Consider the following 57,671-nt stretch of genomic DNA (forward strand, 5'->3'; position numbering starts at 1 on the left):
ACTACTATTTGGAATAAGCTGATTTTGGATAAAGCTTTTTAAAACCATTATATACACCTTGGTGTATTGCTGTGGAGTGCAATTCATCAGGCATGTAATCAAAGCTTACTGTTATGTTTTTATTAGACTTTAGTATTTTATAAAGCGCCTCGGCTTCATTATACATTCTTACATCTTCCTCTTTGTTTGGAGCACCGATATAAACATTTTTAGTTGTTTTTAATCTGGATTTCAAAAGGCTGTCAGCTTCTTTTAATAATTTTTCTCCACCCCACCACATACTTGGGCTAATGATGATGTACTGATTAAACATTTCCGGCTCTTTCAGTAATATTTCGGTTGACATCAATCCGGCAAGAGACTCCCCAATAATTGTTCTGTTATTATTGGCTTTGTATTTTTTCTCAATATAAGGCTGAAGCTCGTTTTTCAAAAAGCTGATATATTTTTCAGAACCACCATACTGCGGAAAACTTTCCTTTTTAAAACCTTCTTTCTCCAGGAAGTTAAGATCGGGAACAGCGTAAGTAAAGTCTCTTCTTCTGTTGGTGTTTTCTATGCCAACAACGATAGATCTTGGGAAACGTTCAACCCATGGTTGTGTGTTATAGCGTACAATCCCTGCAATATGGAAAAAATCCTCTTCTACACCGCCATCCAGAATATAGATGACCGGATATTTTGTAGCATCAGTCGGGTTAAACTCTTCGGGAAGATAAATATTGATATTTCGGTCTTCTTTCAGTATATTAGAATGAAAGACTTCACTATTGCCAAATACTAAAGGCTTGGTATTGTTTTGTGAAAACAGGGGAGAAGCGATAGTCAGAGCTACCAGCATAAAAAAAGTTCTGCAGCGTGTGAGTGCCATGTAATGTTAATTAGGTTTGTTCGAAATTTAGTTATTTCCCTTGTATAGGGGAAAAGCTTAACGAAGTTAGTCTTTTTATGGCGATTAACCGCAATGATTTTTAATAGGATATTCCGTTCATTCTGGTCAGTACAACAGGCTTTTTATCAGTTATAAGAATTGTGTGTTCATGTTGGGCCATATAACCACTTTTGTTTCCGGTCATTGTCCAGCCGTCATTTTCTTCTTCGGCATAGGTAGAAGTAGTAGAAATAAAGGTTTCAATAGCAATTACAGTATTTTTTCTAAACCTTCTCTGGTCGTTTTTGTTTCGGTAATTAAGAATTTCATTGGGCTCTTCATGCAAGCTTTTCCCCACACCATGACCAGCGAGGTTTTTAATTACCCGATAACCTCTTTTTTTGGCTTCGGTTTCCATTAGGTAACCAATATCGGCGATCTTTACACCACCTTTTATATTGGCAATAGCTTTATTCAGGATATCTTTAGAGGCGTCGACCAGTTTCTGATGCTGATGAATGTCAACACCGATAACGAAGGAAGCTCCATTGTCTGCCCAATAACCATTCAGCTCTGCGGATACATCAATATTAATGAGATCTCCTTCCTGCAAAATTCTGTTTTCTGAAGGAATGCCGTGGCAAAACTCCTGACCCACACTAATACAGGTATATCCCGGGAAATTATAGGTAAGGAGGGGTGCAGATTTAGCACCGAAATCTGCCAGTATCTTCGCGCCATAATCATCCAGTTCTTTAGTCGACATACCTGCGCGGGCATAGGCTTTCATCTCTTTCAGGGTATAGGCTACGGCTTCACTTACCTGTTGCATGCCGGTAAGTTCTGTTTCATTGGTAATAGACATTGGTGATTATTTTAAAAATTTGACAGGATAGTTGCTTTCAGTTTGTCCGTTTTTGATTTTACGGAGTTTTGTTTCCATTAGTTTTTTTGTAAAAGGCTTTAGATGATCCAGATAAAGAATACCCTGAGTATGATCGTATTCATGTTGTATGGTTCTTGCTGTAGCTCCGCTAAAGCTTCGTTTTTGAGGCTGGAGACTGGCATTAAGATATTCAATAGTTATGCTCCAGGGTCTTTTTACTTTTTGAGAAAGTCCCGGAATGCTTAGGCAACCTTCATAATCGTCCCATTGTTCCTCCGAGTAATCTGTAATTCTGGCATTTATGAATGTTTCGGTTATGCCGTGATCCGCAGCATCAAAATATTTTATGCGATCTTCATTGTCCATTAGTCTATAGACAGAATTACTGTCTACAATAAATAATTGCTTGGCCTGTCCGATTTGTGGAGCTGCCAATCCGCAGCCATTGGCGTTTTGCATGGTTTCCCACATATCCTTTACGAGTGTGTTCAGGTCAGGGTTTTCGGTTATAGGAGAGCATTTTTGTTTCAGAATACTATGGCCATATACTATAATAGGTAAGATCATTGTAAAAATTTTTACAAAGTTCTTGCGACCCGATTACACAGGCAATGAACAAATGATAAGTAATTAAACGATCTGGCGGCGAATTCTGCTTAAACCTTGTGGTGTTGTACCAATATAGGAGGCAATATATTTTAGCGGGATATACTTCAGAACATCGGGTTCTTCTTTAAAAAGGTTCAGGTATCTTTCTTTTATGTTGTATTTCAGTAAAGAGAGTTCGCGTTTGCTTTTTGTCAGAAATAACTTCTCAGAGGCCAGACGGCCAATATAATTGCCCACTTTTGTTTCCATGTACACACGTTGAAGATTGTGGTGAGAGATCTGCCAGATTACGGTTTTAGTTAGTGCCTGTACTTCGTATTGAGAAGGAGTACGGGTTAGAAAAGAATCATAGGCACAGGTAAGCTCTTTGTCGAAGCTGAAATTAAAAGTCAGTTCATTCTCTTCTTCCTCTTCCGGAATATAGAAACGTACAATACCAGATTCTATAAAAGACAAATAGTTTTCTGTTTCACCCTGCTGGGTGATAATTTCGTTTTTAGTCACCACTTTACGCTCGAAATGTGATGCAATAAAATCCCATTCCGATTCCTGAAGTTCAACTATTTGTTCGTAATATTCTTTTAAGAAACCCATAATGCATTTGTGTTTTTTAGCGCTGCGGAAACTTTATGCAAAGATAGTCAATAAAGAGAGAAGGAAGATAAAGATTGGTAAATAGAGGTGATAGATGATAAGTAATGAGCAATAGGTAATGGTTAATGGCGAATATGGATAATAAGCACTAAATTATAAGCTGTAAGCAGATAACTTAGCGCTCATTTATTTTAGTTAAAAAGGAACATGATCCGGATTTAAACCAGAGAATCCGATTTCTTCCATTCCGGAAATTGTTTTCATATCTTCATCTGAAATATTGAAATGATCTACATTCAGATTGCTTTTAATATTGGCTGGTGTTACAGACTTTGGAAGTGGTAAAACATCATTCTGTAAACAGAACTTCAAACACAATTGTGCCACGCTGGCCTGATATTTTTCTGCAATACCTTTAAGAAGTTCGTTATCCAGAAGTCTTCCTGAACCAATAGGACTCCAGGCTTCTACAAGGATTTCATTGTTTTTGCAGTAGTTAACGACATCATTCTGCAGGTATCCCGGATGATATTCAATTTGGTTAACCATCGGGTTTATTTTTGCTGTTTCCTTTAAAGCTTCAAGATGATGCGTCAGGAAGTTGCATACACCAATAGCTTTTGCTCTTCCGGAAGTATATAGATCTTCCAGTGCTCGCCATGTTTCGGAATTTAGCATTTTCCAGTTGTCGAACTGAGAAGCAACTGCCGGCCAGTGAATAAGATACAAATCGACGTAATCTGTTTGTAATAATTCCAGTGATTTTTCGAATGCAGCCATGGTTTCGTTATAGCCACGGTCACTATTCCATACTTTTGTGGTCAGGAATATTTCTTCACGGGCTATACCGCTTGCTTTTATGCCATCGCCAACACTTTTCTCATTTTCATAAATCTTAGCTGTATCTACGTGTCTGTAGCCATTTTCAAGAGCAGACAATACCGCATTTCTAGCGTCATCACCTTCAGGTATCTGCCAGGTTCCGAATCCTATTGAAGGTATTGGCAAGCCATTGTTAAGCATGAAATCTTTCATTTTATAAAATTTTGTTTAATTTTTTATTTAGTTATTTTTCAAATATTCTCTTAGTACATACTGTAGAATACCCTGATGTCTGTAGTATTCAATTTCAATAGCAGAGTCCAGTCGGGCTTTTGCTTTAAAGTTTGTTTCCTTACCGGAAGGATGCACCGCTTTTACATCCAGTATTTTGTGAGGTGTAAGGTTTTCTGCAAGACCGGATATACTATAGGTTTCTGTACCGTCCAGACCAAGAGATTCAGCATTTTGTCCTTCTGTGAATACAAGTGGAGCAACGCCCATACCGACCAGGTTACTTCTGTGGATACGCTCAAAGCTTTCAGCAATTACCGCACGTACACCCAACAGGAAGGTTCCTTTTGCTGCCCAGTCTCGGGAAGAGCCTGATCCGTATTCTTTTCCAGCAAGAATAATCAGTGGGGTATGGTCCTTTTCATAAGCCATTGCAGTATCGAATACTGTTTTTACTTCATTAGTAGGGAAGTAACGGCTAAAGCCACCTTCTTTATCGGCAATTTTATTTTTAATTCTTACGTTGGCAAAGGTTCCACGCATCATAACCTCATGATTTCCTCTTCTGGATCCATAAGAGTTGAAGTCTTCTTTGTTTACATTACTGTTTTTCAGATATGCGCCTGCTGCCGAATCTTCTTTGAAAGAGCCTGCAGGAGAGATGTGGTCGGTAGTTACGGAATCGCCTAAGTATAATAATACTCTGGCATCTTTGATATCAGTTACCGGATCAGGATCTGCACTAATGTTCTCAAAGAAAGGAGCTTCTTTGATGTAGGTAGAATTTTGATCCCATTCGAAGTTCTGATCCAGGTTTACTTCCAGATTCTGCCAGTCTTCAGAGCCATCGAAGATGACATCATATACCTCTTTGAAGTCGCCTTGTTTCAGGCACTCATTTATTGTTTCCTGAATTTCTTCACGGGTAGGCCAGATGTCTTTCAGGTAGACAGGCTCACCATTTGGATCATACTGCAGAGGTTCCGTAGTAAGGTCTATATCAACATGCCCGGCTAATGCATAAGCAACAACGAGCATAGGGGACATCAGGAAGTTCATTTTTACCTGCGGATGAACTCTGGCTTCAAAGTTCCTGTTTCCGGAAAGTACTGAGGCAACAACCAGTTCACCTTTGTCCACAGCAGTGGCAATGGCCGGAGGTAATGGTCCAGAGTTACCGATACAGGATGTACATCCATAACCTACAGTATGAAAGCGAAGTGCTTCCAAATCAGTATTCAGCCCTGAACGTTCGAGATATTTGGTTACAACTTTAGAACCCGGTGCCAGAGATGTTTTTACCCAGGGCTTTGTTCTTAGTCCTTTTTCAATAGCATTTCTGGCAAGTAGTCCGGCACCTACCATTACAGCAGGGTTGGATGTATTGGTACAACTGGTAATAGCTGCAATAACAATACTACCATCACTTAATACAAATTCAGAGTTGTTTTGTTTTATTCTTACCGTATGCAGGGTATCCTGAATAACCTCAGAATGGCTCTGTCCTTCTATGGGAACTTTACCAAAAGTAAACTCCGTTCCCGAACCACCGTCAGATAACCAGGCATATTCTGTTCTTTTGGAAATAGGTTCGTAGTCACGATGGTGCTCATCTTTCAGTACTTCAGAGAATTTATGGCTGAGGTCTTTTACCAGAATTTTATCCTGTGGACGCTTAGGACCGGAAACTGTAGGTTCCAAAGTATCCAGATTCAGTTCTACTACAGAGGAATACAGGATATTTTCGTTTCCGGTTCTCCATAACAGGTTTTCTTTACAGTATTCTTCCACTATTTTAATTTGCTCCGGTGAACGGTTAGTGGCGTGCATATATTCTAATGTACGATCATCAATAGGGAAGTAGGTTACAGTACATCCAAACTCCGGAGACATATTAGAGATTGTAGCACGGTCTGTTACCGTTAGGTTGTCCAGACCGTCTCCAAAGACTTCTACAAATTTTCCGACTACTCCTTTGTCTCTCAGAATACGTGTAATAGACAATACCATATCGGTAGCTGTACAGTGTGGCGGGATCTTACCGGTAAGCTTCAAACCAACAACCTCAGGGCAGGTGAAAAATATTGGCTGTCCCAGCATAGCGGCTTCGGCTTCTATACCGCCTACACCCCAGGCAATTACGCCAATTCCGTTTACCATAGGTGTGTGTGAATCGGTTCCTACTAAAGTGTCCGGGAATAACCAGCCTTCTCTGTCAATGACACCTTTGGCCAGATATTCGAGGTTTACCTGGTGGCAGATTCCCATACCTGGTGGAACAACGGTAAAGTTGTTCAGTCCTTTTTGTGCCCATTTCAGGAGCTCATAACGCTCTTTATTTCTGTCAAATTCTAAAGTAACATTTTTATCATAAGAGTAATCTGTACCAAAATAATCAACCTGTACTGAATGGTCTATAACCAGGTCTACAGGAATAGCAGGATTTATTTTTTGTCCATCTTTTCCCTGACGTACAAATTCAGCACGGAGGGAAGCCATATCTACTACAGCAGGAACACCCGTGAAATCCTGCATTAGGATTCTGGCAGGCTTAAACGGTATATCTTTATCTACCGGGGCAGGCGTCCATTGCAGCAGGGTATCAACATGTTCGTCTGTTATGCTGAAACCATCGTAATTCCTCAGGACATTTTCCAGAAGAATACGAATACTGAAAGGAAGATGATTGACTCCTTTTTCCGAGAGATTTTTTAAAGAACTGTAATGGTAGTTTTTACCGTTTACAGATAACTCCTGTACCGATTTAGCTTTTTGGGTATTCATAAAGATGCGATTTTATGTGAACACCTAATTTACCGCTAAAAAAGAAAAAGCAAGCTAATATTATGATAGATTAACATGAATATTAACATTAAGGATGACTATTTGGAGAGGAGATATAATTAATAGGTGAATAGGTAAATTTGTTGAGAATGGTAAATGTGTGCAATCGTTAAATCGTAAATTTGTTAATTGGGTTAGGCGATTAAACAGTTACACGATTCCACAATTTTACAAAGTAATCAATATATCAATGCGCGAATGTGATAATCTGGTATTAAGGTTTTACGGTTCCACGATTAAACAATTGCACAATTTCACAACTAAATTATTTCTTATTACTGTAATAATCATAAGCCGCTCTGCCAATATCAGAAATAATCTTTTCAGAGTCATCAAAGCTTTCATAGGTATTATGGACAAAAACAGCAATATAAATCTTCTTCTTGCCCGGTAATTCTATTATTCCGTAATCATTAATTGCTCCAGTCATTCCTTCTTTATTGGTAAATGAAGTTCCGGTTCTGTGGGCAACTTTTACTCCAGTCGGAAGATTGCCTTTCAGGCGTTTTTTTCCACTTACATTATTTAGCATGGCGTTATACAGCCACTGTGTATTGGTTTTATTAAGAATCTTACTATTACTGAACTCTTGTAGTAAAAGCACTGCGAAATTAGGTGTAATCTTATTAATGAACTGAGAATCCCAGTCTTTATGCATTCCTTCCTCATTATTCTTTATGATAAAACTGCTGCTGTCCATAAATTCCTGTACCGTTTCAGGACCACCGATTAATCTGATAAGAATATCTGTAAGGTTATTATCACTATAGGAAACTGTCCATTTTAGGGCTTCTTCTAAAGTTATTGTGATATTTCCTGCCGGATATTTTTCTTTAAAGGGACTCCATGTATCATCCAAAAGTTCTTCTTTTTTGATGAAAAGTTTCTGATTCATGGAAAGCTTTCCTTTTTCTACTTCATGTAGGGCAGCAAGAGCCAATGGAAACTTAACTGTACTAAGCATTGGCAGCATTTGGTTTGCATTTATTCCGGTCATTTCCTTTTCATCGGGGCTCATAACAGAAATTCCGACAATTGATTTTTTACCAGAAATAATAGATTCTAAAGTTTTCTTTAATTGAGGATTTTCTCGGGTTTGAGAAAAAACAGATATTGATAGAAACAATGCAACAATGCACAGAATAGCTCTTTTAGCCATAAATAATGATGAGGTGTTAATTAATTTTTCGGAGACTAAAATAACTATAAAAACCCAAATTTTGTGAATAGATGAATATGTAAATTCGTGTAATCGTTAAATCGTTAATTTGTATATACAGTTTTACAGTTACACAGTTTCACGATTGGACAAATATTCAATGGGTGAATAGGTGAATGAGTGAATTCGTTTGTACGATTAGCTAACTTTACGATTTCACGATTAAACAATTCCACAAATTAACAATCTATAAAATACTCAATAGGTCATCTTTGGATAGATTACTGAAGAAAGAAGTTTCGGTGGTAATAAGATCCTGAGCCAGTTTTTTCTTTTTATTTTGCAGGTTCATCATTTTTTCTTCAATAGTATCAGAACATATCATTCTTACAGCCACTACATTTTTGGTCTGTCCGATGCGGTAGCTGCGGTCTATTGCCTGGTTTTCTACAGCAGGATTCCACCATGGATCTACAAGGTATACATAATCGGCCTCAGTAAGGTTAAGGCCTGTACCACCGGCTTTCAGGCTGATAAGGAAAACCCGTACCTGATCGTTATTCTGAAAGTGCTGAACTTTTGCACCGCGATCACGGGTTTGTCCGGTAAGATATTCATAGCGGATGTTCTTCTTATCCAGCTTAGCTTTAATCAGATCCAGCATTTCTACAAACTGAGAAAATACCAGTATTTTATGCTCTTTAGATTTGTTTTCTATCTGCTCAGTCAGAATCTCAATTTTCACAGCATTATCTCCCGAATGGCCATCTTTTAGCAAAGCCGGTGAGTTGCATATCTGCCGGAGTCTTGTTAGTCCCGTTAGTACATGCATGCTTTTGTTGTGGATTTCATTTTCCTCCGTAGCCGATATAAAGTCGCGGACTTCCTTTTCATAGATATCGTAAATTCGGCGCTGCTCCTCATTCATCTCACAATAGATCAGCATTTCGGTTTTTTCTGGTAGTTCTGTAGCTACCTGCTTTTTGGTTCTTCTGAGGATAAATGGTTTTATTTTATTTTGAAGCTCGATAGCCCGTTTACTATATTCGAATTTATCAATGGGAATAGCGTATATGTCTTTAAAATATTGTTTGCTTCCTAATAACCCGGGACAGGCAAAGGAAAGCTGCCCGTACAAATCAAAAGTATTATTTTCTACAGGGGTACCCGTCAGTGCAATTTTGTTACGGGACTGCAGCAGGCGTGCAGCTTTATATCTTTCCGAGTTTGGATTTTTAATGGTTTGTGATTCATCCAGAAAGATGTAGTTGAATTTGAATTTTTTCAGAAATGTAATATCTGAAAGTAACATGCCATACGTAGTTAGTACAACTTCGTATGGCTGGAAATCTGCGGCGCTTTTCTGTCTGTCTGCACCATAATGGGTTAGTACTTTTACAGAAGGTGCAAACTTAGCGAGTTCTTCCTGCCAATTGAAAAGCAGGGAAGTAGGCAGTACTACGAGATTGGTTGTATGTCCATGTTTTTCTCTTTGTGAGAGGATAAAAGCAATAATCTGAATGGTTTTACCCAGCCCCATATCGTCAGCAAGACAGCCTCCGAAATTATGATCATCCAAAAAGTTCAGCCAATTTAGTCCCTCCAGTTGATAAGCTCTTAGCTCAGCATCTAAAGCTTCGGGTACTGCAACTTCTGGGATACTGGCAGTTGCAGAGAAATGTTGTGTATAGGTTGCAATTTCTGCCTGTACTTCTTCACTCAGGACTTCCTTTTCAAATAGATCTTGTATTTCGGTATAGCTTATTTTTGGGATTTTCAGCAGCTCTTCATCAATATCACCAGCCTGAAAATAACGTGTAATTTTATGAATCCATTCTTCTGGAAGTATTCCAAGGCTACCATCATCCAGTTGTACAAACTTACTCTTATTCCGGATTGCACGGTGCACCTGTTTCAGGCTTGCCTTTTTATTTCCAAAACCTACTTTTAGCTGTGCATTGAACCAGTCGATTCCACTCGTTACTTCTATATTTATTTTAGCCCGGTACGGATTGAGCTTATTACTTTTTATATCATTGAATCCCAGAATTTGTATGCCTTCGCTTCGCCATGATTCAAATGCATTTAGAAACCATTCGTCATCCAGAAATTTATCTTTATGGAGGTAAAAGTATTCATGCTCTTCCATTTGTTCCCGGAAGTCGGAATGTTGCTCCATCACAATTCTGGTGAGCCTGATTTCAGCATTTTGATCACGCTCAATTTTAAACTCGTTTCCGTTCTGGTCGCTATCCAGTAATTGCTTTCGCGAGTATACCGGAATTTCCACATTGCCATACTTCATTACCGGAGTGATGGAAATATAATTGCCTTCCTGATGAAGATAGACCAGCTTTTCTGTCTTGTAATCTTTATCGGCTAACTGGCTTGGTGTAGCCTGCCGGATATAACTGTAATTAACCTGTACTTGCTGTTCCAGTGGTGCCAGTATACTCTGCATAAAAGTTTCGTATTTGGAACTGTGGATTATGAGTATTTCGTTATTGGACTTAAAGAACTGTATCACCCGCTGCATATCAGGATCTGTAATTACGTAATAAGTATTCCGGTAGTATACGAAATATTCGTTTCTGATAATTACCTGACTGAATGGGAGCGCAGTGTCACTAAATAATAATTCTCCGGTTACTTCGTAAAAAGGTTCTTTTTGGAAAACATGGAGCTTAATTTCAGCTTTCAGTGTATCTAGATTTACAGGAATCAATGATTTTGCCGATATAGTTTCTGCTACATCTCTGTCATGGTAATAGACTTCCAGATTTAGCGGATTTTGTACAACATGCTTCAGCGCTTCAGCTTCATCGGGATTAGTCTCTCCATACTGATTGTTAAAGCTTGCTATCGCTGAGTAGAACTTAATTTCTGACGCCTGTTCTGTTTTCCAGAGCAGCTTCATTACATCAATACTGTTTACCGGATTTTTCAATTTTCCGACCTGGGTAATATCAGCTTCCATCAACTGAAAATTCAGCATATTATAATACCGGTGTTTACCGATAACCAGAATCTGTCTTTTGTCGGTATTTTGTGTTGCCAGTTCTTTTATGAGGGACGGACGACGGGGAAGTAAATCTCTTTTCAGAATATGTTCATCTACCTGTAGTAATTCTTTTATTTTAGGACTTACCTGGAGTCTTCCGTCAATATAATCCAGCTGAAAATATACATCCAGATTGTTCTCTTTCTCTAGTCCATAGCCTTTTGCATAGGGGAGAAGGGTTTTATAACGCAGATAAGCATCAAAGAAAATACGATAATCTTTCTCTTCGATGATACAGTGGATAATTTCGGCTTGATGTACACATAGTTTATCGTCGCCAAAATCACAGGAGCACAATGTTATCAGATTGGCACCAACCTGACTAACAGCTACTCTGGGGAAATCTTCAAGAGAAGAACTCTTTGTAAATACACCGGCATTTAGTTCCAGTGCAATAGGAGAGATATCCTGAAACTCCTTTATAGCTATAAAGTCTGCATTTGTTGTATGCTTTAGCAGATCATAGATGTGCAGAGTTCTTATATTAAAGTCCGGTAAGATATATTCCTTAGGCAATCCCATTCTCTGAATTAGTAAAGAACAAAAATAAGGATTTTAGCAAAGCTTACTTCTGTATAAGTACATCTGAATCTGAAAAAATAAGCGCTATTGTTACAGCAGTATTTTTTCTTGTCCCTGAACGGAACATTGACAGAGAGAACATAGCAATAGTATTACAGATTTTACAGGAGAAAACATAATGATATAGTAGTAATCAGAACAAATATAAGGGATAATAAGGACTTGGTTGTTGGTTATTAGTTAATTGTAAAATCGTTTAACCGTGTAACTATTTAATCGTATAACCATATAAGCAAATTAACGATTGCACGGTTTAACAAATTCACCTCTTATAATTGTAAAATCGTTTAACCGTGTAATCGTATAAGCAAATTAACGATTACACGGTTTAACAAATTCAACTATTCATCCATTGACATATTGATTAATCTTTGTCAAATCGTGTAACTGTAAAACTGTATAAACAAATTAACGATTACACAAATTCACCTCTCGCCATTGCTATATGGCTGTATTAGTCTAATTTTATATTGAAATTGAATGGATGGTTATGACGGAAAAGAGTACAGAAGAATACCTGATTGATATATTTAAACTAAAAGAAGCTCCTAAGGATAAAGAATGGCAGGATTTGCTGGAACATGCACATTTAAGAACTTTTAAAAAGAATGAGGTTATCCTAAAGCAGCATCTGAGATTCACCGATGTACTGTTTGTAGCGGAAGGTATACTGGCTTCGGAATTTACCATGAAGGATAAAACGGTAATCGGAAGATTTTTTACTCCGCAAAATCTTTGCACCAATTTCGACAGTCTCCTTAATCAAACCGTTTCTCAATATAAGGTGGTCAGTATGACAAGCTGCAAAGTAATTGCCATTTCAGCTTCACAGTTTATGGAATATTATTACAATGGTAGTAGTGTAGGGAAGATACTCCGTAAAATTGTGTTGGAGATTATTACTGAAGATATCTGGATGACCAATGTAAAACTAATGTATCAGAAACCAGAAATGATCGCTTTTATGCAACAGCATTATCCTGAAATTGTCCGTGAAGTCCCGTATAAATATGTTGCCTTATTTCTGGGCATTACCCCCGAAGCTTATAGCCGTATTCTAAAGAAAGGCTATGAGCGTACTTTACTAAAGTCTTAACCATGGTTAAGTTTTTCAATTCTCTTTCGCGCCTACATTTGAAGTATAAATAATCCCAAAAAATAAAATTATGATAGCGGAAGAGAAAGAGACTGAAACCATGTTTTCAACAGTTAATCAATTACTGTCACCAAAACCTATGCTATTGGAAACCGGCGTTAAAAGGTTGGATAATGGTATGCTTCAGATTTCTGTACGTACGGATCTGCATGGCTGTAAAAGCCGAATGCTGGATTGGTGGTTTAAATATTTCGAGACAACAGAGCATTTAAAATGGTGGCACCCACATGACCATGTATCGCACGGTGGCTGGGACAGCCTTTGGGTAAAAAATAAATGCTATATAGGAGCAACAATACGGGCTACAGAATCTTTGGGAGATATTCCACCGCTACCGGCAATAATCAAATTCCATGATCCGGCAGAAATATTTAATCCTGTATTATTAGATCAGGCTTATGAGAATGAAGATGTAGGCGCTGTAGTATATGCACGAATTGGTTTTGGCGAGCATGCACCTGTAGACCAGAATGGAGATCCTGTGGATGGTTATATGTTTCATGTTTCCCGCGATACACCATTTGGCTGTGTACTCAGAAGCCAGTTTTATTTAGGTGCTACAGTTGCGAATACCCCCAATCCTTTGACTGAAGAAATTGGATTGGGACTTATGCAGCATTGTTATTCAGAATTTACTTATCTGTCCCGTTTTCTGGCTTCTATCTATTATGCCGAGAATCAGGATGGCGATAAAGCTCCATTACCATGGTGAAAGTAAGTACGAAGTTAGAAGTACGGAGATAGAAGTTAGAATTAAGAAATTGGCGGTATGCCTTAAGTGATTTTATATGATCAATCAAAAACTCCCGGTTATGCCGAGAGTTTTTGATGAGATTATTCAATACATTTAAAATTGTCCATTAGAAACTGCGCTTCATTTTCTGAAATATTTTCAGAAATAACAAGTGTTACTTTATTCTTTTTATTGCATTTTATGGTTTTTATAAAATCACTATCAGGATATTTTTTTTGGCCTACGGAAATATCAAAGAAGTGTTCAAATACAGTAGCGTTATTATGATAAGTTGTAAAGGCATATAATAATTTGTTCCAACTTTTAAAAGGGATTTTATTGGTTATAGACTTATCATCCATCATCTTCTTGTATTGCTGCATATTTTGTGCATAAACAAAATCTCCATACATGAGCATTGTAATTCTATAATATTCATTAGTATACCGATAGTAATTACCATTTGAATAAGATTCAGACTTGTTCGGAATCGAGTTATAGGAAGCGTATTTACTATATGATGTACAATTGGTTAAAAATAAAATTAGGACAAATAAAAGATACCTTGATTTTTGTACACCTTTAACTGGATAAAATTTTAATAACATGCTGTCAAATTATTTAAGTGTTATATCACTTCATTTTCAAATATTCAAATTAGTAAATTTTCAAATGGCTGCCTCTTCAATTTGAAATAATTTTATCTTATTTTTGCCCGAACATTCACTAGTACGAGCATTCATGGAATTAAATTATAAGTTAGAGGAACAGGATTATTTACAATTGTATATGTATGCTGCATCTAAAAACCAGGTTATAAAGCAACAGCGACAAAGAGTGTTATGGCTTTTGATTATAATCTACATCATTTGTTCATTGCTTATGTTTAGTATGAGTATGGTTTCTTTGTTTGTTTTTATAGCAGCAGCGATTACTGTTACACTTATTTATATATATTACTATGAACGTAAGCGTTATGAAAAGTTTTACTTAAAGAATATAAGAACTAATCTTAAAAATAGGATAGGGGTTAATTATAAGACTGTATTTGGCCCTCACGATGTTATTGTGACAGAGCCTAATGCTGAAGCAAAGTTTAAATATCCGAATATAGAACTTGTAGAAGAAATTAATGCCCATTATTTCTTTAAAATGAAAACAGGTGAAAGATTCATTGTACCTAAAAGTGCTGTTCAGAATCCTCAGGAGTTTAATCAGGTAATCAACAGGCTGTCTCAAGATTATAATATTCAGTTGGAACAGGAGCTTAATTGGAAGTGGAGATAGGAGGTTAGTTATTGGTTGTCAGATAATAGTGCAACTGTAAAACCGTTTAATCGTTTAATCGTATTACCCCATTCACATATTATAGTTGTAAAATCGTTTAATCGTTTTTACAATGTAAGCAAATTCAACCATTCACCTATTGACCCCATTGACATATCAATATATCTTCGCTTTACTGTACAAGCAAATTAACAAATTTACGATTGCACGAATTTACATATCCACCTACTCACCAATTATAGTTTTGAAATCGTTTAATCGTGTAACTGTATATACAAATTAACGATTACACGAATTCGCATATTTACAAATCTAGTATATTATAAAAAGAAAACCTTTCAGTACTCCTGAAAGGTTTTTATATATCTGGACTTTTGGGTTTTAATCATGCATTTCGCTTTCGACATAGCCCTCATCTTCAATTTGGAAGGTAGTATGGCTAATTTTGAAATTGCTTGTTGCCTGATCTGTGAGTATCCGTAGCATCTGGTTATGCGGAATAGTCTGATCAGAGATAACATGGGCACTCATAGCATTGATACCAGAGGTTAGTGACCATACATGGAGATCATGAAGGCTTTTAACACCCGGGACTTTTTCCATAGTACTGCGCAGCTCGTTAATATCTACATCTTTAGGAGTTCCTTCCAATAATACATGAATAGCTTCCATCAGAAGTCGCCATGTTCTCGGGAAGATCAGTAGACCAATACCTGCTGAGATCAGAGGATCGGCATAATACCAGCCTGTTGTAAGCATAACCACACCGGCGATCATTACCCCGACAGAGGTTAGCATATCAGATAATACTTCAAAGTAGGCACCCTTCATATTCAGGCTGTCACCAGAGCTTTTCCTAAGGATCATCATCCCGGCAATATTCACTAAAAGTCCGATTCCTGCTACGATAAGCATCGCCTTGCTTTGTACTTCCGGTGGATTCAGGAAGCGCTGATAAGCTTCGTAGAGCACATAAATAGAAATCGCTAAAAGGACAACAGCATTGATAACTGCGGCTAGTATCTCGGTACGGTAATAGCCAAAAGTTTTGGAGGATGTAGCTTTTCGTTCACCAATTCGGATGGCAATATAAGCCAGCAATAGGCCTACAACATCGGTAAGCATATGTGCTGCATCGGCTAACAGAGCCAAACTATTGGTGATAAGTCCACCAATGACTTCAGCGATAAGGTAAAGACCACTGAAGGAAAGTACAATCAGTAAGTTTTTTTTATGCTTACTGGAGGCTGAGGCTGTTTGTATATTCGTTTCACTCATGGTGTTTGGGATTACATTTCGTAGTATAAAGGATTTCTCTTTTTCTGTGGCACATTTTGCTCACCCATCATTTCCCTCAAGTTGATTTCTATGGTCTGAGCCAGAGAAGTCATCGGTGTATCTACAGGCGTATTTTCAAACGGATCCTGCATGATAATAGCTGTTTTTTCAATAGCGATAAATAGGGTAGGGATAAGGATGGTAATTCCAATTTCTATGATTAACAGGGAAAGCTGAGAATCGTCGAATCCAAATGGCAGAATGGCAGCAAATACATAGATAAGGCTATGTACCAAAATGCTGTAAGAACGTGGAAATACTGTATTCTTGATCCTTTCACATTTTCCCATGCTGTCGCATAGACGTGCTAAGGTTTCATTCAGTTGTACAAGTCTGAACTCACTAATCAGTCCTTTGTCCGCCAATTGCTTTAGTTGCAAAGAATGCTCATCCAGTAAAGTATTGGGGATATTAGTGGCCGCTATTCTGTGATCGATAAGATAATCCTGAACACGATCCGAGAAAGGGAGCTTTCTAAGGGATTCCCCAAGAGCATAGTTCCAGATAATTTGACGCTGGGCAAATTCCTGAATAATAGCTTCGCTTCCCAAAGGAAGTGCCTGGGTAATCTGACGGATAAATGTGCGGGAATCATTGACAATGGCTCCCCATATCATACGGGCTTCCCACCATCTCTCGTAAGACTGTGAAATTCTGAAAGCCAGGAGGAGAGATACAGCTGTCCCTACCAATGCCGGAATAGCAAGAGGAAGTGATATTTTCTGAAAGGCCGGTAACTGATCTAAAATACCAATAGCCACTGCAAACATGGAAATCAGTAATAACTGGGATTTAATTAGATTAATGAAATACCAGATAGATATTTTCTTTTTTAGCAGCATAGTGTGTTGTGTTATTGTTTGTGATATATAAAAGATGAAGGCGTTTTTATTTAAAAATGTCAGTCCGGGCGTTTAATGGAAATGACGATAAATGATAATTACAGCGTAATAATTAATAATATAAAATTAAACTTTTGAAATCATATTCGATTATAAAAATGGTTCAAAATATTACACCAGATTTACCCGGACTGACGTGTTTACATTAATTAGATGTGTGTTTTTGGGTTAATGTAAATTTATCTTAATGTTCGTGCTCGCCGACATTGGTAAGCTTGGCATTGACAAAGAAGGCTCCTTTTACTACAACTTTGGCGTCGGGTGCAAGTTGCCCTACAGGTGTTATTGCTGTATAGCCCATATCAGATGTACCTTTTATAACTTCTATTTTTTCGAAGTTGGTTGTTTTAGCATGAGACTTTTCAGCAAGAGCATCTTTTTTATCTTCTGATTCTTCATGTGCTTCCGTTTTTTTATTCGTCTGTATAAAAACGTAAAATTTGCCATCAGCCTCTACAATCGCTTCGTTTGGAACAGCAGGTGTTGTACTGTGATCCAGACTTACCACTCCGGTGATGTTCATTCCGTCAATAAGTCCAGTTTTGTTTCCGATTACAGTACAGTGTACCGCAATTGTTTTGCTCTCGTTTTCAAAAGAAGATCCTATACTATATACCTTAGCATCGTATTCTGTTTCAGGATTGTTGGTGAGTTTGAAATGTACAATCTGACCAATACGCATTCTTGGCAGATCTTTTTCAAATACCTGTAAATCCAGGTGAAGCGAAGTGTTGTCTATAATTTCGGCAACAGGAGCAGATACATCTACATAGCTGCCAATCTGAGCTCTGATATTACTAATTGTTCCACTGATAGGAGCCGTAATAGCCAAACCTGTTCTCATACTTGCATTGGTAACGGAAGCCGGATTAATACCCATCATTTGTAATTGTCGGGCTAGAGAAGCCTTTTGTGTAGACAAAGTTCTGAGTTCGGAAGAAGAACTTTGCAGGTTCTTTTTGGTTCCGGCATCGTGCGTATACAATTCATTTTGTCTTTTGTATTCCTGTTCGGCAAAAGCAATTCTGCTGATCGTGGTAAGATACTGTTCCTGCACACGGATGTATTCCGGATTGGCTATAGTAGCAATTACCTGGCCTTTGCGAACATAGTCTCCCTCCAGAATGTTAAGCGTTTTTACAACACCGCTGAAAAGAGCTGCTACAGTTGCCTTATTATTATTGGGAACACGAAGCAGACCATTGGCTTTTACTGTAGCCGTTAGTTCCTTCATTTCTATGGGACCTGTAGTAACGCCGACTGACTGTATCTGGTCTTCAGTAAGACTGGCAATAGTAGGTGCTGCCTCTTCATGATCTTTCGCTTTTGCAGGCTGTTCGGCTTTAGTCTCAGGAGCAGCTTCTTTTTTGCCACAGCTGGTGAAGATTAAAGAAGCAGTTATCAGGTAAATTATGGTTTGTTTCAGTTTCATTTTATTGATTAATTATAGAATTAATAATAACCACAGATTGGTTTACTTGCTGTATAGATTCCAGATATTTCAGCTGGATGTTGGTTGAGGTTTGCAGGGCGAAAAGATATTCTACATAAGAAATATCTCCGGTACGGTAGCCGAGTTGTGCTGCTTTAGCTATTTTTTCGGCATTAGGAATGGCTTGTTGCACATAGTAATTGTACTGATCCACATCCTGGCGGTATTGGCGCATAGCAGTATCAAACTGTGTTGTCAACTGTTGCTGTTGCAATCTGGCGTTGTTTTCCGCAGCTTGCCTTTGGTATTCCAATGATTGTATTCTGGCTTTGGTAGCACCAAAAGTAAGGGGAATGCTCACGCCAACGTTTACCGAATTAAAACGGTTCCAGCCATTGTAGTATTTCTCACCGCCATTATTAGTGGGATGCATACCTGTAAGGGATTGACTGGTAACACCTAATGTAAATTCCGGCAAGCCCTGTGCTTTTTCTATTTTCTTGTTTTTCTCAGCAATTTCCATTTCCTGATAAAAAGCTCTTACCGACGGATTATTGGCAATTACACTACTGTCCAGAATATAGTCTATTTTTAGAGGCTGGTAGTTATCACTGGGTGCTACTCCTATAGATTCCGAAGTATTTAATAGTGTCTTCAGATTTTTGTAAGCATTGTCCAGATAGACCTGATTCTGCTTAAGCAGTAAGTTGATTTCTCCTTTTTGGGTTTCTGCAGTGCTGATTTCGATTTTCTTAATATCGCCGGCATTGTACCTTACAGTGGCAATACGGATAAAATCCTGATAGAGATTGTCCAGACTCTCCAGTTTGGTTTTGTTAAACTGAAGATATTCAATCTGGTAATAATAGGATCTAACTTGTCTCAACAATTCATTTACAGAGACTTCTTTCTCAATCTGTCTGCTTTTGATGTTGGATTCTATCAGTTCCTTTCTCGCCTTGAAGATAGTAGGGAAAGGAACAGTCTGCGAAATCGCAAACGAATTGTCGAACTTCGGACTGTTGTACTGTCCCAGCTGCGCAGATACACTTAGTTGCGGAAGTTCTTTGGCTGTTGGTCTCAATGCTTTGGCCGTCATGATATTCAGGTCTTTAGACTTCATCAACAGGTTGTTTTCTACAGCCATTTGTGTTGCCTGCTGAATATCGATGGTTCTGGTCTGGGCTTTCAGACCTTGTCCTGCCAGACCCGATAACATGAATAGTACGATTATAGTGGCTTTAGGTTTCATCTTTAGAATACGGCCACGCACTTTTTTACTGAAAATAATATATAACATTGGAAGTACAAATAAGGTAAGGAAGGTTGCTGTAATCAGTCCGCCGATAACAACAGTTGCCAGTGGTTTTTGTACTTCAGCACCTGCTCCTGTAGATATAGCCATTGGCAGGAAGCCTATAGAAGCCACGGTAGCGGTCATCAGAACCGGACGAAGTCTGGTTTTGGTTCCTTCAATAACTCTTTTCAAAACATCGGTTTCACCTTCTTTTTTCAGCTGGTTAAAGGTGCCTATGAGAACAATACCATTAAGAACCGCAACACCGAACAGGGCAATAAATCCGATTCCGGCACTGATACTGAAAGGCATTCCCCGAACAAGAAGGGCAAATACACCACCAATAGCACTCATCGGAATAGCTGTAAAGATTAGAGCAGCTTGCTTGAAGGAGTGGAAGGTGAAGTATAACAACATGAAAATTAGAAGTAATGATATAGGTACAGCAATCATCAGGCGATCACTGGCCTCTTTAAGATTTTCAAACTGCCCTCCATAAGTAAAATAGTAGCCAGATGGCAGTTTTATTTCTTTATCCAGTTTCTGCTGAATATCCTTTACCACACTGGCAACATCACGGCCACTTACATTGAATCCGATTACAATTCTTCGTTTTCCGTCTTCACGGCTTATCTGTGCTGCCCCTAATTTGTAATCGATGTTTGCTACCTGCGAAAGCGGAATTTGTAAACCGGATTTGGTAGAAATCATCAGGTTGCTGACGTCATCTATATTGGTACGGCGTAGGCTGTCCAAACGTACAACAAGATCGAATCTTCTCTCGTTTTCATAAACCTGTCCGGCAGCTTTACCGGCAAAGGCTGTACTGAGAACATCGTTGACATCCTGAATGCTGAGTCCGTAGTTGGCCATACGTGTACGATCGTATTGTACATTGATCTGTGGCAGACCGCTTACTCTTTCGATCTGTGGAGCGGTAGATCCGGGAACTGTCTGAATCACTTTGCCTACTTTATCGGCATATACCGCAAGAGAATCCAGGTTTTCACCAAATATTTTTACCGCTACATCCTGGCGGATACCTGTCATTAGTTCGTTAAAACGCATCTGGATAGGCTGGTTCTTTTCGAAGAATACTCCCGGAATAGTTTCCAGTTTTTCACTGATTTCATCAGCTAGTTCGTCGTAAGATTTTTTGGTTTTCCATTCGCTTTGTGGTTTCAGAACTACAATCATATCGGTGGCTTCAGGCGGCATAGGGTCAGTAGGTACTTCGGCAGCACCAGTTTTTCCGACTACCATCTTTACTTCATCAAAGCTTTTTATAATCCGTGAAGCTTGCATAGAGGTTTCGATACTCTGGCTGAGTGAGCTTCCCTGCGGGAGAATACAATGGTAAGCAAAATCGCCTTCCTGCAGCTGAGGTATAAATTCTCCACCCATATTTTTAAAAATAATGAGTGTACCAAAGAATATAAATGCAGTACCTGCTACTAACCAGTATTTTATTTTAATTGCTTTCAATAATAAAGGCTGATAAATATTTTGCAGTTTATTCATCATCTTATCCGAGAAGGTTTCCTTGTGAGAAACTTTTTTAGACAAGAACAAAGCACTCATCATCGGGATATAAGTTAAAGAAAGGATTAAGGCTCCCAGAATAGCAAAACCTACTGTTTTAGCCATTGGCGTAAACATTTTTCCTTCCACACCCGCAAGGGTAAGGATCGGAATATATACGATAAGAATAATAATCTCACCAAAGGCAGCACTGCTTCTGATTTTAGAAGCTGAAAGGAATACCTCTTCGTCCATTTCTTTCTGGGTAAGCCTGTTTACCGATTTTCTGAGACCCAGATGGTGTAGTGTGGCTTCCACAATAATAACGGCACCATCTACAATAAGACCAAAGTCTATTGCTCCAAGACTCATCAGATTGGCGCTAACACCAAAGACATTCATCATTCCTAAAGCAAACAAAAGAGATAGTGGAATAGCGGAAGCTACAATAAGTCCGGCTCTGAGGTTTCCAAGGAATACGACTAATACAAAAATCACAATAAGAGCTCCTTCAATAAGATTCTTCTCCACAGTGCCTATTGCTCTTTCTACCAGATCTGTACGATCCAGGAATGGTTCTATAACAACGTCATCCGGAAGAGACTTCTGAATGGTCGGGATTTTAGCTTTTACATTGTTTACAACTTCATTACTGTTGGCGCCTTTTAGCATCATAACAATACCTCCAACAGCATCTACTTTTCCGTTGTAGGTTAATGCACCATAACGCACAGCGCTTCCAAAGCGTACATCGGCAACGTCTTTTATAAAAATCGGTACACTACCGGTTTCATCTTTTACAGCTATATTTCTGACATCATCCAGCGAGGTGACAAGACCAATACCACGGATAAAATAGGCATTAGGCTTTTTGTCGATATAGGCACCTCCTGTATTCTGGTTATTCTTTTCCAGTGCATTGAATATGTCGGTAACACTAATGCCCATCGCCCGCAAACGGTTAGGGTCTATCGCTACTTCATATTGCTTTAGTTCACCACCAAAACTGTTAATTTCCGCCACGCCAGGCGTTCCGTTTAGCTGCCTGCGGACAATCCAGTCCTGCATGGTACGAAGGTCCTTGGCACTGTATTTTTTCTCACTTCCTTTTTTAGGGTGCAGTATATACTGGTAAATTTCCCCAAGTCCTGTACTTACAGGGGCTAATTCGGGGGTTCCTACACCTTTTGGAATCTCTTCGGAAGCTATTTTTAGTCTTTCACCTATAAGTTGTCGGGCGAAATAGATGTCGACATTTTCTTTGAATACTACTGTAATAACGGAGAGTCCGAATCTTGAAATACTTCTGGTTTCCTCAATCCCCGGTACATTGGCGATACTTTGTTCTATAGGAAAGGTTACTAGTTGTTCTACTTCCTGCCCTGCAAGAGTAGGACTTACGGTAATAATCTGTACCTGATTATTGGTGATATCAGGTACGGCATCTATAGGGAGCTTTGTAGCGCTCCATACACCCCAGATCACCAGTAAAAGTGTCATAATACCAATAACAATTTTGTTGTTGATACTAAATTTGATGATTTTATCTAACACGGATTATAATTTAATTTTTAATGTTTTAAAGTCCATATAATCAGCATGAAACATGATGTCGGATGCCAAAAAATGGTACTGCAAAGATTCAACAGAATAACCATGCAACACTATTGCAAAGTTTCTGCTACAATACTTCATGGCCGTAATACAGCCATTTGGTAATTAAAAATTAAATTTTAGGAGGTTGCCAGATTCCGTAAGTAATATCGAATGATGACATAACAGGAAAACTAACGATTTTATCATAATATACCGGTGAAACTGTACTGATGCTGATAGCAGCAAAATTGGTTGCCGTAATGTGCATGCCGCAGCATGAACATGTACAAAATGGTGAACATAAATCGCTATGGTAATCGTCCTGGGAATGTGAGTCTTTCTGAACAACGGTTTGTGTATTGCCTGTATAGGCAGAAGCATCACTGCAAGATACAGTGAGCAGGAATGTAAAAAATACAGCAAGTATAAGTCCTAAATGCTTCACGCTACAAACTTACATACTTTTTTTGAAATTTTGTAAAGTATATATGTTAATACTGTTATAAATCAGTTAATCTTATTTGTTTTCTATCTTATTGATAATGCTTTTAGCATTCTCATTTGCAGGATCCAGCACTACAGCACGCTTGTAGTTTTTTAATGCATTGGGCTTATCCCCTTTGGTAAGATAGGCTTCGCCAAGACTGTCGAATACGTTTCCCGATTTAGGAAATAGCTGGGTGTTGTATTGGAAAACTTGAATAGCATCGTCTGTACGTTTTTTATTGAGCAGATAATAGCCAAGGCTGTTCAAACTATCTTCACTATCAAAAGCATAAGTATTTTCATACTGCTTTTTTAGTTGCTGATAGCGGTTTAATATTTCTTTGCCATGTAACTGGTCTATATCGTTTTGCAATAGTGGCATTACCTGCTTTTTGATTTGTTTGTAAGGCTTTCCGTCGAGTATATTCTGAATAGAGGTGTTGAAATCAAAAAGGTTATTTTGCTTGTTATTGGTCATCAGAATTACAGCTCTGCCTTCTTCCGGACTGCATACAAGTAAAGCCTGGTAGTTTCGTGCAGTTCCATCGTGTTCGAAATGAAGAATCTTATTGCCCGTCATTTGGCCTTTGGATCCCAATCCGGATTGTTTGCTTGGCGAATAGGGAATTAGTAGGAAACGTGTAGATTCCGGAGAAATTATTTTGAAATTGATTATGCTTTGAGACCATTGGTAGAAATCGTCGAGATTAACCGCTGTCCAGCCGGAAATAGGAAGGTCCATAGGATCTTGTTGTCCCTTGTCGTCAAAAGCGTGTGCTACTAAAGGTTCTGTATCTTTAGGATCGATTACGGCATGGGTGATCTTGTTGGGCGAAAGTAATTCTTTTTTTACAAAATCGTCAAATGAAAGCCCGGTGATGCGTTCAATGATCCTGCGTTGCAGAAATACATTATTATTGTTATAGGCATACTGAGTACCTGGCTCAAAATCCAGCTTTTCTGTTTTCATCAGATTGGTCATATTATCCTGATCAGACTTTACATTCTTCCATTGAACATCGGGAATACCACTGGTGTAGCCCAATAAATCTCTTATAGAGATGCTTTTGCTCCAGGCTGGTAATTCGGGTAGATATTGAGAAAGCTTGTCCGTCAGTTTCAGTTTGCCTCTGTCTTGTAGCAGCATTATACCTACAGCATTAAATTCTTTGGCAATAGAACCTATGTGAAATCTATAATCGGTAGTCAGTGGAGTATTTTTATGAGCATCGGTATAGCCAATTGCTTTTTTGTAAACCACCTGGTGATGGTCTACGACTAAAACATTGCCATTAAAAAGTCCGTTAGCCGCTGCTTTTTCAAATACAGTTTGTATTTTTTGAGCTTTCTGCGTCTGAGAGAATATAATTCCGGAGAATGTGAGGCAAATAAGTAAGGCTGTTCTCATAAGATAATTTGTTGGTGTTAAAAGTATTACTGCATAGGGCTGCAAATTTCTATAAGAAAGCCGTCTATATCTCTGATGTAGGCAACTGTCTGTCCCCATGGTTTTTGTAAAGGTTCCTGTACAAGTGTAGCTCCGTATTGCAAGGATTGTGTGACTGTATTTTCGGGGTTGTCAGTGATTAGCCCGATCTCTGTTGCAAATGGTTTGTTATTGAGATTTCCCGGTATAAAACCTTCAGTCAGGTTCGTGTTAGCCAATTCTAAAGAGGCAAAGGCAATACTTGTTTCACCTGTATTGAGTTCGCCATAATCTTTTTCCGGTGTTATAAATTTTCTTTCAAATCCAAATGATTTTTCATAGAACTCAATAGATTTTGTAACATTTTTAACATAAAAAATAGTATATCCGAACTTTATCATTAGACTTTGGATAGGTGGATTATTAATGTCATAAAGTTAAGTAAAATTCTTTTAGATCTGGCTATCTGACCGCAGATTATATAGCTGTGGCTGTATTAAATAGACAAACTGTATCTATACTGTATCTCGTATATTTGACCACTAGATATATGAATTTTATCCTACTTAATACATATAATTATGAAAAACTATAATATTGACCTTCATTGCGATTTGTTGTATTATCTGCTAAGACCGGGAACAAGGATTGATGACGGGGAAATTGGCTGTTCATTGCCTTTTCTGAAAGAAGGAAATGTGATGCTTCAGGTAATGGCTTTGTATACGGCAACTGCGAAAGGGAGTAGGGGAGAGGGATTAAGACAGAGTGAGATTTTTGCAGAACTTACCCGGAAAGAAGGTTTCTATTTGTTTGATAAAGAGGCTTTAAGGAATCCGGAGAGCCAAAAAGGTGTGGGTGTTGTAGCGTCACTAGAAAATGCCTCTAGCTTCTGTGAAGAAGATATGGATCTGGATGAAGGTTTCAAAAACCTTGAAAAAATTATTGAGAATACAAAGGGAATTTTCTATATAGGCATCACACATCACCATGAAAACCGCTTTGGTGGCGGTAACTTTGCAGAGGTGGGTCTGAAGGACGATGGTAAGGTACTGATAGATTATCTGTCGGATAAGAAAATTGCTATAGATCTGGCACATACAAGCGACCAGCTGGCACATGATATTTTCAATTATACTGCGCAAAGGAATTATAAGATTCCGATTCTGGCGAGCCATTCTAATTTCCGTTCTGTTTATCCTAATAACAGAAATCTCCCTGATGAATTAGCTAAAGAGTTGATTACCAGAAAGGGGCTGATTGGGATCAACTTTATTAAAGATTATATTCATAAAACCAATCCTGAATTCGTCTACAACCATATTGCCTATGGAATGGAGTTGGGAGCTGAAGATAATCTGGCTTATGGAGGCGATTTCTTTTATGATAAAGACCATCCGGATAAGTCTAGATATCCTTTTTTCTTTGAAGAAATGAATGATTCCACTGCTTATAATACAATCAATGAGAGGTTGAGAGAGTTATATTCACCGGAGGTTGTATACAAAATCAGTCATCAGAATGCAATGCGTTTTATACGTGAATTGTGGGAGTAGTTTCTAAAAAACAGCTGAGCCCTCATCTCTCTGCCGGACTATATGTTTATAGTATTCGGAAGGTGTCTTGCCATTAATCTCTTTAAAATAACGATTAAATGAGGATTTAGATCTGAATCCTGCTTCATAGGCAAAGGAAAGGAAGTTGATATCCTCGTCCTTTTCTATCGCCTTGTTAACGATCTGTTTAAAGTATTCTATTCTGTATTCATTGATGTAAGAATAGAAAGATTTGTGCTTATACCCGTTGAGTATTTCGCTGATCTGATATTTATTGATGCTGGTCTGCGCAGAAAGCAAATCCAGTGTCAGATCGTAATTTCTGAACAGCTCCTTTTTAACGACCAAATTATCCAGTTTTTCCCACAGCTCCCGAAACCGGAATTCATAATCTATAGTTTTGTTTTGTGTAGTTGTTTCTATTTGATTGTTAGATGGTAATACAGGGTTTTCTAATGTATTGGTAGAAGTTTGATAAAGGTTTTCTGGTACAAGGTTTTTTCTCAGAATAAGAAGGCATATAACCAAGAGGAGTATATAAGCGGTACCTCTTACAATATCGTTAATGATCTGTGAATCCTGAGGCCGTGTATACAGCAGAACTTTGGAAATAATAATGATAAAGTCTGTTACAAGCATGCAGCCGGATATTCTTATAATAATGGAATAATCGCTGTTGCTAATGGCTTTGTTGTGCATATTATTTGCGATGAATATACTTTTTATAGGATAGTATAAATTGGTCGCAAATATTACAACCATACTGGTGTTATTATATAAATCTAGCAGTCTTTGATCCACTCTGCCAATAATGAAGAAAACCGCTGAAATGGTAAAATAAGCAATCATCAGAACAAAGAATGGGATGAAAATATACCATTTGGTTACAATATTAAAATCTTTTGCAGATTTAGTCAAGGTGTAAAGATATACCAAAGGTCCGTAACAGGCAGAAATAAAAGTATTCATTTGTTGTTTGATACTCTCGTCCGGTATGAATTTGAAGATGATAAACTTAATGATCAAATGAACAGCAATAGCCGAAAGAAGAATAATGAAAAGGTTGTTGGAGATCGCTTTATTTTCTCTGGCTCTTAAAAACCAAAGTGATATTAATGCCTGAAAAGCGCCGATAATAACTATATATTGCATATTCTCCTTGCTCTGTTACAAAGGAAGTATATAAATGTTACACTATTATTATTTGATTATTATTTATCTATTAAAAATGCTGTTGTAATGTTAATATTCAGTTCATAATTAAATAACAAATAATTAAAATTGTTTAACTTATTGATTATTAGTATTATAATAGTGTTTTTCCAACGAATGATACTTCTGAATTCATGATTTTTTCTGAAGGACGAAATGAAAAGACAGGAACTTCAATTTTGCCTCAAAAAAAATATGAAAGATTCTACTGGTTTTTACAAATGGGAAAGAGGAGCGATTAAAGTATCGGTGTTCTTCTTGCTTGCATCTTTTGGAAGTATTCATGCACAGACGATTAAAGGAACTGTGGTTAGCAAAGTAAACGGAGCGCTTCCGGGTGCTAATATATCCATTGTAGATGCTGATACTAAAGCCATTTCATCTTTGGATGGTGATTTTAATTTGCTTTCGCCAAAACTTGGTGAGGTTAAACTGAAAGTTGAATACATAGGTTATCAGGCCCAAACCTTATCGATTGTCTTGAAGGAAGGAACAAACGATATAGGCTATGTAAGCATAGAACCTGAGGATAAGAAGAATAAAGATAAAATAAGCAGTATTGAAGGGGTTGTTATCTCGACAAGAGCCAATGCCCTTACGCAGGCAAAAGCCTATGAAATAAAGAAAAATTCGAATGCTATTATGGAGGTTATCGCGGCAGATGCTATTGGTAAACTTCCGGACAGAAATGCGGCAGAAGCAGTGCAGAGAGTTCAGGGTGTAGCTGTTGCCAGATATCATGGTGAAGCGGATCAGGCTACGGTAAGGGGAACTCCTTTTGCATGGACGTCGACACTTTTCAACGGAAATCGCCTTCCAAGTGCCAATGTTTTGGGGAACAGATCTTTCGTTCTGGATGTTGTTCCTTCGGAGCTGATACAGTATGTGCAGGTTTCTAAAGCTGTTACACCAGATATGGACGGCGATGCTATAGGAGGCAGTATTAATTTTATTACAAGGACTGCTCCTGCTAAAAAGATGCTGAGTGTAAGCGGGGCAGGTGGTTACAATACATTTTCGCGCAACGGAACTTATAACGGGTCCATAGTGTACGGTGACCGGTTTTTCAAGAATAAATTAGGTGTAATCTTATCCGGTGCTATCTGGGACAGGCAATGGGGTGCAGATTCTTTCGATGCTTCATATAATACCGGTGCAGCTAATGAAATCGAAAAGAAATCCATCAGTACAGTGATGATGAAGAGGTATATGGGGACAAGAAGAACTATTGGTCTGAATGGTGGACTAGAGTATAAACTGAATGCAAATAATAAAACCTACTTCCGGGGAATGTTCAATAAGTTTGATGATATCCGTCCTGTTTATGAATCCTATGTAGACTATACCAACAACAGGTATCAGTACAACTTTAGATATTCCCATTATCAGACTGAATTATACGGAATGGAGCTTGGCGGAGAGCATAGCCTGTCTTCAAAATTAAATTTAGACTGGATGCTAAGTAATTATAAAGCAGACTATTTCCTGAATACACCTCCGAAAAACGAAACAAAAGGACTTCCGATAGCAACATTCAGACAGAAAATAACCAGTAGCTTCAACAATCTTACAAATGGTAAACGCTATTGGGGGTTTGATTCCCCACAGGGAATTGGTGGAGAGTATATGGATTATAACTCTGATGTGAAAGATCAGAATGAAAAAATGAGTCCTGATAAGCTTTTGCTTTCCCAACTGGTTATTGCAAAGCTGGATAACAGTGAGCGTGATAAAATTGCAAGGCTGAATTTAAAATATGATATCAGTCCTGATATTACATTGAGAATCGGGGCTAAATACAGAGAAAAAGACAGAAATAGTACCTATGGTTACAGTGCTGTATACCTGCCCGGAGCTTCGGTAGGTGTTCCAAATGCACCGGCTTTGTTAGCGCTTTCTCAGTTATCGACGACTGATCCTGCTAAAGGTATTCGTTTTTTGAACGGAATGAATGGTGATTACAGCTCGTATGTGATGAATCCGCCTACAAAAGATCAGTTGTTTCAAATGTATTCATCAGAGTTTTTGCAAAAGAATGGTTTCAAAGACTTTTCGAATGCAGCAAGTAATGCAACAAGTGTGTATACAGGCGAGGAATCTGTTTTTGCAACCTATGCAATGGCAGAAATCAAAGCAGGTGATAAGCTTAAAATTATTGGTGGATTCAGAAATGAAACCACTAGGCTGACATTAAACGGAGCGAAATCTACAAAAGAAGGAAATTCAACCGTTATCAGCCCGTCAGTTGTAGAAAGTAATTATAATGCGTTTCTTCCAATGCTTCATTTACGCTATAATCTGTCTTCTCAGGCCAATCTGAGGTTTGCCTATACAAGATCTTTTATCCGTCCTAATTTTGGCGATATGTCGCCCGGATCCAGTATAGATAATACGACAAATCCTTTTACCATTACAAGAGGAAATCCGGATCTGGGACCTACTTTCAGTCATAATCTGGATCTTATGGGAGAATATTATTTCAAAAATATAGGAATCCTTTCCGGTGGCGTGTTCTATAAAAAGATCTCGGATATTGTTTTTTCAGATACTTCTGTAATGAATATCGGAGGCACAGACTACAGGGTAACTCAGTCTAAGAATTTACAAGATTCAAATTTGATAGGCTTTGAAGCCGGAATTAATAAGCGTTTTGACTTCCTGCCGGGGTTCTGGAATGGATTCGGGGTTGAATTTAACTACACTTTTATCAATTCGAATGTAGAAGTCCCAAGAACAGACAAAAATGGGGTGCAGTATTTTGATAAAACATCGCTTCCTAATCAGTCTAAAAACCTCTTTAATGCTATTCTGTATTACGAAAACAAAAGACTGATGGTTCGTTTAGCCGGAAACTACAGAGGGAAATCAGTTGAGACAATTAATCAGAATCTTGGGGCACAGTATTATATATGGTCTGATAAGAACTTTACAATCGATTTTTCTGCCAGTTATGATATTAGCAAAAATGTCAAATTGTTTGTCGAGCTCAATAATTTAGGTAATGAAAGCCTTAGGCAGTATATGGGAGATAACAAAAAGAGAATTACCTCGCATGAATGGTATGGCAGCAGAGGTCAATTAGGTATCCGTTGGCAAATATTTTAAAATTTATATATGAAAAAACTGATTTTAATAACTTCATTATCAGTGTGTAGCATGAGTGTGTGTGCACAGATTAATGACAGTCTTCGCCGTGTTGTAAAAATGGAAGGAGCATTTAACTTCCGTGATGCTGGAGGCTATAAAACTGCAGATGGAAAAGAAGTCGTTTTGGGGAAGATTTACCGCAGTGATGCAATTGATAAATTGTCGGATCGTGATCTGAAGACCTTTAAAAATAGGAAGATAAGTACTGTTGTGGATTTTAGGGGAGTTGAAGAAGCTAAAAAGGCTCCGGACAGGCTTCCGGATCATACAAATTATTTGCTTTGCCCTGCAGGAAGCAATGATCTTCCTAATACACAAAGTATTGTAAACATGCTGAAAAACAAGAACTTTTTGTTCGATATGTATGGTGAAGGAGGATTACCTTACTTTGGAGAAAGATACAGACCACTATTTGTGAAGCTGTTGACTTTGCAGCCTGATGAGGCTCTTTTATACCATTGTACAGGTGGGCGAGACAGAACGGGAATGGCTTCTGCATTATTTCTGAAAATATTAGGTGTTCCGCAGGATATCATTGAGAATGACTATGTTGCCTCTAACTTCTATCTGGCAAAGAATCCTACAATGAAGAATATGTATGCCGGCCTTTCGAAGATGTCCGGATTAAGCGATGCTGAAATAAAACAACAGATGGAATTACGTCCTGAGCTTATCAGAAACTTCTTTAATAGTATTAATAAGAAGTACGGAAGTATAGAGAATTTCTTCCAGGTTGAGATGGGAATAGGTCCTAATGAAATTGCAATTCTAAAGAAGAAATATACCCGTTAATCAGACTGATTTTTACATCCGATTAATAGCTAAGCATGTTAGGATTTTGTGTCCTGACATGCTTTTTTTGTTATAAATCTTGTGTGTTTTATAAGAGAGTGGAGGTTAGTTTTGTCAATATTTTCTATTTTCCAGAATAGTTGTTTTAGTAAAATCTATATGTTTTTTATGATTTTGTTAGGGCTTATATTTAAGGTTAAAATAAGCATTTTTAGGCTTTTCAATTTTTTTGCAATAATAAAATTGGCTTTATTTAAATGCATTTAAGTTATTTTAAATGAGTTATTTATAATATTTTATTTATAATTTAGTTTATGATTGTTTTTCACGATTTTTTTTCTTCTTTGAAACCGGATTTTTGGACTTAATTTTTTAGGATATGATGGTGTTTAATGTCATTTGTGTTATTTAGAATAAATAAAAACAATATATTTGCCGGAAAATAAATCGTGCTATCAGTTGGTCTGTTCGTGTCAGAAATTGTTGCTGCAAAAAAAGCAAACCTGACAAATCTGAAGTGTGCAGATCTGATAGTTTCTCCTAACCAAAAATTATATTGATTCATGAAATCCCGATTGTTGTATGCACTAACATTATCTTTTTTTTCGGTGCTGAATTATGCGCAAACAGAAAACATTAATATAGGTGTCAAAATTCCACTAAAATCAGAAGTGCTAAAGGAAGGTCGCTCTATTTGGGTATCGTTGCCGGAAGGCTATCAAAAAGACTTAAAAACAGCTTATCCAGTAATCTATGTACTGGATGCAGAGAATAACTTCAATTATTTGTCATCCGTTTACCATTATCTTAGCAAAGAACCATTCGGAATATTACCACAAGGAATTCTTGTAGCTGTTGCCAATACAAACAGAACCCGTGACCTTACGCCAACAAAATCTTCTAAGGAAATGAATCTGGGAGGTAAGAAACAATCTATGTTTACAGAAAGTGGTGGAAATGCTGCTTTTATGGAATTTATAAAAGGGGAATTGTTTCCACTTATTGAAAAGAACTACCGGACTAATGGTTACAAAGTATTTGTAGGTCACTCTTTTGGCGGGCTTACAGCTATCAATAATCTGCTGACAGAGCCTTTGTTCAACGCTTATATTGCAAATGACCCGAGTCTTTGGTGGGATAACGAACTTATGGTAAGAAAGGCGGAGGCATCTGTTAGAGACTTCAAGAATATTAAGTTCTTTTTGGCGCAGGCGAATAATGTGGAAGCAAGAAACGGAAAAGAGGACGAGCATGAAACTGCAATCCGAAAATTTAAAAATCTGTTGGAGCAAGGAAAGCTAAAGAATCTTCAGTGGAAATATGATTTCTATAAAAATGATGATCATGGAACCGTCCCCCTGCCTGGAAATAATGACGGGTTGCGTTTTATATTCAATTCTTATAAATGGAATTTCAGAGATGCCTTAAAGAATCCGGCACTTATCAGGGAGCATTATCAAAAGGTGTCTGAAGAGATGGGATATACCTTTAAGCCTACAGAAACATTTTTCAGAAAGATTATTGATATTGCTAAAGAAAGAGCAACCCCTGTAGTTGTGAATGAATTTGAAGCTTTGCAAAAGCACTATTATCCTGATTCAAAATAAAGAATGAAAGATTGCGAGAAGGAAGGTCTGGTAAATAACAAATAATGCTGCGAAGAACTATCGAAATATTAAATTAAGCTATGTTTAATATTATCACTAAACCTCCCGATAAGGGAGGTTTAGCTTGATAATCAAACCAATTTTTCTGTATAATAACAAAAAAATTCTGTAAGCGGATTGCTCTTTATTTTACACGTTTCAGAACTACATGAGAGCTCTGGCCACTACCAAAGTCTATATCTACAGTACATGAATCTGTATAAGCTTTACCAGTATGAGGGTAATCAGTACCAGATACATTTACGCTAAATGAAAAGTTATTGTCTTTAACCTTACCATTATCCAAAACTATTTCGCCCATAGGAGAGCTGACTACGCCTGTAAGTTTTTCGCCATCTACGTTAAAATTGTATACAGCATCCAAAGAATTGCCATCCGGAGTATGGATTACGCCACTCCATTTACCATTTAGGTTCGAGATTACTACTGCTGCCATACATACGATAACGCAGCAAAATAACAGGGCAGTTGTAAAGATCTTTTTTTTCATATCTATTTAAATTTATTGAATTATGTTATATCCAATTAAGGCTGATATACAGAAGACATTAACCAATTGTATTTTAGAGCCTATTTTAATACTCTTCGACAAGCTCAGTGTGACATTGTTCGTCCATAATATCTTTCTTTTAGGGTGTCAGGTTGAGCCTGTCGAAACCTAATGCTTTTTTTGAATTCAAATTTAAACAGGTTCTTATTTAAAAAGCAGTTTTGTAAAATTCAGTTTTTTTGAAGAAATATTAATGAATGCAATATGAATTTTTATTTAACATTCAGTTATAGACTCCTCTAAAATATAAAAATTGCAGCTTGGAAACTAAATAAGTGGGAAATATTCCTGTCCTGTTATGCAAATTGAATAGTGAAAAAAACACCAAAAAAAATTGCTTGTTATTTTTTCTTTCGGATACGTCTGATTTATGATTCAGATATCTGTATTTTAAATTATGATACATACAATTTTAAGGTATTTGTTTCGTTATATGATGTGGGTATTTTCTAAGCGGGTATAATGTCGGAATGCTTTAAAACAGGTCGTAGCGTTATAGAGTTTAAACAGACCTGTCTTCTACAGGTATCTCAATTATAAAATAAAACGATATATGTTGTTGATAATTAAATGTTTGTTGGTGTGTTTTTTTATTCGGATTTAAAATCTCAATACCCAAACACTTTTTTTTCAGTCGTCAGGGAGCTAATTTTAGACCACAGATTCAATGTCTGATTTGAGGAGATCTCAGCACTCTGCAATAATAAGTACTGATTGAGCCACTTTAGCCTACACATAAACTTGATGATGATACTCAGTTATTTTTTAACTAAAACTAGATTACTATGAAAGAAGAAAATGAAATTAAAAAATCTTTTCAAAATAAGAAAGAATATATTCCGCCAAAATTAGAAGTTGCAATAATAAGAATGGGACATGGTATAACTTCGGGTCCGGTACGTACCGTTAACAAAACCAACGAGCCGTATCAAAAGAGTATGAAGAACGTGTCATGAACCAAAACTTAAATAAAATATACTTATTTAGATTTTTATGATCAGACCACAGGCAGCGCCATCTGTAATAGTTATGGTATATTAGTAACTAACAAGACTATTCTGTATAGCACATTTTTATTCATTTTATCAGGGCAACTATCATACTGTTTTGCCTTCAGTATATCAGTATTAAACAAATCAGAAATATAAATAGACAGATCTGTGTATCTCTGTCGTGTAAAGGAAAAAACAATTTCTCATCATTTATTCATTTGTGAAATTTGTTATTTGTTTGTATTTGTAAAAGAGCGGGCAATATATTTGCCCGTTCATTCTTAAGGTAAAAATATCTGATTTAATCCGATTATTCAATATGGTGATCTAAGATATAAAGAGATGAATATTTTATTTATTTAGTATTTGTAAATTAATATCAATTGATTTCTTTTTTGTGATTGTATCTAAAACCGGGTTTTTACTCTACATTTTACGTAAAATGGTATTCGAGTTAAATCCTTTATTTATTCCCTGCAGACTCAGACGACTTTTTACCAGTACATGTTTCTGCATATCATTTTTTTCCTACACCCAGTACACCGGTGGAGAACCCATACGTAAAGAAGTTATGGATCTTTACATGACAAAAGACACCGATGAAGATGAAGCTTATGCTGCGGGAGAGAATATATTGCGCCTGGCTGTAACCGATGAAGAGCGGGCAAAAGCGTATGCAAAAATGGGAAAGGCTATGTATGATAAAAATAGTTATGCAGAGGCTATTCAGTTATTGGAAAAGGGTGATCATTATGCACAGATAAGCGGTAGTACCTACGAACGTTTTTTTATTAATTTTTATTTGTCAGATGCCTATGCTCAAGTGGGTTTTTCAGGAAAAGCACAGCGAAGTTGGCAGACGGCAAAAAAGGAGGCCGGAAAGCTGAAAAAATATATACCTGCTGGTTTTATGATCGATCAGCGTTGTATAGCCAATCTGGAAGAAGACGAAGACTATTGTATAGCGATACAACAAAGACTAAGACTGATAGAACAAATTGGTAAGGCAGGCATAGACATCGGTATTCAGAGAATATATAATGCTGCGAATTACACTGGGCTGGCATATGATTACCTAAAGTGCGGAGATATTATAAAAGCAAAACAGGCATTGTCGGAAGCTAGATACATTTATGAAAACCATTATGATAATGAGCATATGCTGTCATTACCCAGGTATTATCTGAGCAAGGCAATTGTAGCTGTAAAAGAAGGAAGTAAAACTGAGGGGAAGCGTTGGTTTGACAAAGCTTTTGAAATTGCGGTCAAAAAAAAACTCACTAATGATGAGGAGCTTATCGTGAGAGAGCGATTGCTGAGCAATATAGATACGAATAAGGAACTTCAGCATCAGAATATAGACTATTATACCAAATTTTATAAAGATAAAATAAAGCAGGCAAGGCGGGCTGCAAAGAATGAAATTGACAAAAAAGAGACTAAAGTTGTTAATCAGAATAAAAAAATTAATATTCTTCTCGTTATTGTAACGGTTCTGGTCCTGAGTTTTTTATATGTATATAAACGCAAAGTGAGATTAAGATCGAAGCTGCTCAATACACTTTCCAGATTAAGACAGACCAAAGAACCTGTAACAGTTGCACATACAGAAAAAAAGCAGAAGGTAACTGAAGGTCCGACGGTGATAAAGGATCCCAATACGGAAGCAATTTTACTCAGAAGGTTGGATAAATTTGAAAAAACAGAACAGTATATAACTAGGGGTATTACACTTCCTAAAATGGCGGTTTTGTTAAAAACCAATACAACTTACCTTAGCTATATCATTAAAACACACCGGGATTCGGATTTTAGTCAGTATATCAACAGAAACCGGATTAATTACATCGTAGGAAAGTTGAAAAATCATCCGGAATATCTGAATTATAAAATAGGATATTTGGCAGAAGAGTGTGGTTTTCCTACCCATAGCCAGTTTGGTAGTGTATTCAAAACCGAAACAGGTATGTCGCCATCCCAATTTATTAATAGCCTGAAACAGGAAAAAAATACAGAGCGAAGTAATAAATGATATATAAAAAACAGAAGGTTAATAATCGCTCTCTTGATGATATTGTTTATATAATTGAATATAATTATTGATAGGCTGAGAAAAAATGAAGCCCTGTAATTTACAGAGCTTCGGTTTGAAAACTAATAGTAGTTATAGCATGTATAACTGGCGTAATTTATGAATTTTTACGCGATTTTAAATTAGAAAAACGGAGGATTTATTAAAATCCTCCGGAAAACTTTCAACAGTTTTTTTGCAAACAAATGAATTATAATGCGTTTTGGTACTGTTTTAATTATGGGCATGTTGTAATTTGTTTTCCATAACCCGTACCTTTAATTCGCGTCGGACCGGATGCAACCTGGCTAATATATACTTCATTATAGCCTGTTGTCCATGTTATTTTCTTTACACCTCCAGTTCCGGTATAGGTTAGAGGCTCTAATATCAGATCTCCGGATTGTCTTTTACCATAGAATGTTGTATTTCCATTTTTATCAATTATAACTCTTATTACCGGAGCAGTAGGAGAATCAGCTGCTATATTATAAATTGCAGGGATGCCTCCAGATTGTCCCCACTTATTTCCGTTTGGAAACTGAATATTGACAGTTCCTGATTGCCCGTCAAACTGAATTTCATCTGCTGTTATTCTGGTACCATTCACAATGAAGCTGAATGAATTATCTACATAAGTAAAGTCTACAATAAACCGATCCGGTGTACCATTAAATCCGAAATATTTGCTGTTGTTTGGAAGTGAAGCATCCTGGTCAAATGGTGTTGGATTCATATTGAATTTGGTGCAAGGTGTAAGTTTTAGATTCAGATTATAATTAGATTTTGGTGTAATTTTAAGGTTACTGAACTGTACGTTATTTTTAGAAGTACCATCGATAATTATATTTTTAATGCTGAATAATCCGCCATTGGTTGTGTTCCCGATAACTATAGCGGCATTACTTGTAATTTTCGATTGGTTAATCGTCGGGAAAGTAAAAGGAACATTTCCAGTTCCTGTATAAGAAAGCTGAAGGTCATTTTTGAAACTTAGTTCCCCCGCAGCATTTCCCCCTGTATAGGTAGGGGTGTCTACTTTGGTAATAATGCCTGTACTCTCCACCTGACTGGCATCTATGTTGGTTGTAATTCTTGAAAATTGATGCTTCAGGATGACATCGAGTGTATTTGGAGCATTTCCGGTCACAGTCATAGTTCTCTTAAAATACATAAGATCCTTACTGATATTCGATAACTTAGCTGTGGAGAGGCTCTCTGGGTTTGTTACTACAGGAGTGTCAGCAGCTAATGTACTGTTTACGGAAAAGGCAACAAAGGTATAGGTCTGATCCCCATCTAGTAAAAAGCCATCAGTTTCATTTTTTTTGTAACCGAATTCTTTCTGATCTACTAATTTTTCATTTTTATCATATACCAGGATCTTATACCTGATTCCAGCACCTATTTCTGTTGCTGCCATAGGATTTACAGAGGCTATGGCTTTATTTGATAAAGAGGGCGTAACCGGAACAAGGGTAGCGGTAATAGAGTAGTTATCATCAAACGGAATGGTTTGGGTCTGCACGGCTTTGGAGGAGCCAGAACTTGTGGAAATGGAAGCTTGCTTTTCGGGCTCTTCAACATCATCATCTGCACCTGAAAGATTGATTTTTACATTGTACTGTCCTTTTATACCTGAGTTTGCACTAGTATCCAGAGTATTGTCGGTGCTACGGCATGCTGTTGTAGCAAGAAGTATTGCCAGTAGTAATATTCCGGCAGAGTGTTGTCGTATTTTCATATCATTTATGTTTGTCTGTGTTTTTTTAATGCAGGTTTACCAGTCTATGGTACGGTTATCATCTGTCCCGTTATCCCATTCTTCCTGTACTTTTCCGCCTGAATCAGGAGGGATAACTTTTGCGGAACCAGCGGCAATTCCGTTTTCCATTTCAATAAAACTAAAGCTTAGAGCGGGAGAGGTGTAATTTTCCCTGCAATCTGTTTTTTCAGATTCTTTTTCTTTCATCATTTGTAAGTGTTTTTTAGTTTTTTTTTACTGAATTCTTTTTCAGGATATTGTTCTCTAAATCCTAAAAGTAAATTTTACAGCAAAGTTGTTTTTGTGTTTTATATATTGTAAAAGTCAGTAAATCAGATGTAAGTATGCAAAAAAATATGTTCTACATGAGTACTACATCTTTATGATTTCTTTTATAGAAGCTATTTTACAAGTGTCATCTGCAAGGAGAAAATATAAAAAGATATTAAACTGATCATAGTGTAGTATGTATGTGGAAGTATTGAAATTACCAAAAACATAATACAAATGAATAATAGGACAATTAGTTGTAAGAAAGTGCTTTTATGATAAATAAAAAGAGTCCTGAAAAACAAGACTCTAATTTGAAAACTAATAGTAGTTATAGCATGTATAACTGACTCTGCATATGAAATTTTAATGCCAATCTGTAGGTTATTACCATTATTTCTTACATAAACTATTATAAAAATTGATTTTCTCTATGATATAGAAAATAGACCTGTCTTTAGAAGGCTGGTATTTTATGCGGCAGATATTATCTAAAGACCATATCTTTATTATATTAGTTTATATTTTTGTATCGTGCCAACTGAACTAAACAGAATACAGAAAACCATTGCCTATATAGAGGAAAACTTCGGCAGGGAGATTACATCCAAGGAGATCGAGGGTATTGCATGTTATTCTTACCGGAACTTTCAGCGGGTATTTATGAAATTATTCGGGGAAACACTTTCTGGATTTCAGAAGCGTCTCAGGTTGGAAAATGCCTATAAAAAACTCCTTTACACTACAGATAAGATTTCGTCGATTGCTTTAGAGGTAGGTTATTACAATTTGCAGTCTTTTTCAAAAGCTTTTCATAAGGAATATGGGATTTCTCCGGCAGTTGCCCGAAAAGAGCGAAACAAAATTTTTAGCTCCCTTACTAAAACAGATGACAAAGCTTTTGTCTATGAGATTGTCTACAAACAAAGCATTACAGTATATACAAAAGGTATTAAAACCCGAAACTATAACAATAAAGATATTAACGCTTTGTGGGAAGGAATAGAAGAGGAAATAGATTTTTCAACGGCCTATGGTATTATAACAGATCAGCCTCTTATCACCAACGAAGAATATTGCCGCTACGAAGCCGCTATTGAAGAACCTGCTCCTGGGGACGATTACCAGAAAAAAACAATTTTCGGGAGAAAATATGCCAGATTTGTCCACCACGGAAACTTTGAACATTTACTGGATGCTTATGGTGTATTTTACCGCTTCTGGCTTGCAGAGGAGCCGTTCTTGTTAGATAATTCTCCTGTAATTGAAGAGTATCTGCTCTCTGAATCCGGGGAGTATACAACTTATATTTATTTCCCTTTACATATATAAGATAGCTTATTTCTTTTGCATGTTTAGAGTATTGCAGACTGAAAATATTTGGGCTGTCAATTAAGATTGTCTTTTTAGGACAACATTTATCGGTGGTGAAAATCTAATTTTGCATCAGGAAACACAAGATTATCCGCATGAGAAAATTATTGACAATACTTGTTTTTTTAAGCTTTCAGCTCTGTATGACACAAACTTATCATTTCCCGGAAGAATCTGCAACGCATGAAGGAACATGGCTGCAGTGGCCTCATCACCATCAGCATGGTGTAACTTACCGAAACAGGGTAGAAAAAACCTGGATAGATATGACGAAAGCATTACAGACAAATGAAAAGGTACATATTATAGCTTATGATGAATCGGAAAAAGAGCGTATCATAGGAGTGTTACAAAAAGCAGGTCTAAGTCTGAAGAATATAGATTTCAAAATATATCCTACGGATGATGTATGGGTGCGGGACAATGGTCCGCTCTTCGTAAAGGATAAAAATAATAATATTCTGATAGAGGATTGGGGATTCAATGGATGGGGTGAAAAGTTTGATTTTGAAAACTGCGACACTGTTCCTTCTCAGATTGGAAGAGATATGGGTATAAAAGTAATTAACCTGAATGACGAAATGGTAAATGAGGGCGGCTCTGTTGAGGCCGACGGAAGAGGTGTTCTTATGGCCTGCAAAAGTTCGGTAATCAGTCAGAAAAAAGGATCGATCAGAAATAAAGATATTACCCAGCAGGAAGCTGAAGATTACTTTAAGAAGTACTATGGTGTTTCCAAAGTGATATGGCTGGAAGGAGTAACAGGCTTGGATATTACCGATATGCATATAGATGGGTTTATGAAATTTATCAATTCCCAGACAATGCTTACAATGGAAAAAGATGATCTGCTGGATATGGGATTGTCCGAAAGAGATATAAATACTCTTTATGCTGCTACCAATACAAAAGGAGAGCAATACAAAAAGGTATATGTACCCGCTACCAAAAATAATGTGAAAACAGTATACGGGAAACAACTGGATTATAAAGGATCGTATGTCAACTATTACGTAGCTAACGGAGTTGTATTAGTTCCCAATTACGGAGACGTTAATGATGAAGCAGCCAATAAGATTATTCAGAAACAATATCCGGATCGTAAAGTTATCGGGATAGATGTAAGAAACTTATATGAAAATGGTGGTATGGTACATTGTGTCACCCAGCAGCAGCCTGCAGGGAATACTGTAAAACAAAAAGCAAAAGCAGCAACAACTAAAAATACAGATGAAGAGTACGAAGATGAAGAATAGTATAAAGTACGAAGTTAGAAGTTAGAAGTACGAAATTTGAAATTAGGCATCAAAAAAGTACATTATTTAGTTGTTTTGCTGGATTTCTTTCTGATAACAAAATAATATAGTTTTTCCAGTGCTATAGTTAATACTACTGCGAACAAAAAATTATAAAACAGATACCAGGGATAGAAACTTTCAGATTCCTGCATGGTTTTAGTAATCAGGCTAAATCCGACGGATTTTTCATAAAAGCTAAAAGGAAAACCTATTGTATCATCTCCGTCATATGCCATCCCATTGTGATAGGAGAATGCATTACAGACCACAAATACAATTAGAATTGCAATACACCTTAGCAGAAATGTTTTTATTTTCATTGGAGGGTTATTAATGATTTAAAGCTTTTTCATCAGGTATTTCGGGGATTCTTCATAGCCCTGTCTGTAGTAAAACAGATGGGCTTTCTCTCTTCTTGTATGGCAATGAACCTCTATACGGTCACAGTTTCTTTCTGTTGCTATCTGTACACAATATTCTTCCAATATTTTTCCGGAGCCCATGCGGCGGTAGTTTTCGTCTATTGCAAAATAACTTATTCTGGCAAAATCTCCTTCCAGTGCAATCTGTGGAATAATGTGTATTGAAATAAAGCCGAATACCAGTTGCTCATCATCCTCTATAACGACTAAGTATTCGTTTGGGTTTTGCAGTAAAGTCCTGATTTTATTTTGAATAAACTTTTCAGTATCAGGATATCCTAATCGGCCAAGCAATTTTGAAATTACTTCATGGTCGTTTTCCTTTACCGTTCTGATCTTCATTTAGATCCTTTATTTCTTTCTGAGAATAAGGCGGAATAATTTTTCCAGTCCTATAGCTAATCCAATAGCAAAAAGGAAATCGAAAACCAGATACCAGGGATATAAGTTATCTGTTTTAGCGGATATATCTGCAGGATCAGGATTATTGAGATAAAAGCTAAGCGGAAACCCCATTGTTTCGTAACCATCTTTAGCCATATCGTTGCGGTAGGAGAATGTGGTGCCTGTAACAAATATAAGTATAGAGATAATGCTTCTCAGTAAAAATTTTTTTAGTCTCATTTTGTATTTTTTATCATGATTTGGTGATTTGGATGATAAAATCCTTCCAGTTTTGCCAAGATAAGAAAAATAAGAATATAAATTCCATTGTATATCAGTGGTACGAAAATGACCAGATATAAATAAGAATATAAATTCTTCATATTGTAATTTATTTTGAAATATTTAGTATTGTGTTTTTATAATGTAAATGAGTTTTATTGATTGTTATATAGTATGTAAAATATCTGTTTTAATCTATTTATTGTAATAAAATATTTATTTTATTATGTTAAATTAAAATGTGGTTATTATTTGTATATTAGCAATGTAAAACCAAATTACAATAAAGATTATGAAAAAAGCAATTAAATCACAGTTGTTGGAATTCTTTCCGACAACACAATTGCAGGTCCCCTGTATTGACAATAAAATTTCTCTATCATTTTTACTTAATAACTAGGATGGCTCCGGTATTTCGGCGGCCACTGTAATCTGTTTTTAGTATACCAGTTACTCTGCTAATATTTAGCTGAACATAATAGTCAATTTTATTCAGGAGGTGTTTTTATTTTCAGTTTAAACTCCGACTATATTGATTGGTAATGTAATAATGTATTTGTATACAAAGCGATTACAGGAAATACCCGGCTTTCAGAGTGTTTGCATCACTATTATAGAGTAGTGTTTTGTATTCGTTCCGATAGCCCGGGTATTTACAACAACTTTAAAAAAACTAAATAACACTAAATTTTTTATTATGACACGTAAACTATTAATCTTATCAGGCTGTCTGGTTCTGGCTCTGAATTCTTGTAAGTCGGATATGGAAACTACTCCAGCAAATTCGGTTGATCATACAGCAACTCAGCTGAATGGAACAACTATTCACAAATTATTAATTAATGGAGCTTATACTTATGTAAATGAAGTTAATGGTGAGTACTTTTACGCTGATGATATTACAATCACGGCGGAACAGTTTAACCAACTGAAGAGGATGGCCAATCCCGATATATCTACTGTTGAGCGTAGTACAATTGTAAGCTCTTTTATCAAAACCTGGCCAAATGCAACAATTTACTATACTTTGCCTAGTCAGGGAAGTTTAAGTACTCAGGCTTATAATACGTTCCTTACAAATATTAATAAGGCGTTTGATATGATCTCTTCAAAAACCAGTGTTAAGTTCATCCAACGTACCAATCAACCTGAATATATTACATTTACTTATTCTACAGGAAACAGTTCTCCACTGGGTTGGGTAAAAAACAGAGTAAATGGTATTAAAATATACAATACAACTTATCCCGCCATTATTGCTCACGAAATTATGCACTCAATGGGGATTATGCATGAGCAGTGCCGCCCGGACAGAGATCAGTACATTATAGTAGATACAAACAGAGCACAGGATGGTACCCGCCACAATTTCAATCTTTATAATGATTATGCAGGACACGGAGAGTTCGATTTTGGTTCGGTGATGATGTATAAATCCACAGATTTTGCGATAGATCCTAACCTACCTGTAATGACAAAACTGGATGGCTCTACCTTCGGAAAACAAAGAGATGGCCTGTCTGCAGGTGATTATGCAGGTATCAATCATTTGTACGGACCAGTAAATTCCATTTCTGCTACTAACGGAACTTATACACTTACAACTTCTTTAGCAGGAGATAAAAATGTTGATATTACCGGAAGCTCAACAACTGATGGTACAGATGTAATCCTTTATTCTGCAACTACAGGAAACAACCAGAAATTTATCTTCCGCAAATCGGAGCATGGTTATTTCACAATTAAGTCCATACTGGATTCAACAAAAGTATTGACAGTAAGAAATAATGGAACAGCAAACGGGACAGCTGTGGAGCTTAGAACCAATGCTGATACGGATAGCCAGAAATGGTTGCTATTTAATTTAGGAAATGAAGGTTATGGTTTTGCACCTAAAAATGCTCCATCTCTAAGGCTGGAGGTAAAAGATGGTCTGACAACTAATCTTACTCCGATTGTTATTGGCAGTACAGATCAGACGCTTCAGCCTTACACAAAACAACGCTTTACGCTTACAAAAGTAAACTAACTTAACATTCTTCATATCAATTAGAAGGCTGGGGATTTATTTCCCAGCCTTTTGTTATTGTCATAATCTTATACAAGGAGATTGTCGAAAAATACTAAGCGGATTTCTACTTTCGTACTTTCCTTGTTGTCTTTTTACGCTTAGCATTATTGGCTTCTTTAGTAGCTGCTTCTGCGGTTGCAACACTTGCTTCCGAAGCAGCATCAATTGCTTCTCCTGGCCCCGCTGCTTCAGCACCTTCGGCCGCTTGCGCATCTTCATTGTTCATGTTTTCTGATTGTACACGCTGTAAATCCATACGGTCACCAGTTATTTTGTAAGCATATGTACCTTCAATATTTTTAGGCTCTTTACAATCAGATGAAGAACCTGAAATACCTGAATAAAGTTCAATCCGGTTACTTTCTTCATACAAGTCATAGCTTGCATCCGTTTGGAAACAAGAGTTACCGGTTTTATATTTTTTGCTATCTGTAAATTGTAGATAATGAAACTTTGGTTCCTCAGAAAGAAGGTTAATATGTTTTGTTTTTTTCAATACGATGTTGCCATCGGCAGCAATGTTTTCTATTTTCCAGGTTGTTTTGGCTAATAGTTTCGACTGAGCCATAAGCATACTGGTAAAAGTAGAAGCCAACAGGGCAGTGCCCAGAATAAATTTTTTCATAAAGGGTTTATTAATCATAAATATGGACGCAAAAGTACATTAAATCACTATATAGTGAACGGTAAATCTGCTTATTTATTTTAAAAATTCTTTTCTGTAAAGAAGAGGAGAGTACTGCGAATATCTTCTAAAAGTATAAATAAACCTGGAAGGTGTCTCATATCCTAGTGCATATGCTATTTCTGAAACCGACCAGTTGGTAACTTTTAATAAAACCATAGCTTCCTGCATAATCCTTTCCGTTATAACTTCTGTTGTTGTCTTCTTATAAATGTTTTTTACAGCCTTATTCAGGTGATTTATAGATATAGCCAGTTTATCAGCAAAATCTACAGTTTTTTTTAATCGTATAAGATCTGCTGAAGAATGTAATGGAAACTGCTGGGATAATAGTTCTTCAAACAATGCAGCAATTCTGTGATCTGCAGTACCGCTTTTATTTTTTAAGGATTTAATTTTATTCTCCTTCAGAACTTTGTGTATTAGCTGGAACACTAGATTTCGGATCATATCTGTACGGTACTCATATTCAGATGTAGTTTCCTTTTTTATGTTGTCCAGTAAAAGTTCGAATTCTGAATATTCACTTTTGGTTAAGTTAAAAATACTATGCTCAGGATCCTGAAAAACAGGATAGGAATCTATTGTACCATAGTTATTGAAAAAGTATCCGTTGAAGACAATGAAATATTCCTCAACCATACCATTCACTTCTTCCAGTATAAAAGGATTGGTAGGTGCTACAAATATTAAAGCATATCCTTTTACATCAATACTTCTACTTGCATAATGGCATTTACATTGTCCTTTTATCAGTTTTATTTTATACAGATTCTTTCTATAGAAACTAAACTGTGAGATTAAAGATTCTCTTTGTAGAGAAGAGGTAATTTTTATAATATCAAAATATCCAGACTGCCAGTCTATACCTGAAGGAACCTGAAGGTTCTTGTCTCTGTAAAAATCTTCTATGTTATCTGATATTTTCATTCAGGAAATTTACAACATCTGCTTTATAAAGAGTAGAATCCGATTGATTTTCGATACTGTCTGAGTGATTTTATATATCCTGAGCGGTGAATGCTCAGTAGTTTTGATTCATAAAATATACAAATGAAAAGATTTGAAAACAAGAGAATATTAATTACTGGCGGAAGCAGTGGTATTGGTTTAGCGGGTGCGAAAAGGCTGATAGAAGAAGGTGCAAAAGTTATTGTTACGGGAAAAACTGAAAATCATTTAAACAATGCAGCAAAAATACTGGGAGAGAATGCTATTATTGTGTACAATGATGCAGAGGAAGAGAATTCAGCCGAAAAGCTGGCAGAATTAATAAATGAAACAGGTCATATAGATGGTTTATGGCTTAATTCGGCTATTGCTTTAGGAGGAAAGATAGCAGATATGGAGACAGAAATGTTGAAAAAGATTTTTCAAATCAATGTTTTTACACCGATGTTACAAATGGCTTTATTGATGCCATATATAAAAAATGGAGGATCAGTTTTGGTTACCTCTTCAAGTGCTGTTTATGAAGGGCAGCCTGGCGTATCATTATATTCTGCCAGCAAGGCGGCTATGCTTTCCGCAGCCCGCTGTTGGGCAAGTGAATTAGCACCCCGTGGTATAAGAGTAAACACATTGGTACCCGGGCCTTTTGAAACAAACCTTAGAGCCAAGCTTCCTGCTGAACTTCGTAAACAATTTGAAGAAGAACTGGCAAAAACCGTTCTGCTCAAGCGTATTGGGCGCCCGGATGAGGCGGCCTCCGCGGCAGCTTTCCTGTTATCTGATGATGCAGGTTATATAACCGGAAGCTCTTATTCTGTGGACGGAGGCCTGTTATTGATGTGAAAAATTAAATATTTCTTGGGAATGGATCTGCAAATCTGCCATGCTCATAAAATTCGAGTTCATTATCCTGCAGAAGACAAGCATTAAGTCCGGCTGTTATTTTTTCGATATCAATGTCCTGACCGATAAAGACAAGTTCATTCTGTCGGTCACCCCATTGTTTACTCCAGCGGGCTTCTATTACATCCTTATTATGTACAAAAGAGGTATATCGTATTCTGTCTGCATATGGCATACTACACCACCATACACCTGCTTTTTCCAAACGGGAAGAACCTCCGGCCTGAGAAAAATTCAAGGCGTCGTTCCGACGTGAAGCCAGCCAGAATAATCCCTTTGCCCGGATAATATTCTGAGGATAATCGATGTTGAGGTAATTCCAAAAGCGCTCAGGGTGAAATGGTTTCTGACTTCGGAATACGAAAGACCCGATGCCATATTCTTCGGTTTCAGGAGTGTGGCCTTCTGATTCCAGTTCCTTTTGCCAGCCCGCAGAGTTTTGTGCTTCTTCAAAATCAAATAATCCTGTATTCAGTATTTCTTCAGATTTTACCCTGCCAAATTCAGAAGTAATAATTCTGGCACCAGGATTCAGTCTATGGATTGTAGCCTTTAGCAGACCAACTGTATATGAATCTACCATATCGGTTTTGTTCAGGATAATAACATTAGCAAACTCTATCTGATCGGTTAAAAGGTTGACAATAGTTCTGTAGTCGCCTTCAATATCTGTAAGTTCCCTGTCCGTTAGCAATTCATGAGTTCCAAAGTCTCTTAAAAAATTAAAACAGTCTACCACGGTAACCATCGTATCGATGTAGCTAAAGCGGGAAAGATCGGTTCCGGTTTCTTCATCGATAAAAGAGAATGTCTGTGCTACAGGAATAGGTTCACTGATACCGGTACTTTCTATAATAAGATAGTCAAAACGTTTTTCCTTTGCCAGTTTCTCTACTTCAATCATTAAATCCTCCCGAAGAGTACAGCAGATACAACCATTACTCATCTCAACAAGTTTTTCTTCAGTACGGGAAAGCGTGTTTTCATTTTCTACCAAACGGGCGTCTACATTGATCTCACTCATATCATTTACAATAACCGCTACTTTTAGTCCTTCTTTGTTATGAAGAATATGATTGAGTAATGTTGTTTTCCCGGCTCCCAGAAAGCCGCTTAGAACTGTAACGGGTAATTTGTTCGCTAATGTTTGCATAAGGTTTTGCTATAAATATTGATGCTGATGATTAAATTGACTATTGCAATTATGTTGCGAATATACTATAGTTTTCTCATTAATGCAATTAAGTTGCATTAAAAATATTGCAAAATAAAAAAGCTCAATAGATTTCATGTTGAGCTTGGTCGAAACATTTCATTCACAAAGTACTAATAGTCAAAGATCCTTCGATAGTTCGTCAAGCTCACTACTGGCTCTGCTCAGGATGGCAAAGAATAATACTTTTGGTTTTTGAGGCAGTCTCTATTACAAATCCGGGTTTGAGATTATTTGTATTATTGGGAAATTACAGTATGTACAGCGGTGATTTTTAGATTTCCATATTTGGTAATAGCCTCTCTCATATTCAGATCTTCACTTCCTTTATCATCAGATATCGTAACTGGTTTAGTGGAGTTTTGTTCTGTATAGACAACAATATGGGAAGGGTTTTTGTTAAGATTAACCTCCTGATGGAAGTCTTTATCTTTTAAAAAAGCAATTCTGAGACTTATAATTCCTTTCTGCGGAAAGTCTTTAAAAGTACTTACAGATTTTATATTGGGAAGCTGCTTCAACAGCTCGGACAAATCTTTAGTCTTATAATTTTGTTCCTGGTTCTTTATCCTTGTAAGATTTTCCTGTTGTGTCTGCTTCGATTGAGTGCAGGCAGTAAAAGAAACGATAACTAATAATGATAAAGCAATCTTAGAAAATAATTTCATGTCAATATTTTAAATGGTGTGTAATGTCTTCTGCAATTTTGCTGCCAGTAACTGAATTCTATTGTTTATAATTCTCTTTTTTTGGATATAATTTAATTAGAATAACCAATTTAATCCTATACGTAAGGTAAAATAAGTCTTAATTTCCGTTGATAAGTATTATTAAAATAAATCATAGTATCTTAATTTATAGTTTTTAGCGATCGGTAATATTTATTTCAATAGTTTTATTCTATTAAAAATATAAAAATTGATTATTCGTTTTTATGCTCTTGGTGCAAATGATCTGATTAGATTTGTAACAAGAATTCTCACTCTTGTATATTCAGGAGTTCAAAATATTTTGGTAACTTTATAGAAATCAGTAACGAATAACTTAAAGAATTATGGAAAACCAATCCAACGACATCAGCAAATGCCCTTTTCACAATGGGACGCTAGAGAAACAAAATGTAAGCAGTAATGGTACCCAGAATAAAGACTGGTGGCCGAAGCAATTAACACTGGACATCCTGCGCCAGCACTCTTCATTGACAGATCCTATGGATGAGGGATTCAATTATGCAGAAGAATTTAAAAAACTGGATCTGGCTGCAGTAAAAAAAGATCTTACAGATCTGATGACTGATTCACAGGATTGGTGGCCTGCAGATTTCGGTCATTACGGACCTTTATTCATCCGTATGGCGTGGCATAGTGCTGGAACTTACAGAGTTCAGGATGGCCGTGGCGGCGGTGGAAGAGGGCAACAGCGTTTTGCTCCGCTTAACAGTTGGCCGGACAATGTAAGTTTAGATAAAGCGCGCCGTTTACTATGGCCTATTAAACAGAAATATGGAAAGAAAATCTCATGGGCGGATTTACTGATCCTTACCGGTAACGTCGCCTTGGAATCTATGGGATTGCAAACCAAAGGATTTGGTGGTGGCCGTACAGATGTATGGGAAGCCGATAAAGATGTATACTGGGGAGATGAGAAAACCTGGCTGGGTACAGATAAAAGATATACAGGCGATCGTGATCTGGAAGATCCTTTGGCCGCAACTACAATGGGATTAATCTATGTAAATCCTGAGGGACCGGAAGGAAAGCCGGATCCGATGGCAGCTGCCAAAGATATCCGTGATACATTTGGACGTATGGGAATGAATGACGAAGAAACTGTAGCCTTAATTGCTGGTGGACACACATTTGGAAAAACTCATGGTGCCGGAGATGCAGCGTTAGTAGGAGCTGAACCTGAGGCAGCCGGAATTGAAGCTCAGGGATTAGGATGGGCAAGTAAATTTGGAACAGGTTCCGGAGCAGATGCTATTACCAGCGGTTTGGAAGTTACCTGGACGAAAACTCCTACAAAATGGAGTAATGACTTCTTCGAGCATTTATTCAGCTATGAGTGGGAGCTAACAAAAAGCCCCGCAGGTGCTCATCAGTGGATTGCAAAAGATGCCGGAGATATTATTCCGAATGCTTTTGATGCAGAGAAAAAAGGTCCGGCTTATATGCTTACAACAGATCTTTCTTTAAGATTTGATCCTATCTATGAAAAAATATCAAGACGTTTCTATGAAAACCCGGATGAGTTGGCAGAAGCTTTTGCTAAAGCATGGTTTAAATTAGTCCACCGTGATATGGGGCCAAAATCAAGATATCTTGGACCGGAGGTTCCCGCAGAAGACTTTATCTGGCAGGATCCTATTCCGGCTGTGGATCACCAACTGATTGATGGTCAGGATGAAGCGCAGCTGAAAAATAAAATATTAGAGTCAGGATTATCAGTTTCCGAACTGGTATCTACAGCATGGGCATCGGCTTCCACATTCCGTGGATCTGATAAAAGAGGTGGAGCAAATGGGTCACGTATTCGTCTGGAGCCACAAAGAAGTTGGGCGGTAAACAATCCGGAACAGTTATCCAAAGTCTTGAATATATTGGAAAGTATTCAGAAAGAATTCAATGCAGTTCAAACCGGAGGCAAAAAAGTTTCATTAGCAGACCTAATTGTTCTGGCAGGAAATGCAGGTGTAGAAAAAGCAGCACAAAATGCAGGCGTAACAGTTAATGTTCCGTTCACTGCAGGACGTATGGATGCATCTCAAGATCAGACTGATGTAGAATCTTTCTCTTATTTAGAGCCTTATGCGGATGGTTTCCGTAACTACAGAAGAGGGAAGTCTACTACTTCAACAGAAGAATTTTTGGTAGACAGAGCACAATTGCTAACCCTTACTGCGCCTGAACTTGCTGTATTAATAGGAGGATTGCGTGTACTGAATACCAATTATAATGGTTCGAATTATGGTGTGTTTACAGATAAAGAAGGAGCATTAACCAATGATTTCTTTATCAATCTGTTAGATATGGATACAGTATGGAATGCAACAGGTGATGCTCAGGAAGTATATGAGGGCAGAGACCGCAAGACCGGCAATGTAAAATGGAGTGCAACACGTGCCGATCTTGTTTTTGGTTCTCATTCAGAACTTAGAGCAATTGCTGAAGTTTATGCCAGCCAGGATGCTCATGAGAAGTTCCTGAAAGATTTTGTCTCTGCTTGGAGTAAAGTAATGAATCTTGATCGTTTCGATTTGAAGTAATATTTGATAAGTATTTTAATTAAACACTATTTCGGATTAAACCTGAATCAGGTATTTATATAAACCCCATAGGCTTTTAAACCCTGTGGGGTTTTATTATATCTTTAGAATTATCTGGAATGAAATGAGGATAATTTCGTATCGTGAAACCAACTTAAATCTCTTAATACCTAAATGGTAAAATGATTTTCTTCTTTAACTTTTGGCATTTAATATTTTATTACGTAAACCTCATAGGTTTCGAAAACCTATAAGTTTTATTTTCCTATTTAAAATTTTATCGTGTGATAAAACTTTGTGTTCTTAAAACATAGTTGAGTTCCAAAGCTTTTGTTACTTTTATGATTATTAAATCATGTTGTTTTTTTCTTTTTCTTGAACCACCAGACCAGGAAACCAGTTATAGGAAGTGATCCTCCAATAATGGTAATAAAGAAATACAATATCCGACCCCAGATTCCGCCCAATGCGGATCCAACATGCAAATCATAATTAAGCTTCCTTACTTTGGTTGCAAAGTCAGCTTTTTCAAATGACTGTGCATGGGTTGAACTTCCTGATAATACAGCTCCTGAATTGCGATCGTAGCTATAATTCCGAAGGTTATAAAACTGCCGGTGGGACGGATAGAGAAACAGGCTTATAGTTTCGGTAGAGTCCTGCGGAATAGAAAGATAATACCCTTTGGCTTTAGTTTTCTTAGCTGCATCTTCCCATGCTGTGTGTACCGACTGAGATAACTTTTCAGGCTGAAAAGAACTAGTGTTTTTCAGTTCTCGCCGCTCTTTTTTCTGTGTTTTTCCAAGTGAGGTTGTAAAATACAGAAACTTGTTGAACCACGGAAGTCCGTAATACATTCCTGTCATAGCAACAATCAGTAAAATAATCATGGCATAAAACCCAAATACATTGTGCAAATCATAGTTCAGGCGTTTGGTTTTGGCATCCCATTTCACCAAAAAACTTTGCTTACGCATAGCTTTAGTCCATTTTCTTGGCCACCATAATACCAGTCCGGTAAATAGCGTAATGAAGAAAATAAAAGTGGAGTAGTTGATAATCGGGCGGCCAATTTCTGAGGGCAGCCATAAATAACGATGTCCGTTTAATGTCCATTCAAAGAAATCAAATTCCTCTTTAAAGCCAGGTTTCTTTACTACCGCTCCGGTATAGGGATCCAGATAAAGTACATAACCAGGATTTCTTTTTCCATAACCTACCATCACTGCTTGTCCTGTAGGACGCCAGATATAGGATGGTTGCTGATCCGGGTAGAGCTTTTTAGCCTTTTGATAGAGTGCCGAAGGATTCAGCATGGGTTTTCCTTCTATATAATCCGATTGTAATTCGGGGTGTAACCAGTCAGTTATTTCATCTTTGAAAGACCAGGTAAGTCCGGTCAGACAAATAATGACAATAACAATTCCAGAAGCCAGGCCCAGCCACAAATGTAGCCGGGCCGAAATTCTGTAGAATAAGCTTCTGTTATGTTTCTTTTTGGGCTTAGTCTTTCCTGTGTTCATTCAGATTAGAAATTATAAGAAAGATTCAGCCTGAAGTTTATAGGATTAGACATTCTCCATCCGTAATGCGTGTAGCCCCATGCCCCCGGAAAGAACCCTACATAATTATAGCGGTCTGTAATGTTATTCACGAGGAAAGAAAGCTGGTAGTTATCTCTTTTATAAGATACACCAAGATCCAGTGTAAAATAATCATTCGGAAGATATGGCTTGCCTAATACTACAGGCCATGCTGCTCTTTTTGCCTGATATTCATAACCAAACGAGAAACCTAATCCCTGCAAGTCGCCTTCAGCAATAGTATATTTTATCCATGCATTGGTAATATGTTTTGCTGTTCCGTATAGCATGCTTCCAATTTTTTTAGCATCATTATCCTCGGTTACTTTAGCATCTGTGTATGCATAGTTGAACAGGATACTCCAGTTTTTTCCAATATTTCCGTTTAAGTCAAACTCAATACCTTTTGAAGTTGCTTTTCCGGTCTGCTCAGAAAGTCCCGGGAATTGTATTCCTGCAGCGGTTAATATATTGGTTTTAGTCAGGTGATAGAAAGTAAGGCTGGTCATTAACTGTCCACCAAACCAGGTTTTTTTCAATCCGATTTCCTTGTTTTTTCCATAAGAAGGATCTGCAGATCCTCCGTTTACAAGTCTTCCGGTCTGTTCCTGGAAATTCTCATCATACAAAGCATATACTGTAAAAGTAGGGGTTAAAAGACCTGTTACACTGAAACGAGGGGTAACCGCTGAATTTTTAACCTCAGCACCTTTTTCTGCAGCACCTGTTTTTACTGTAGAAGTGTAACGGAAGCCGGCAGCAATTCTCAGCTTATTTTCTAAAAATCGGGCTTCATCCTGAAGGTGGAATGATGTATAAGAATAATCTGTAAGGTAATTAGCACCACGTTCACGAAGTGATTTGGAACGGTCGTAAACCGGAAGATCAGATTTCTTCAGGTTACCATAAACAGGATTGTAGATATTGAATATAGGACCTACATTTTGTGGTAATACAGACCAGTCGGCTACATAAAACTTCTTGCCCATATCAATTCCTGCCAGTATGTTGTGGTTGATATTTCCGGTTTCGAATTTCCCTCTTGTAAATACCTGTCCTATAGTTGAGGTATTCAGAGCATCATTGATACTGATTCCGCGGTTGGTATCTCCTTTCTTTCTTCCCGTTTTAGGATCATCAGCCAGTGTGATATCATTGTAATTAGCATACAGTGATTCACCCTGCATTTGGGAACGGATATAACCAAACTGCCCGGTAATGAGCCAGTTGTCGTTAAAGTTATGATTAATGGTTCCGAAGATATTATGCTCCCACGAACGGGTAGGGTCAATAATAGGATCCGAGAAAGTGAAAGATCTCTTCACATCTTTAAACCCGTCTATGCCGTATGCATATTTTGCAAAGCCACCCTGGAAGTTATTCTGGGAAAGAATATATTCAAATGTGACGTTGGTGTTGTCTGAGATGAGATATTTAAAGGACGGATTGATAACATATTGTTCATGTTCCACATATTGCTGGAACGATCCGTTCTTAGATCCCATCAGGTTTAGTCTTCCCCAGAATCTTCCGTCTTTGCTTAATTTTTTCTCTATGTCTGCTGTTGCTCTGTAAAGGTTGAAGCTGCCTAAAGTCAGCTGAACATTTCCTTTCTCCCTGCCAACAGGCTTTTTGGTTACTATATTGTAAAAGCCACCAGGCTGGGTATTTCCCATCATAAATCCGGCAGGACCTTTTACAAATTCCACGCGGTCTACAAAAGACATATCTTCTCTTAGCGGGCCAAAGCTTCCGCTTACATCCATTCCATTACGCAGGTTAGAGGCAGAGAAACCACGCACAGCAATACCTACACTACCTTCCTCCTGGTGGGTAATGGTACGTACACCACTCACATTACGGCTCAGTCCTTCGGCGGTGGTTAATATCTGCTGATCGTTGAGTAATCTTTGGTCTATGACCTGTATATTTTGTGGTGTTACCAAAAGGTTTTCACCCAATCTTAGTGTAGAGGACGGAATTGTTTTGCGGTTGGCCACAACATTTACAGTCTGTATCTGGTATGCACTGCTGGTTTGTACAAAGTTATATGTTACCTGCTCATTTTGCTTTAAGGTAAATGAATAAGTCTTTACAATATCCGGATCATCAACTTTCAGGGTATAATTGCCGGCAGGTATATTGTTGAAACGGTAAATACCATTTTCATCAGTAACGGTTTCAGCTTCACCATTATTCAGAATCACTTTCAGGGATGGTACCGGTTTTTTATCCGAATTAACCACTTTTCCTGTAATCTGTGCACTGTTTTGCGCCCATATAACGGCCGGGAAAAACAATGCGGAGAAAAGGATCTTCTTCTTATGCATAAGTTGTTATTTAGAATTAGTTTAATTAAATTTACAGCGGCAAAATTAGTTGTTGATACCGTGAAAAACTTTTGAGTATAGGATAAATACTTTTTATTTTGGGAGAAACTGAACAAGAAGATATAATAGCAAGGCAGATTTTGGATTTCTTCGCAGAAGATAATGCGGGGCACAGGCATGAAGTTTTCACAAATGATATTGGGAATTTTGAATCGCTTACTTTGTACAACGGGGACGAATTTTTGGTAAAAGAGTATGCTTCTTGTTACAGCACGGACTATACAATGAAATTTCATATAGAAAAAACCAAATACATTGAGCTGGCTTTTTTTCTGGAAGGTGCGGAGATGATAAAAGATAAAGTAAACGGAAATCCCGGAACTTATAAATTACTGCATCATTACATCTACTTTACACCGGGAGAAGCAGATGTCGAGATTTATTTTAAAAAAGATATCAGTTACAAACATTTGGATATCTATGTATCGCGGGACTATTTCCATAAACTGGCTGAAAGCAACGAAGCGCTCAAAAAGTTTATAGATAAAGTAGATATGGAGCAATCTGCAAGCCTTTTTCCGGAAGGGCTTCCTATTACGCCACAAATGATGAGTATCTTACTGGAAATAAAAAGATGTGATCTGGAAGGTTTTTACAGGGATTATTATATAAAAAGCAGAATATTGAATTTGCTGCTGCTTATTTTTGAGTTTGCTAAAAACCAGCAGGAAGATAATATGGTGAATAGTAAGCCTGGTATTAGTCAGAGCGAGACCCAGAAGTTATTGGAAATAAAAGCATTTATAGAAGATAATCTGAAATCATTTTATACTATCGAACAACTTTCCTTAAGATTTGGTATTAATGAGTTTAAGTTAAAGAATGGCTTTAAAGAGCTATTCGGGGATGGTGTTTTTCATTATGCCTCTAAACTCAGAATGAAAGAAGCACTGCATTTACTTAAAAATTCAGAATTGTCCATAAAAGAAATTGCCTATCATTTAGGATACGGATCACCATCTTCCTTTAGCGTTGCTTTCAAAAATGAAGTAGGAGTAGGGCCTAGCTACTACCGCAGAAACTAATTCAAGACAAACAAAAATCGATGTTCATTACTCTTTCTTTTTCTAGTTTTTAATAAAAAGTAATCACTTTAAGCTGCCAGGTTATTAAAATGTAGGAAAATTAGTGTTTCAGTAGTGGTATAATCTCCTCTTTTTATATCGTTTAATCCTTACATAGATTATACAATACCATTTTCTGAATTTCTTTATTCTTTATCTTAAATATTTTTTGAAAGTCGCAAGATTTAGCTTTTTCCATGTAATCTAATATGGAGAAAGTATATTTACAGGATAACATTCCGTGTGATAATTCAATATCAAAAATCCGACAATATTTTATCAGACAGCCTGTAGTGTTTGTTTAATCTCATATAAATATCGTAATGGCATTGTATACTACATATGTGATACATATTGAATTATACATCTGTTATTTACATTTTGCTTAGATGTATTATCTACTTTAGAAGAGCCTACCTGATTTCTATTATTCATAATTATTTTACATAATCAAGCTTTTTCAACGGCTTATACCTCATATAAAGTAATTAGTAATATACATTTTGATTATTCATGCAACACAATTTAATTCTCTATATATGAAAAACAAATTACTCAAAGTTTTATGTTTATCTTTTTTACCCGCAGGTGCCGGATTATTTGCACAACATAAATTGAAAATAGGCTTGGACGTAGGTTATACTTATAATGTTATGAGCAGTAACTTATCTGAGTATGTTGACTCTAAGTACACAGCCCGTTATGGTGTTGGTATTAACCTTGGTTTGGAATACAAAATTTGGAAAAATTTCTTTGTTTCTACAGGAGTTTCATTTGTTCAAAAGAACTATAATTTCGAAAGAACCGGAACTAGAGCAGGTTGGTATACCCAATTTACCAATGATTTTTTAAGCTTTCCATTGTTGGCAGGAGCTTATGTTTTGGGAGAGCCTGGTAAGGAGAAAGGATTATGGATAAAGATCGCTGGTGG

At 37.1% G+C, this 57,671-nt stretch carries 46 protein-coding genes (2 of these 46 cut by a window edge); 16 read left to right on the plus strand and 30 right to left on the minus strand.

Going from position 1 to position 57,671, the window contains the following annotated elements:
* The 9 genes from BAZ10_RS18080 to BAZ10_RS18120 all read right to left on the minus strand — a co-directional run.
* Window positions 1-2, minus strand: a 2-nt sliver of a protein-coding gene (locus tag BAZ10_RS18080; protein ID WP_078773235.1) for a Crp/Fnr family transcriptional regulator. Its footprint begins 565 nt before the window's first position; a 2-nt sliver of its 567-nt coding sequence is all that appears in the window; the start codon is cut by the window's left edge — 2 of its three bases fall inside, at window positions 1-2; the stop codon falls past the left edge of the window.
* A 2-nt stretch (window positions 3-4) separates the two neighbouring features.
* Window positions 5-871: an alpha/beta hydrolase gene (locus BAZ10_RS18085; RefSeq protein WP_078721515.1), complete on the minus strand. Its 867-nt coding sequence runs from the start codon at window positions 869-871 to the stop codon at window positions 5-7.
* A gap of 100 nt (window positions 872-971) precedes the next feature.
* The gene (gene map / locus BAZ10_RS18090) at window positions 972-1,736 is read right to left on the minus strand and encodes a type I methionyl aminopeptidase (protein ID WP_078773236.1); all 765 of its coding nucleotides are present in this window, start codon (window positions 1,734-1,736) and stop codon (window positions 972-974) included.
* Between the two features lie 6 nt (window positions 1,737-1,742).
* Entirely contained in the window at window positions 1,743-2,324 is a 582-nt protein-coding gene (gene def, locus BAZ10_RS18095) for a peptide deformylase (RefSeq protein ID WP_078773237.1), read from the minus strand.
* A 63-nt stretch (window positions 2,325-2,387) separates the two neighbouring features.
* Entirely contained in the window at window positions 2,388-2,960 is a 573-nt protein-coding gene (locus BAZ10_RS18100) for a Crp/Fnr family transcriptional regulator (RefSeq protein ID WP_078773238.1), read from the minus strand.
* A gap of 195 nt (window positions 2,961-3,155) precedes the next feature.
* Entirely contained in the window at window positions 3,156-3,995 is an 840-nt protein-coding gene (locus BAZ10_RS18105; protein ID WP_078773239.1) for an aldo/keto reductase, read from the minus strand.
* Window positions 3,996-4,022: 27 nt separating this feature from the next.
* Entirely contained in the window at window positions 4,023-6,797 is a 2,775-nt protein-coding gene (gene acnA / locus BAZ10_RS18110; protein ID WP_078773240.1) for an aconitate hydratase AcnA, read from the minus strand.
* 325 nt (window positions 6,798-7,122) lie between these two features.
* Window positions 7,123-8,016 carry a class A beta-lactamase gene (gene bla, locus BAZ10_RS18115; RefSeq protein WP_078773241.1) on the minus strand — a complete coding sequence of 298 codons (894 nt, stop codon included), beginning with the start codon at window positions 8,014-8,016 and terminating at the stop codon, window positions 7,123-7,125.
* Between the two features lie 247 nt (window positions 8,017-8,263).
* Window positions 8,264-11,599, minus strand: coding sequence for a DEAD/DEAH box helicase (locus BAZ10_RS18120; protein ID WP_078773242.1), 3,336 nt, complete (start codon window positions 11,597-11,599; stop codon window positions 8,264-8,266).
* A gap of 550 nt (window positions 11,600-12,149) precedes the next feature.
* On the opposite strand from BAZ10_RS18120, the gene BAZ10_RS18125 reads away from it, so the two are divergent.
* Complete coding sequence (locus BAZ10_RS18125; RefSeq protein WP_165689700.1) at window positions 12,150-12,755, plus strand: Crp/Fnr family transcriptional regulator; 606 nt, start codon at window positions 12,150-12,152, stop codon at window positions 12,753-12,755.
* A 70-nt stretch (window positions 12,756-12,825) separates the two neighbouring features.
* A complete protein-coding gene (locus BAZ10_RS18130; protein WP_078773244.1) occupies window positions 12,826-13,527 on the plus strand; it encodes a DAPG hydrolase family protein in 702 nt (233 codons plus the stop codon).
* Between the two features lie 122 nt (window positions 13,528-13,649).
* On the opposite strand, the gene BAZ10_RS19325 is transcribed toward BAZ10_RS18130, so the two are convergent.
* Window positions 13,650-13,931, minus strand: a complete 282-nt coding sequence (locus BAZ10_RS19325) for an HAD family hydrolase (RefSeq protein ID WP_245803867.1) — start codon at window positions 13,929-13,931, stop codon at window positions 13,650-13,652.
* A 358-nt stretch (window positions 13,932-14,289) separates the two neighbouring features.
* On the opposite strand from BAZ10_RS19325, the gene BAZ10_RS18140 reads away from it, so the two are divergent.
* Entirely contained in the window at window positions 14,290-14,835 is a 546-nt protein-coding gene (locus tag BAZ10_RS18140; protein WP_078773246.1) for a YcxB family protein, read from the plus strand.
* 381 nt (window positions 14,836-15,216) lie between these two features.
* Here the strand turns inward: BAZ10_RS18140 and BAZ10_RS18145 are convergent, their stop codons facing one another.
* From BAZ10_RS18145 to BAZ10_RS18175, 7 genes are all read right to left on the minus strand, one after another.
* Entirely contained in the window at window positions 15,217-16,113 is an 897-nt protein-coding gene (locus tag BAZ10_RS18145; RefSeq protein WP_078773247.1) for a cation diffusion facilitator family transporter, read from the minus strand.
* Window positions 16,114-16,124: 11 nt separating this feature from the next.
* A complete protein-coding gene (locus BAZ10_RS18150; protein WP_078773248.1) occupies window positions 16,125-17,015 on the minus strand; it encodes a bestrophin family protein in 891 nt (296 codons plus the stop codon).
* A 244-nt stretch (window positions 17,016-17,259) separates the two neighbouring features.
* Window positions 17,260-18,507 (minus strand): efflux RND transporter periplasmic adaptor subunit, encoded by a 1,248-nt coding sequence (locus BAZ10_RS18155; RefSeq protein WP_078773249.1) that lies wholly within the window; start codon window positions 18,505-18,507, stop codon window positions 17,260-17,262.
* Between the two features lies 1 nt (window position 18,508).
* Window positions 18,509-22,879 carry a CusA/CzcA family heavy metal efflux RND transporter gene (locus BAZ10_RS18160; RefSeq protein WP_078773250.1) on the minus strand — a complete coding sequence of 1,457 codons (4,371 nt, stop codon included), beginning with the start codon at window positions 22,877-22,879 and terminating at the stop codon, window positions 18,509-18,511.
* A 172-nt stretch (window positions 22,880-23,051) separates the two neighbouring features.
* Window positions 23,052-23,366, minus strand: a complete 315-nt coding sequence (locus BAZ10_RS18165; RefSeq protein WP_078773251.1) for a DUF6660 family protein — start codon at window positions 23,364-23,366, stop codon at window positions 23,052-23,054.
* Between the two features lie 72 nt (window positions 23,367-23,438).
* A complete protein-coding gene (locus BAZ10_RS18170) occupies window positions 23,439-24,815 on the minus strand; it encodes a serine hydrolase domain-containing protein (protein WP_078773252.1) in 1,377 nt (458 codons plus the stop codon).
* Between the two features lie 26 nt (window positions 24,816-24,841).
* Complete coding sequence (locus tag BAZ10_RS18175; RefSeq protein WP_078773253.1) at window positions 24,842-25,234, minus strand: VOC family protein; 393 nt, start codon at window positions 25,232-25,234, stop codon at window positions 24,842-24,844.
* A 180-nt stretch (window positions 25,235-25,414) separates the two neighbouring features.
* Here BAZ10_RS18175 and BAZ10_RS18180 point away from each other — a divergent pair, with 180 nt between their 5' ends.
* On the plus strand, window positions 25,415-26,389 hold the full coding sequence (locus tag BAZ10_RS18180) for a dipeptidase (RefSeq protein WP_078773254.1): 975 nt from the start codon (window positions 25,415-25,417) through the stop codon (window positions 26,387-26,389).
* 3 nt (window positions 26,390-26,392) lie between these two features.
* Here the strand turns inward: BAZ10_RS18180 and BAZ10_RS18185 are convergent, their stop codons facing one another.
* On the minus strand, window positions 26,393-27,541 hold the full coding sequence (locus tag BAZ10_RS18185; RefSeq protein WP_078773255.1) for a helix-turn-helix domain-containing protein: 1,149 nt from the start codon (window positions 27,539-27,541) through the stop codon (window positions 26,393-26,395).
* A gap of 255 nt (window positions 27,542-27,796) precedes the next feature.
* Here BAZ10_RS18185 and BAZ10_RS18190 point away from each other — a divergent pair, with 255 nt between their 5' ends.
* The 3 genes from BAZ10_RS18190 to BAZ10_RS18200 all read left to right on the plus strand — a co-directional run bounded on the left by BAZ10_RS18190 (window position 27,797) and on the right by BAZ10_RS18200 (window position 33,147).
* Complete coding sequence (locus tag BAZ10_RS18190) at window positions 27,797-30,706, plus strand: TonB-dependent receptor (protein WP_078773364.1); 2,910 nt, start codon at window positions 27,797-27,799, stop codon at window positions 30,704-30,706.
* A 9-nt stretch (window positions 30,707-30,715) separates the two neighbouring features.
* Window positions 30,716-31,540 carry a tyrosine-protein phosphatase gene (locus BAZ10_RS18195; RefSeq protein ID WP_078773256.1) on the plus strand — a complete coding sequence of 275 codons (825 nt, stop codon included), beginning with the start codon at window positions 30,716-30,718 and terminating at the stop codon, window positions 31,538-31,540.
* A gap of 563 nt (window positions 31,541-32,103) precedes the next feature.
* Window positions 32,104-33,147 carry an alpha/beta hydrolase gene (locus tag BAZ10_RS18200; RefSeq protein ID WP_078773257.1) on the plus strand — a complete coding sequence of 348 codons (1,044 nt, stop codon included), beginning with the start codon at window positions 32,104-32,106 and terminating at the stop codon, window positions 33,145-33,147.
* 184 nt (window positions 33,148-33,331) lie between these two features.
* On the opposite strand, the gene BAZ10_RS18205 is transcribed toward BAZ10_RS18200, so the two are convergent.
* Complete coding sequence (locus BAZ10_RS18205; protein WP_078773258.1) at window positions 33,332-33,697, minus strand: glycoside hydrolase; 366 nt, start codon at window positions 33,695-33,697, stop codon at window positions 33,332-33,334.
* A gap of 845 nt (window positions 33,698-34,542) precedes the next feature.
* Here BAZ10_RS18205 and BAZ10_RS19125 point away from each other — a divergent pair.
* Together BAZ10_RS19125 and BAZ10_RS18210 are read left to right on the plus strand one after the other, a co-directional pair.
* On the plus strand, window positions 34,543-34,713 hold the full coding sequence (locus BAZ10_RS19125) for a hypothetical protein (RefSeq protein ID WP_165689699.1): 171 nt from the start codon (window positions 34,543-34,545) through the stop codon (window positions 34,711-34,713).
* Window positions 34,714-35,332: 619 nt separating this feature from the next.
* Complete coding sequence (locus tag BAZ10_RS18210) at window positions 35,333-36,781, plus strand: helix-turn-helix domain-containing protein (protein WP_245803868.1); 1,449 nt, start codon at window positions 35,333-35,335, stop codon at window positions 36,779-36,781.
* Window positions 36,782-37,058: 277 nt separating this feature from the next.
* Here BAZ10_RS18210 and BAZ10_RS18215 read toward each other — a convergent pair whose 3' ends face one another.
* Together BAZ10_RS18215 and BAZ10_RS18220 are read right to left on the minus strand one after the other, a co-directional pair.
* A complete protein-coding gene (locus BAZ10_RS18215) occupies window positions 37,059-38,564 on the minus strand; it encodes a hypothetical protein (RefSeq protein ID WP_078773259.1) in 1,506 nt (501 codons plus the stop codon).
* A gap of 36 nt (window positions 38,565-38,600) precedes the next feature.
* The gene (locus BAZ10_RS18220; RefSeq protein WP_078773260.1) at window positions 38,601-38,795 is read right to left on the minus strand and encodes a hypothetical protein; all 195 of its coding nucleotides are present in this window, start codon (window positions 38,793-38,795) and stop codon (window positions 38,601-38,603) included.
* A gap of 594 nt (window positions 38,796-39,389) precedes the next feature.
* Between BAZ10_RS18220 and BAZ10_RS18225 the strand changes: the two genes are divergently transcribed.
* Window positions 39,390-40,187, plus strand: a complete 798-nt coding sequence (locus BAZ10_RS18225) for an AraC family transcriptional regulator (protein ID WP_078773261.1) — start codon at window positions 39,390-39,392, stop codon at window positions 40,185-40,187.
* 137 nt (window positions 40,188-40,324) lie between these two features.
* Window positions 40,325-41,485 carry an agmatine deiminase family protein gene (locus BAZ10_RS18230; RefSeq protein WP_078773262.1) on the plus strand — a complete coding sequence of 387 codons (1,161 nt, stop codon included), beginning with the start codon at window positions 40,325-40,327 and terminating at the stop codon, window positions 41,483-41,485.
* A gap of 62 nt (window positions 41,486-41,547) precedes the next feature.
* On the opposite strand, the gene BAZ10_RS18235 is transcribed toward BAZ10_RS18230, so the two are convergent.
* Genes BAZ10_RS18235 through BAZ10_RS18245 form a run of 3 tightly spaced genes read right to left on the minus strand, consistent with a single transcriptional unit; the run spans window position 41,548 to window position 42,573 of the window.
* The gene (locus BAZ10_RS18235) at window positions 41,548-41,847 is read right to left on the minus strand and encodes a hypothetical protein (RefSeq protein ID WP_245803869.1); all 300 of its coding nucleotides are present in this window, start codon (window positions 41,845-41,847) and stop codon (window positions 41,548-41,550) included.
* Between the two features lie 18 nt (window positions 41,848-41,865).
* Window positions 41,866-42,291, minus strand: a complete 426-nt coding sequence (locus BAZ10_RS18240) for a GNAT family N-acetyltransferase (protein WP_078773264.1) — start codon at window positions 42,289-42,291, stop codon at window positions 41,866-41,868.
* A 9-nt stretch (window positions 42,292-42,300) separates the two neighbouring features.
* Window positions 42,301-42,573: a hypothetical protein gene (locus BAZ10_RS18245; RefSeq protein WP_078773265.1), complete on the minus strand. Its 273-nt coding sequence runs from the start codon at window positions 42,571-42,573 to the stop codon at window positions 42,301-42,303.
* Between the two features lie 739 nt (window positions 42,574-43,312).
* Here BAZ10_RS18245 and BAZ10_RS18250 point away from each other — a divergent pair.
* Complete coding sequence (locus BAZ10_RS18250) at window positions 43,313-44,644, plus strand: M12 family metallopeptidase (protein WP_078773266.1); 1,332 nt, start codon at window positions 43,313-43,315, stop codon at window positions 44,642-44,644.
* Between the two features lie 106 nt (window positions 44,645-44,750).
* On the opposite strand, the gene BAZ10_RS18255 is transcribed toward BAZ10_RS18250, so the two are convergent.
* Together BAZ10_RS18255 and BAZ10_RS18260 are read right to left on the minus strand one after the other, a co-directional pair.
* The gene (locus BAZ10_RS18255) at window positions 44,751-45,311 is read right to left on the minus strand and encodes a hypothetical protein (RefSeq protein ID WP_078773267.1); all 561 of its coding nucleotides are present in this window, start codon (window positions 45,309-45,311) and stop codon (window positions 44,751-44,753) included.
* 75 nt (window positions 45,312-45,386) lie between these two features.
* Window positions 45,387-46,301 carry a helix-turn-helix domain-containing protein gene (locus BAZ10_RS18260; protein ID WP_078773268.1) on the minus strand — a complete coding sequence of 305 codons (915 nt, stop codon included), beginning with the start codon at window positions 46,299-46,301 and terminating at the stop codon, window positions 45,387-45,389.
* Between the two features lie 123 nt (window positions 46,302-46,424).
* Here BAZ10_RS18260 and BAZ10_RS18265 point away from each other — a divergent pair, with 123 nt between their 5' ends.
* Window positions 46,425-47,165, plus strand: a complete 741-nt coding sequence (locus tag BAZ10_RS18265; RefSeq protein WP_078773269.1) for an SDR family NAD(P)-dependent oxidoreductase — start codon at window positions 46,425-46,427, stop codon at window positions 47,163-47,165.
* A 4-nt stretch (window positions 47,166-47,169) separates the two neighbouring features.
* Here BAZ10_RS18265 and BAZ10_RS18270 read toward each other — a convergent pair whose 3' ends face one another.
* Window positions 47,170-48,378: a GTP-binding protein gene (locus BAZ10_RS18270; RefSeq protein ID WP_078773270.1), complete on the minus strand. Its 1,209-nt coding sequence runs from the start codon at window positions 48,376-48,378 to the stop codon at window positions 47,170-47,172.
* 299 nt (window positions 48,379-48,677) lie between these two features.
* Window positions 48,678-49,106, minus strand: coding sequence for a hypothetical protein (locus BAZ10_RS18275; RefSeq protein WP_078773271.1), 429 nt, complete (start codon window positions 49,104-49,106; stop codon window positions 48,678-48,680).
* A gap of 386 nt (window positions 49,107-49,492) precedes the next feature.
* Between BAZ10_RS18275 and katG the strand changes: the two genes are divergently transcribed.
* The gene (gene katG, locus BAZ10_RS18280; RefSeq protein WP_078773272.1) at window positions 49,493-51,703 is read left to right on the plus strand and encodes a catalase/peroxidase HPI; all 2,211 of its coding nucleotides are present in this window, start codon (window positions 49,493-49,495) and stop codon (window positions 51,701-51,703) included.
* Between the two features lie 353 nt (window positions 51,704-52,056).
* On the opposite strand, the gene BAZ10_RS18285 is transcribed toward katG, so the two are convergent.
* Entirely contained in the window at window positions 52,057-53,226 is a 1,170-nt protein-coding gene (locus BAZ10_RS18285) for a PepSY-associated TM helix domain-containing protein (protein WP_078773273.1), read from the minus strand.
* 5 nt (window positions 53,227-53,231) lie between these two features.
* Window positions 53,232-55,616: a TonB-dependent receptor gene (locus BAZ10_RS18290; RefSeq protein ID WP_078773274.1), complete on the minus strand. Its 2,385-nt coding sequence runs from the start codon at window positions 55,614-55,616 to the stop codon at window positions 53,232-53,234.
* 98 nt (window positions 55,617-55,714) lie between these two features.
* Here BAZ10_RS18290 and BAZ10_RS18295 point away from each other — a divergent pair, with 98 nt between their 5' ends.
* Together BAZ10_RS18295 and BAZ10_RS18300 are read left to right on the plus strand one after the other, a co-directional pair.
* The gene (locus BAZ10_RS18295) at window positions 55,715-56,701 is read left to right on the plus strand and encodes a helix-turn-helix domain-containing protein (protein WP_078773275.1); all 987 of its coding nucleotides are present in this window, start codon (window positions 55,715-55,717) and stop codon (window positions 56,699-56,701) included.
* Window positions 56,702-57,279: 578 nt separating this feature from the next.
* A protein-coding gene (locus BAZ10_RS18300; RefSeq protein WP_078773276.1) for an outer membrane beta-barrel protein crosses the window boundary here: on the plus strand, window positions 57,280-57,671 show its 5' portion. 343 nt of this gene lie beyond the right edge of the window; only the first 392 of its 735 coding nucleotides appear in the window; its start codon is at window positions 57,280-57,282; the stop codon falls past the right edge of the window.

This window comes from Elizabethkingia occulta (assembly GCF_002023715.1).
Lineage (GTDB): Bacteria > Bacteroidota > Bacteroidia > Flavobacteriales > Weeksellaceae > Elizabethkingia > Elizabethkingia occulta.

Coding starts and splice junctions, on each gene's coding strand:
- BAZ10_RS18085 (WP_078721515.1), bottom strand. CDS start 871: ATGGCACTCACACGCTGCAGAACTTTTTTTATGCTGGTAGCTCTGACT.
- map (WP_078773236.1), bottom strand. CDS start 1,736: ATGTCTATTACCAATGAAACAGAACTTACCGGCATGCAACAGGTAAGT.
- def (WP_078773237.1), bottom strand. CDS start 2,324: ATGATCTTACCTATTATAGTATATGGCCATAGTATTCTGAAACAAAAA.
- BAZ10_RS18100 (WP_078773238.1), bottom strand. CDS start 2,960: ATGGGTTTCTTAAAAGAATATTACGAACAAATAGTTGAACTTCAGGAA.
- BAZ10_RS18105 (WP_078773239.1), bottom strand. CDS start 3,995: ATGAAAGATTTCATGCTTAACAATGGCTTGCCAATACCTTCAATAGGA.
- acnA (WP_078773240.1), bottom strand. CDS start 6,797: ATGAATACCCAAAAAGCTAAATCGGTACAGGAGTTATCTGTAAACGGT.
- bla (WP_078773241.1), bottom strand. CDS start 8,016: ATGGCTAAAAGAGCTATTCTGTGCATTGTTGCATTGTTTCTATCAATA.
- BAZ10_RS18120 (WP_078773242.1), bottom strand. CDS start 11,599: ATGGGATTGCCTAAGGAATATATCTTACCGGACTTTAATATAAGAACT.
- BAZ10_RS18125 (WP_165689700.1), top strand. CDS start 12,150: ATGACGGAAAAGAGTACAGAAGAATACCTGATTGATATATTTAAACTA.
- BAZ10_RS18130 (WP_078773244.1), top strand. CDS start 12,826: ATGATAGCGGAAGAGAAAGAGACTGAAACCATGTTTTCAACAGTTAAT.
- BAZ10_RS19325 (WP_245803867.1), bottom strand. CDS start 13,931: ATGCAGCAATACAAGAAGATGATGGATGATAAGTCTATAACCAATAAA.
- BAZ10_RS18140 (WP_078773246.1), top strand. CDS start 14,290: ATGGAATTAAATTATAAGTTAGAGGAACAGGATTATTTACAATTGTAT.
- BAZ10_RS18145 (WP_078773247.1), bottom strand. CDS start 16,113: ATGAGTGAAACGAATATACAAACAGCCTCAGCCTCCAGTAAGCATAAA.
- BAZ10_RS18150 (WP_078773248.1), bottom strand. CDS start 17,015: ATGCTGCTAAAAAAGAAAATATCTATCTGGTATTTCATTAATCTAATT.
- BAZ10_RS18155 (WP_078773249.1), bottom strand. CDS start 18,507: ATGAAACTGAAACAAACCATAATTTACCTGATAACTGCTTCTTTAATC.
- BAZ10_RS18170 (WP_078773252.1), bottom strand. CDS start 24,815: ATGAGAACAGCCTTACTTATTTGCCTCACATTCTCCGGAATTATATTC.
- BAZ10_RS18175 (WP_078773253.1), bottom strand. CDS start 25,234: ATGATAAAGTTCGGATATACTATTTTTTATGTTAAAAATGTTACAAAA.
- BAZ10_RS18180 (WP_078773254.1), top strand. CDS start 25,415: ATGAAAAACTATAATATTGACCTTCATTGCGATTTGTTGTATTATCTG.
- BAZ10_RS18185 (WP_078773255.1), bottom strand. CDS start 27,541: ATGCAATATATAGTTATTATCGGCGCTTTTCAGGCATTAATATCACTT.
- BAZ10_RS18190 (WP_078773364.1), top strand. CDS start 27,797: ATGAAAGATTCTACTGGTTTTTACAAATGGGAAAGAGGAGCGATTAAA.
- BAZ10_RS18195 (WP_078773256.1), top strand. CDS start 30,716: ATGAAAAAACTGATTTTAATAACTTCATTATCAGTGTGTAGCATGAGT.
- BAZ10_RS18200 (WP_078773257.1), top strand. CDS start 32,104: ATGAAATCCCGATTGTTGTATGCACTAACATTATCTTTTTTTTCGGTG.
- BAZ10_RS18205 (WP_078773258.1), bottom strand. CDS start 33,697: ATGAAAAAAAAGATCTTTACAACTGCCCTGTTATTTTGCTGCGTTATC.
- BAZ10_RS19125 (WP_165689699.1), top strand. CDS start 34,543: ATGAAAGAAGAAAATGAAATTAAAAAATCTTTTCAAAATAAGAAAGAA.
- BAZ10_RS18210 (WP_245803868.1), top strand. CDS start 35,333: ATGACAAAAGACACCGATGAAGATGAAGCTTATGCTGCGGGAGAGAAT.
- BAZ10_RS18215 (WP_078773259.1), bottom strand. CDS start 38,564: ATGAAAATACGACAACACTCTGCCGGAATATTACTACTGGCAATACTT.
- BAZ10_RS18220 (WP_078773260.1), bottom strand. CDS start 38,795: ATGATGAAAGAAAAAGAATCTGAAAAAACAGATTGCAGGGAAAATTAC.
- BAZ10_RS18230 (WP_078773262.1), top strand. CDS start 40,325: ATGAGAAAATTATTGACAATACTTGTTTTTTTAAGCTTTCAGCTCTGT.
- BAZ10_RS18235 (WP_245803869.1), bottom strand. CDS start 41,847: ATGAAAATAAAAACATTTCTGCTAAGGTGTATTGCAATTCTAATTGTA.
- BAZ10_RS18240 (WP_078773264.1), bottom strand. CDS start 42,291: ATGAAGATCAGAACGGTAAAGGAAAACGACCATGAAGTAATTTCAAAA.
- BAZ10_RS18245 (WP_078773265.1), bottom strand. CDS start 42,573: ATGAGACTAAAAAAATTTTTACTGAGAAGCATTATCTCTATACTTATA.
- BAZ10_RS18250 (WP_078773266.1), top strand. CDS start 43,313: ATGACACGTAAACTATTAATCTTATCAGGCTGTCTGGTTCTGGCTCTG.
- BAZ10_RS18255 (WP_078773267.1), bottom strand. CDS start 45,311: ATGAAAAAATTTATTCTGGGCACTGCCCTGTTGGCTTCTACTTTTACC.
- BAZ10_RS18260 (WP_078773268.1), bottom strand. CDS start 46,301: ATGAAAATATCAGATAACATAGAAGATTTTTACAGAGACAAGAACCTT.
- BAZ10_RS18265 (WP_078773269.1), top strand. CDS start 46,425: ATGAAAAGATTTGAAAACAAGAGAATATTAATTACTGGCGGAAGCAGT.
- BAZ10_RS18270 (WP_078773270.1), bottom strand. CDS start 48,378: ATGCAAACATTAGCGAACAAATTACCCGTTACAGTTCTAAGCGGCTTT.
- BAZ10_RS18275 (WP_078773271.1), bottom strand. CDS start 49,106: ATGAAATTATTTTCTAAGATTGCTTTATCATTATTAGTTATCGTTTCT.
- katG (WP_078773272.1), top strand. CDS start 49,493: ATGGAAAACCAATCCAACGACATCAGCAAATGCCCTTTTCACAATGGG.
- BAZ10_RS18285 (WP_078773273.1), bottom strand. CDS start 53,226: ATGAACACAGGAAAGACTAAGCCCAAAAAGAAACATAACAGAAGCTTA.
- BAZ10_RS18290 (WP_078773274.1), bottom strand. CDS start 55,616: ATGCATAAGAAGAAGATCCTTTTCTCCGCATTGTTTTTCCCGGCCGTT.